This window comes from Nocardia sp. NPDC051981 (genome assembly GCF_040680715.1).
Classification (GTDB): Bacteria; Actinomycetota; Actinomycetes; order Mycobacteriales; family Mycobacteriaceae; genus Nocardia.
The window spans coordinates 631808-689478 of record NZ_JBFAXK010000001.1 but is presented as its reverse complement, the minus strand read 5'-3'; the positions used below and the strand labels follow the sequence as shown (position 1 = coordinate 689478).

At 69.0% G+C, this 57671-nt stretch carries 47 protein-coding genes and 1 tRNA gene (2 of these 48 running past the window's edge); 36 read left to right on the top strand and 12 right to left on the bottom strand.

Features of this window, described 5'->3' with window-relative positions; genetic code table 11:
• The 6 genes in view from AB0L60_RS02920 to AB0L60_RS02895 are tightly spaced (at most 49 nt apart) and all read left to right on the top strand, a layout consistent with a single transcriptional unit that may run on beyond the window.
• A protein-coding gene (locus AB0L60_RS02920) for a type I polyketide synthase (RefSeq protein WP_364606196.1) crosses the window boundary here: on the top strand, positions 1 to 4065 show its 3' portion. The gene continues 930 nt to the left of window position 1, outside the view; only the last 4065 of its 4995 coding nucleotides appear in the window; the start codon falls outside the window, past its left edge; the stop codon is at positions 4063 to 4065.
• A complete protein-coding gene (locus AB0L60_RS02915; protein ID WP_364606193.1) occupies positions 4062 to 10322 on the top strand; it encodes a type I polyketide synthase in 6261 nt (2086 codons plus the stop codon). Before AB0L60_RS02920 ends, AB0L60_RS02915 begins: the two co-directional genes overlap by 4 nt.
• 19 nt (positions 10323 to 10341) lie before the next feature.
• On the top strand, positions 10342 to 11802 hold the full coding sequence (locus AB0L60_RS02910) for a polyketide synthase (RefSeq protein WP_364606190.1): 1461 nt from the start codon (positions 10342 to 10344) through the stop codon (positions 11800 to 11802).
• Between the two features lie 49 nt (positions 11803 to 11851).
• Positions 11852 to 12664, top strand: coding sequence for an acyl-CoA thioesterase domain-containing protein (locus tag AB0L60_RS02905; RefSeq protein WP_364606187.1), 813 nt, complete (start codon positions 11852 to 11854; stop codon positions 12662 to 12664).
• A 19-nt stretch (positions 12665 to 12683) separates the two neighbouring features.
• Positions 12684 to 13877 (top strand): acyl-CoA dehydrogenase family protein, encoded by a 1194-nt coding sequence (locus AB0L60_RS02900; RefSeq protein WP_364606184.1) that lies wholly within the window; start codon positions 12684 to 12686, stop codon positions 13875 to 13877.
• 26 nt (positions 13878 to 13903) lie between these two features.
• The gene (locus AB0L60_RS02895; protein ID WP_364606181.1) at positions 13904 to 14029 is read left to right on the top strand and encodes a hypothetical protein; all 126 of its coding nucleotides are present in this window, start codon (positions 13904 to 13906) and stop codon (positions 14027 to 14029) included.
• A gap of 61 nt (positions 14030 to 14090) precedes the next feature.
• On the opposite strand, the gene AB0L60_RS02890 is transcribed toward AB0L60_RS02895, so the two are convergent.
• On the bottom strand, positions 14091 to 15989 hold the full coding sequence (locus tag AB0L60_RS02890; protein ID WP_364606178.1) for an AMP-binding protein: 1899 nt from the start codon (positions 15987 to 15989) through the stop codon (positions 14091 to 14093).
• Between the two features lie 342 nt (positions 15990 to 16331).
• Between AB0L60_RS02890 and AB0L60_RS02885 the strand changes: the two genes are divergently transcribed.
• From AB0L60_RS02885 to AB0L60_RS02860, 6 genes are all read left to right on the top strand, one after another.
• Positions 16332 to 17459, top strand: coding sequence for a cytochrome P450 (locus AB0L60_RS02885; RefSeq protein ID WP_364606175.1), 1128 nt, complete (start codon positions 16332 to 16334; stop codon positions 17457 to 17459).
• The gene (locus AB0L60_RS02880; protein WP_364606172.1) at positions 17459 to 18400 is read left to right on the top strand and encodes a ketoacyl-ACP synthase III; all 942 of its coding nucleotides are present in this window, start codon (positions 17459 to 17461) and stop codon (positions 18398 to 18400) included. The genes AB0L60_RS02885 and AB0L60_RS02880 overlap by 1 nt, the downstream gene beginning before the upstream one ends.
• A 25-nt stretch (positions 18401 to 18425) precedes the next feature.
• Positions 18426 to 19163 (top strand): SDR family NAD(P)-dependent oxidoreductase, encoded by a 738-nt coding sequence (locus AB0L60_RS02875; RefSeq protein ID WP_354831106.1) that lies wholly within the window; start codon positions 18426 to 18428, stop codon positions 19161 to 19163.
• Positions 19154 to 19624: a nitroreductase/quinone reductase family protein gene (locus tag AB0L60_RS02870; protein WP_364606168.1), complete on the top strand. Its 471-nt coding sequence runs from the start codon at positions 19154 to 19156 to the stop codon at positions 19622 to 19624. Before AB0L60_RS02875 ends, AB0L60_RS02870 begins: the two co-directional genes overlap by 10 nt.
• The gene (locus AB0L60_RS02865; protein ID WP_364606165.1) at positions 19621 to 20433 is read left to right on the top strand and encodes a class I SAM-dependent methyltransferase; all 813 of its coding nucleotides are present in this window, start codon (positions 19621 to 19623) and stop codon (positions 20431 to 20433) included. The genes AB0L60_RS02870 and AB0L60_RS02865 overlap by 4 nt, the downstream gene beginning before the upstream one ends.
• Positions 20434 to 20512: 79 nt before the next feature.
• A complete protein-coding gene (locus AB0L60_RS02860; protein ID WP_364606744.1) occupies positions 20513 to 21484 on the top strand; it encodes an oxidoreductase in 972 nt (323 codons plus the stop codon).
• Between the two features lie 57 nt (positions 21485 to 21541).
• On the opposite strand, the gene AB0L60_RS02855 is transcribed toward AB0L60_RS02860, so the two are convergent.
• Both AB0L60_RS02855 and AB0L60_RS02850 read right to left on the bottom strand, forming a co-directional pair.
• Positions 21542 to 23023: a trehalose-6-phosphate synthase gene (locus tag AB0L60_RS02855; RefSeq protein ID WP_364606162.1), complete on the bottom strand. Its 1482-nt coding sequence runs from the start codon at positions 23021 to 23023 to the stop codon at positions 21542 to 21544.
• A 3-nt stretch (positions 23024 to 23026) separates the two neighbouring features.
• A complete protein-coding gene (locus tag AB0L60_RS02850; protein ID WP_162958162.1) occupies positions 23027 to 23194 on the bottom strand; it encodes a hypothetical protein in 168 nt (55 codons plus the stop codon).
• 229 nt (positions 23195 to 23423) lie between these two features.
• Between AB0L60_RS02850 and AB0L60_RS02845 the strand changes: the two genes are divergently transcribed.
• The 5 genes from AB0L60_RS02845 (at position 23424) to AB0L60_RS02825 (ending at position 27252) form a co-directional block, all read left to right on the top strand.
• On the top strand, positions 23424 to 24257 hold the full coding sequence (locus tag AB0L60_RS02845) for an alpha/beta hydrolase (protein WP_364606158.1): 834 nt from the start codon (positions 23424 to 23426) through the stop codon (positions 24255 to 24257).
• A 138-nt stretch (positions 24258 to 24395) separates the two neighbouring features.
• Positions 24396 to 24638 carry an MbtH family protein gene (locus AB0L60_RS02840; protein ID WP_019931522.1) on the top strand — a complete coding sequence of 81 codons (243 nt, stop codon included), beginning with the start codon at positions 24396 to 24398 and terminating at the stop codon, positions 24636 to 24638.
• Between the two features lie 165 nt (positions 24639 to 24803).
• A tRNA-Thr gene (locus AB0L60_RS02835) sits at positions 24804 to 24875 on the top strand.
• Between the two features lie 161 nt (positions 24876 to 25036).
• Positions 25037 to 25774: a response regulator transcription factor gene (locus AB0L60_RS02830; RefSeq protein ID WP_354831085.1), complete on the top strand. Its 738-nt coding sequence runs from the start codon at positions 25037 to 25039 to the stop codon at positions 25772 to 25774.
• A complete protein-coding gene (locus tag AB0L60_RS02825; protein WP_364606153.1) occupies positions 25771 to 27252 on the top strand; it encodes an ATP-binding protein in 1482 nt (493 codons plus the stop codon). The genes AB0L60_RS02830 and AB0L60_RS02825 overlap by 4 nt, the downstream gene beginning before the upstream one ends.
• 37 nt (positions 27253 to 27289) lie before the next feature.
• Here AB0L60_RS02825 and AB0L60_RS02820 read toward each other — a convergent pair whose 3' ends face one another.
• Complete coding sequence (locus AB0L60_RS02820; protein WP_364606150.1) at positions 27290 to 27715, bottom strand: HIT family protein; 426 nt, start codon at positions 27713 to 27715, stop codon at positions 27290 to 27292.
• Between the two features lie 92 nt (positions 27716 to 27807).
• On the opposite strand from AB0L60_RS02820, the gene purD reads away from it, so the two are divergent.
• Positions 27808 to 29091 (top strand): phosphoribosylamine--glycine ligase, encoded by a 1284-nt coding sequence (purD, locus tag AB0L60_RS02815; protein ID WP_364606147.1) that lies wholly within the window; start codon positions 27808 to 27810, stop codon positions 29089 to 29091.
• Between the two features lie 201 nt (positions 29092 to 29292).
• Here the strand turns inward: purD and AB0L60_RS02810 are convergent, their stop codons facing one another.
• Positions 29293 to 30390: a M23 family metallopeptidase gene (locus AB0L60_RS02810; protein ID WP_364606144.1), complete on the bottom strand. Its 1098-nt coding sequence runs from the start codon at positions 30388 to 30390 to the stop codon at positions 29293 to 29295.
• A 71-nt stretch (positions 30391 to 30461) separates the two neighbouring features.
• Here AB0L60_RS02810 and AB0L60_RS02805 point away from each other — a divergent pair, with 71 nt between their 5' ends.
• The 5 genes from AB0L60_RS02805 (at position 30462) to AB0L60_RS02785 (ending at position 35496) form a co-directional block, all read left to right on the top strand.
• Positions 30462 to 31619: a pyridoxal phosphate-dependent aminotransferase gene (locus tag AB0L60_RS02805; protein ID WP_364606141.1), complete on the top strand. Its 1158-nt coding sequence runs from the start codon at positions 30462 to 30464 to the stop codon at positions 31617 to 31619.
• A 69-nt stretch (positions 31620 to 31688) separates the two neighbouring features.
• On the top strand, positions 31689 to 32294 hold the full coding sequence (locus AB0L60_RS02800; RefSeq protein WP_364606138.1) for a TetR family transcriptional regulator: 606 nt from the start codon (positions 31689 to 31691) through the stop codon (positions 32292 to 32294).
• Between the two features lie 107 nt (positions 32295 to 32401).
• Positions 32402 to 33823 (top strand): adenylosuccinate lyase, encoded by a 1422-nt coding sequence (purB, locus tag AB0L60_RS02795; protein ID WP_364606135.1) that lies wholly within the window; start codon positions 32402 to 32404, stop codon positions 33821 to 33823.
• A gap of 146 nt (positions 33824 to 33969) precedes the next feature.
• Complete coding sequence (locus AB0L60_RS02790) at positions 33970 to 34404, top strand: HIT domain-containing protein (protein WP_364606132.1); 435 nt, start codon at positions 33970 to 33972, stop codon at positions 34402 to 34404.
• 132 nt (positions 34405 to 34536) lie between these two features.
• The gene (locus tag AB0L60_RS02785; protein ID WP_364606129.1) at positions 34537 to 35496 is read left to right on the top strand and encodes an alpha/beta hydrolase family protein; all 960 of its coding nucleotides are present in this window, start codon (positions 34537 to 34539) and stop codon (positions 35494 to 35496) included.
• Positions 35497 to 35538: 42 nt separating this feature from the next.
• Here the strand turns inward: AB0L60_RS02785 and AB0L60_RS02780 are convergent, their stop codons facing one another.
• On the bottom strand, positions 35539 to 35811 hold the full coding sequence (locus AB0L60_RS02780) for a DUF397 domain-containing protein (protein ID WP_083868551.1): 273 nt from the start codon (positions 35809 to 35811) through the stop codon (positions 35539 to 35541).
• 385 nt (positions 35812 to 36196) lie between these two features.
• On the opposite strand from AB0L60_RS02780, the gene AB0L60_RS02775 reads away from it, so the two are divergent.
• Positions 36197 to 38374 (top strand): S9 family peptidase, encoded by a 2178-nt coding sequence (locus AB0L60_RS02775; protein ID WP_364606126.1) that lies wholly within the window; start codon positions 36197 to 36199, stop codon positions 38372 to 38374.
• 104 nt (positions 38375 to 38478) lie between these two features.
• Here the strand turns inward: AB0L60_RS02775 and AB0L60_RS02770 are convergent, their stop codons facing one another.
• On the bottom strand, positions 38479 to 39972 hold the full coding sequence (locus AB0L60_RS02770) for a glutamate decarboxylase (RefSeq protein ID WP_364606123.1): 1494 nt from the start codon (positions 39970 to 39972) through the stop codon (positions 38479 to 38481).
• A 131-nt stretch (positions 39973 to 40103) separates the two neighbouring features.
• Between AB0L60_RS02770 and AB0L60_RS02765 the strand changes: the two genes are divergently transcribed.
• Both AB0L60_RS02765 and AB0L60_RS02760 read left to right on the top strand, forming a co-directional pair.
• Positions 40104 to 40313, top strand: coding sequence for a hypothetical protein (locus AB0L60_RS02765; protein WP_364606120.1), 210 nt, complete (start codon positions 40104 to 40106; stop codon positions 40311 to 40313).
• 13 nt (positions 40314 to 40326) lie between these two features.
• Entirely contained in the window at positions 40327 to 41709 is a 1383-nt protein-coding gene (locus AB0L60_RS02760; protein ID WP_364606117.1) for a dipeptidase, read from the top strand.
• A 99-nt stretch (positions 41710 to 41808) separates the two neighbouring features.
• Here the strand turns inward: AB0L60_RS02760 and AB0L60_RS02755 are convergent, their stop codons facing one another.
• The gene (locus AB0L60_RS02755) at positions 41809 to 42453 is read right to left on the bottom strand and encodes an MBL fold metallo-hydrolase (RefSeq protein ID WP_364606114.1); all 645 of its coding nucleotides are present in this window, start codon (positions 42451 to 42453) and stop codon (positions 41809 to 41811) included.
• A 153-nt stretch (positions 42454 to 42606) separates the two neighbouring features.
• Here AB0L60_RS02755 and purS point away from each other — a divergent pair, with 153 nt between their 5' ends.
• Positions 42607 to 42840, top strand: a complete 234-nt coding sequence (gene purS / locus AB0L60_RS02750; protein ID WP_040803258.1) for a phosphoribosylformylglycinamidine synthase subunit PurS — start codon at positions 42607 to 42609, stop codon at positions 42838 to 42840.
• Complete coding sequence (purQ, locus tag AB0L60_RS02745) at positions 42837 to 43514, top strand: phosphoribosylformylglycinamidine synthase subunit PurQ (protein WP_364606110.1); 678 nt, start codon at positions 42837 to 42839, stop codon at positions 43512 to 43514. The genes purS and purQ overlap by 4 nt, the downstream gene beginning before the upstream one ends.
• 17 nt (positions 43515 to 43531) lie before the next feature.
• Here purQ and AB0L60_RS02740 read toward each other — a convergent pair whose 3' ends face one another.
• A complete protein-coding gene (locus AB0L60_RS02740) occupies positions 43532 to 44599 on the bottom strand; it encodes a substrate-binding domain-containing protein (RefSeq protein ID WP_364606107.1) in 1068 nt (355 codons plus the stop codon).
• Positions 44600 to 44732: 133 nt separating this feature from the next.
• On the opposite strand from AB0L60_RS02740, the gene AB0L60_RS02735 reads away from it, so the two are divergent.
• Positions 44733 to 45083 (top strand): MarR family transcriptional regulator, encoded by a 351-nt coding sequence (locus tag AB0L60_RS02735; protein WP_364606104.1) that lies wholly within the window; start codon positions 44733 to 44735, stop codon positions 45081 to 45083.
• A gap of 162 nt (positions 45084 to 45245) precedes the next feature.
• Complete coding sequence (locus AB0L60_RS02730; protein WP_364606101.1) at positions 45246 to 46553, top strand: M18 family aminopeptidase; 1308 nt, start codon at positions 45246 to 45248, stop codon at positions 46551 to 46553.
• Here AB0L60_RS02730 and AB0L60_RS02725 read toward each other — a convergent pair.
• Positions 46543 to 47799 (bottom strand): glycosyltransferase 87 family protein, encoded by a 1257-nt coding sequence (locus tag AB0L60_RS02725; RefSeq protein ID WP_364606098.1) that lies wholly within the window; start codon positions 47797 to 47799, stop codon positions 46543 to 46545. The genes AB0L60_RS02730 and AB0L60_RS02725 overlap by 11 nt on opposite strands.
• Positions 47800 to 48105: 306 nt before the next feature.
• Between AB0L60_RS02725 and purL the strand changes: the two genes are divergently transcribed.
• A complete protein-coding gene (purL, locus tag AB0L60_RS02720) occupies positions 48106 to 50400 on the top strand; it encodes a phosphoribosylformylglycinamidine synthase subunit PurL (protein ID WP_364606095.1) in 2295 nt (764 codons plus the stop codon).
• A gap of 93 nt (positions 50401 to 50493) precedes the next feature.
• On the opposite strand, the gene AB0L60_RS02715 is transcribed toward purL, so the two are convergent.
• Positions 50494 to 50781: a YiaA/YiaB family inner membrane protein gene (locus tag AB0L60_RS02715; protein ID WP_364606092.1), complete on the bottom strand. Its 288-nt coding sequence runs from the start codon at positions 50779 to 50781 to the stop codon at positions 50494 to 50496.
• Positions 50782 to 50932: 151 nt separating this feature from the next.
• Here AB0L60_RS02715 and AB0L60_RS02710 point away from each other — a divergent pair, with 151 nt between their 5' ends.
• From AB0L60_RS02710 to AB0L60_RS02700, 3 genes are read left to right on the top strand one after another with little or no spacing between them, the layout of a single operon-like run.
• The gene (locus AB0L60_RS02710; protein WP_364606089.1) at positions 50933 to 52687 is read left to right on the top strand and encodes an alpha/beta hydrolase; all 1755 of its coding nucleotides are present in this window, start codon (positions 50933 to 50935) and stop codon (positions 52685 to 52687) included.
• Between the two features lie 2 nt (positions 52688 to 52689).
• A complete protein-coding gene (locus AB0L60_RS02705) occupies positions 52690 to 53433 on the top strand; it encodes a CPBP family intramembrane glutamic endopeptidase (protein ID WP_364606086.1) in 744 nt (247 codons plus the stop codon).
• Positions 53385 to 53771, top strand: a complete 387-nt coding sequence (locus tag AB0L60_RS02700; protein WP_364606083.1) for a sterol carrier family protein — start codon at positions 53385 to 53387, stop codon at positions 53769 to 53771. Before AB0L60_RS02705 ends, AB0L60_RS02700 begins: the two co-directional genes overlap by 49 nt.
• A 10-nt stretch (positions 53772 to 53781) precedes the next feature.
• Here the strand turns inward: AB0L60_RS02700 and AB0L60_RS02695 are convergent, their stop codons facing one another.
• A complete protein-coding gene (locus tag AB0L60_RS02695; protein ID WP_364606080.1) occupies positions 53782 to 55140 on the bottom strand; it encodes an ABC transporter permease in 1359 nt (452 codons plus the stop codon).
• A 113-nt stretch (positions 55141 to 55253) separates the two neighbouring features.
• Here AB0L60_RS02695 and purF point away from each other — a divergent pair, with 113 nt between their 5' ends.
• Both purF and AB0L60_RS02685 read left to right on the top strand, forming a co-directional pair.
• Positions 55254 to 56819: an amidophosphoribosyltransferase gene (gene purF / locus AB0L60_RS02690; RefSeq protein WP_364606077.1), complete on the top strand. Its 1566-nt coding sequence runs from the start codon at positions 55254 to 55256 to the stop codon at positions 56817 to 56819.
• Positions 56820 to 57073: 254 nt separating this feature from the next.
• Positions 57074 to 57671, top strand: the beginning of a protein-coding gene (locus AB0L60_RS02685; protein WP_364606074.1) for an ABC transporter substrate-binding protein. The gene runs 989 nt beyond the window's last position; the window shows 598 of its 1587 coding nt (coding positions 1-598); its start codon is at positions 57074 to 57076; the stop codon falls past the right edge of the window.

The following is a 57671-nucleotide window of genomic DNA, read 5'->3' as shown; positions in this document are numbered from 1 at the left end:
GCCCGGACTCCGGAGGCGCTGGCCGAGCAGGCCGCGCGCTTGGCCGACCACGTCCGGGCGCATCCGGAATTCACTGCCCGCGAGGTCGGTCATGCCCTGACCACGACCCGCACTGTGTTCGACCACCGCGCGGTGGTACTGGGCCGCAACCGTATCGACCTGCTGGCCGGGCTGGCGGCCGTCGCGAACGGTAAGCCGGTCGGGCCGATTCGCGGGCGGGCCGCCGATCGCCGGGTGGTCTTCGTCTTCCCCGGGCAGGGCCAGCAGTACCAGGGCATGGCGGCCCAGTTGCTGGCCGAGTCCCCGGTTTTCGCCGCCGAGATCGCCGCGTGCCAGACGGCGCTGTCGAAGTTCGTCGACTGGTCGCTGACCGATGTGCTCACCGATGCCGAGGGCGCGCCGTCGCTCGAGCACGTCGACGTTGTGCAGCCCGCACTGTTCGCGACGATGGTTTCGCTTGCGGCGCTGTGGCGCTCGTTCGGCATCGAGCCCGCCGCGGTGCTCGGGCACTCGCAGGGCGAGGTGGCGGCCGCGTATGTGGCGGGCGCGCTGTCGCTGTCCGACGCCGCCCGCATCGTGGCGCTGCGCAGCAGACTGCTGCGCGAATTGGACGGCACCGGCGGCATGGCGTCGGTCAATGCCCCGGTGGCGCGGGTGCGCGAACTCATGGCGGGCATCGACGATCTGCACATCGCCGCCGTCAACTCCCCGACCGCCACCGTCGTGGCGGGTGGGGTGGACGGCGTGGCCCGCATGCTCGAGGTCTGTGAGCGAGCGGCCGTGCGGGCGCGGCGGATTCCAGCCGACTGCGCCGGGCACACCGCTCATGTCGATGTCCTGCGGGGGCGGCTCGACGCCGCCGTGGCCCCGATCACCGCGCGGGCCACCGGCATCACCTTCTTCTCGACCGTCACCGGCGGGGTGCTGGGTGGCGAACAGCTGGGCCCGGACTACTGGTTCCGCAACCTGCGGGCGGCGGTGAGCTTCGAGGCAGCCTTCCAGGCTGCGGCCGAGTCCGGATACAACGCCTTCCTCGAGATGAGCGCGAACCCGGTTCTGACCGCCGCCATGCACGAATCGCTCGGCGCCACAGCCGACTCCTGTCTCGTCACCGGCTCGCTCCGGCGCGACGACGCCGGTATCCGGCGCCTGCTGGCCTCCGTGTCCGAGGCCCATGTCGGAGGCGTGTCGCCGCAGTGGTCAGCCATCTACCCGGTGGGCTCCGCACGACCGATTCAGTTGCCCACCTATGCCTTCCAACACCGGACGTACTCGACGGCCGGCGTGGCGGAGACGGCCGGCGGGGAGCCCGGCGACCTCGGTCTGGCCGCGGCCGGGCACCCGCTGCTCGGCGCGGTGGCCGAGGTTCCCGGCGCGGACCGCTTCCAATTCGTCACCCGCATCTCCCGGGCGACCCGGGGCTGGATCGCCGATCACGCCCTGTGCGGCACCGTGGCGCTGCCCGCCGCGGCGCTGGTGGAGCTGGCTTTTCACGTGGGCGGCCGGCTTGGTGTTCCGCGGGTCCGGAAGCTGACCATGCACGAACCGGTCACACTGCCTACCGCGGGCGCAGTGGATCTGCAGGTCGTGGTCGGCGAACTGGGGGAATTTGGTCAGCGCACGCTGGCCGTCTTCTCGAGCCGAGAGGGTGCGGATGCCCCACTCGGACAGCGTCATTGGACCCGGCACGCGGAAGGCGTGCTCACTTCGGCCTCCAGGACCGCGGATACCGCCACCCACGGGCTGACCGTCTGGCCCCCGGTCGGCGCGACGCCGGGGTTGGAGCCCGGCCTGGTATACGAGACCCTTGCCGCGCTCGGCTACCGGTACGGCCCGGCTTTCCAAGGCGTGCGGCGTATTTGGCACCGGGGCGACGATATCTTCGCTGAGGTTGCCCTTCCCGCTTCCGTGGCCGATGCGGACAACTACGGACTGCATCCGGCACTACTGGACGCGGCCCTGCAACCCGTCTTCGCGGCCGCTACGCCCTTGCAGGTGGACGGGATCAGGCTCCCCCTGGTGTGGGAAGACGTGGAACTGCATGCGGTGGGCGCGAAGACGCTCCGGGTGCGGCTGACCTCAGCGGGGACGAACCGTTTTCGCTGGGCGCTCGGCGACGGCACCGGCCGGATCATTGCCGAGGGCACTGTGGGAATGGGTGTCGTCGCACCGACCGAGCGTGCCGGCGGATCTGCGCGGCACAATGCGCTCTACAGCGTCGACTGGCTGACTGTGCAGGCGTGGCGGGGGCGTTACGCCAGCCGCCAGAGCGAGTGGGCCATCGTGGGAGGGGAGCCGCTCGGGGTGCGCGGCGAGGCGGGTCCGGCCCGCTATCCCGATCTCGAATCACTTCACGCGGCAGTGGATTCCGGAACAGACGTACCGTCGGTGGTGGTGCTGTCCCGGGTGGCCTCCGCCGCCGCGGTCGAGCCGGGCGCGCATCCGGCTCAGGCCCTGCGCGACGAATTGGCGCTGATGCTGCGTCAGCTCCAAACCTGGCTGGCCGCACCGCGATTTGCCGACACGAAGCTGGTCATCCTCACCCGGGGCGTGCAGGCGGCCGAGGCCGACGAGGACGTCTCGGATCTGGTGGGCGCGAGCGTGTGGGCGCTGGTGCGCACCGCGCAGTGGGAGCATCCGCACCGCATCGTGCAGGTCGATCTCGACGAGGCCGGCATCAGCCTGGATCAGATCGCGACAGTGCTGCGCCTCGACGAACCCGAACTGGCGCTGCGGCGCGGCGAATTCCTCGCCCGGCGACTGCGTTCCGGCGTCGACCCGGTGGCCACCCCTGATCCTGGGCTCGCCGGATCCGGGCCGTCCGCCTTCGATCCCGACCGCACCGTGCTGATCACCGGTGGCACCGGCAAGATCGGCGGCATCATCGCCCGGCACCTGGTCTCCGCCTACGGTGCCCGGCACCTGCTGCTCACCAGTCGCAGCGGCGGCAATGCCGACGGAATCGCCGAACTGACAGCGGAATTGGGTGTGCAGGGCGCCGAGGTGACGGTCGCGGTCTGCGACGCCGGCGACCGCGACGCGCTGGCCGAGGCGATCGACGGCGTCCCGGCCGCGCATCCGGTCGGAGCGGTCGTCCATCTGGCGGCCACGCTGGCCGACGCGACCTTCGCCGCCCTCACCGAGGCACAGCTCGACGCCGTGCTGCCGGCCAAGGCCAATGGCGCCTGGCACCTGCACGAACTCACCCAGCATCTCGATCTATCGATGTTCGTGCTGTTCTCGTCGTCCGCGGGCGCTTTCGGCTGGGCCGGCCAGGCCAACTACACGGCGGCCAATGTCTTCCTCGACAGCCTCGCCCGGTACCGGCATCGCCGCGGGCTGCCCGCCACCGCCATGGCGTGGGGTTGGTGGGCCGAGGACACCTCCAATACCGGCGGGCTCGACGACAAGGGCCGGGCGCGGCTCGGCCGCATGGGTCTCACTCCGATGCCGACCGCCGCGGCCGTGGAGCTTTTCGATGCCGCGCTGCGCACCGGACAGCCGTACGTGCTGCCGATCGGGCTCGACCTGACGCGGCTGACCGCGGCCGAGCCGACCGGCGAACCCGCCCCGCTCTTCCGGGCGCTGGCGCCCGCCCGGCCGCAGGCCGCCCAGCTGGTGGGTGACTCGACGGAACTGGCCGCGCGCATGGCGGGGCTCGGCCCCGCCGAGCAGCACCAGGCGATGACCGACCTGCTCAAGACGCCGGTGTCCATCGTGCTCGGCTACGCCACACCCGATGCGGTGCAACCGGATCGGCCGTTCGCCGAGATGGGACTGGACTCGCTCAGCTCGATCGAACTCGGGGCCCGGCTGCGGGCGATGACCGGGGTGAAGCTGGGCAATGCGGTGATCTATCAGCACCCGACGGTCAGGCTGCTGGCCAAGCATGTGCTGGATCAGGTCACCCCGCGGGCCGCCGAACTCGCGGCCCCGATCGTCGCCGAGGTCGAGATGCTGCTCGAGCGCTTGTCCGAGATCTACGACGGCGGTCCGGTACCCGACGCGCTCATGGCCCGCCTGACCGGCGTGATCGGCGCCCAGTCGATGAGGACACCCGCATGACCATCCCTTCCGGCGAGCCCGTCGCCATCATCGGCATGGCGGCCCGCTTTCCCGGCGCCGCCGACATCGACGCACTGTGGGAGTTGCTCGACGCGGGTGGTGACGCCATTCGCCCGGTACCCGCGCAGCGCTGGGACGCGAGCGCACCGCTGGACCGCGAGAAGCGGATCCAGGCGGTCGGCGGATTCGTCGACGGCGTCGACGGTTTCGACGCTGCGTTCTTCGGCGTCTCCCCGCGCGAGGCCGCCGATATCGACCCGCAGCAGCGCCTCATGCTCGAAATGACCTGGCGCGCTCTGGAAGACGGCCGCGTACCACCGGAGGCGCTGCGCGGCACGCGCACCGGGGTCTATGTCGGGGCGTCCTGGCACGATTACGAGATCCTGCGCAAGCAGCGGGGTGTCGGTGCGAGCCAGCACAGTTCGGTCGGCAATGCCCTGGATGTGATCGCCTCGCGGGTCTCCTACACCCTGGGACTTACCGGGCCCAGCATGACCGTCGAGACCGGGTGTTCCTCCGCGCTGGTCGGACTCGACCTGGCGGTTCGGGCCATCCGCTCGGGAGACATCGACGCGGCGCTGGTCGGCGGCGTGAATCTGATGCTCGCACCGGACGTCTCGATCGGGCTCACCCACTTCGGCGGGCTGTCCGAGGACGGGCGGTGCGCGGCTTTCGGCGCCGGCGCGGACGGATTCGTCCGCGGTGAGGGCGTGGCCGCGCTCTACCTCAAACCGCTGCGGGACGCGGTGCGCGACGGTGACCGGGTGCGGGCCGTCATCGTGGCGTCCGTTGTGAACAACGACGGTGGCGGCGAGAGTCTGGTGACGCCCAGTGGCGCGGGCCAGCGCGACCTGCTGCGGCGGGCCTACCTGGATCACGACCTGGACATCGACCGGCTCGCCTATGTGGAGGCACACGGAACCGGGACGCGCCGAGGTGATCCCATCGAGGCGGAGGCGCTCGGGGAGATCCTGGGAACCGCGCGCAGCGCCGACAGCGGACCGCTGCTGATCGGGTCGGTCAAGACCAATATCGGTCACCTGGAGGCGGCCGCGGGCATCGCGGGACTGGTCAAGGCCGTGCTGTGTCTCGAACACGGCACGGTGCCACCGAGTCTGCACTCCGAGGTGCCGAATCCGGATATCGCCTTCGACGAGCTGAACCTGCGAATAGTGCGGGAGCGCACGGTGCTTCCGGCGCACACCGATGTCCACATCGGGGTGAACTCGTTCGGGTGGGGCGGCACCAATGCGCATGTGGTGCTGCGTGGCGCGGCATTGCCCGCGCGGGTGATCAGCGAGGTTGCGCGCGAAACATATTCCGAGCCAATTAGTTTCGTGCCGCTGTCCGCGCACACCATCGCCGCTCTGCAGCAGCGCTGCAGCGATATCGCGGATCTGGTGGACGCCGAACCCGACCGGCTGGACGCGATCTCCGCGGCGCTGGCCGGCCGGGCACCGGCCCTGCCGTTGCGGAGCGCGGTGCTGGGCGCATCGCCTCGGGAAGTGGCGGCGGCCCTGCGCCGTCACGCCGATGACCCGGCCGCTGAGCTCCCGTTCGTGCTGACCGGCCGGGCTCACGAGGTCGGCCGCACCGCCTTCGTCTTCCCCGGCCAGGGCAGCCAATGGCACGGGCTGAGTGCCGCACTGTACGGACAGGATCCGGCCTTCACCGAGACGATCGACGCATGCGCCGCGGCACTGCGGCCGTATGTCGACTGGGATCCGGTCGCGGTGCTGTCCGGCGCCGCCGGACCGGGCTGGCTCGACCATGTCGATCAGGTGCAGCCGGTGCTGTGGGCGCTGTCGCTGGGTATCGCGGCCGGGTGGCGGCGAGCGGGCATCGTGCCCGACGTCGTCATCGGCCACAGCCAGGGTGAAATCGCGGCGGCCACCGTTGCGGGGCTGCTCAGCCTCGACGACGCGGCGCTCATCGTGTCCCGGCGCAGCGCGCTGCTGCGCTCGGTCGCGGGCACCGGCCGCATGCTGGCCGTCGAGCTGTCCGTGGCCGAGATTCCAGCTGCCATCACCGGATTCGAGGATCTGGTGGCACTGGCCGTGCACAACGGTCCGACCTCGTGCGTGCTCTCCGGCGATACCGACGCCATCGAGGCGCTCGATGAGATCCTCGCGGCTGACGGCGTGTTCTGCCGGATGGTGAATGTCGACTACGCCTCGCACAGCCCGCGGATGGCCGAGGTGCGGGTACCGCTGCAGGCCGCGCTCGCCGGGGTCGCACCGCTACCGGGCGGCAGGGAGTCACCGCCCGACGGTACGGCGGCGCTGCCGGATGCCGTGGAGATGATGTCGACGGTCCGGCTGAAGGCCGTGACCGCCACCGATCTCATCGGCGACTACTGGGTGGAAAACCTCTGCAGCCCCGTACTTTTCGCCGAGGCGATGACCGCGGTGTTCGACGACGGTGTCACGCACGTGATCGAGATCAGCCCGCACCCGGTGCTGCTGCCCGCCGTGGAGCAACTGGCCGCCGAGCGCACCGACCCGCCGATGGTGCTGCCGTCGTACTACCGGGACTGCGACCCCCGCGGCGAGCTGCACCGCAGCCGTGCCCGCGCCTTCGTCGCCGGACTGCGGCCCTTCGCGGCGGATGCGGTGCCGGCGATCGCGCTGCCACCGTATCCGCTACGGCCGCAATCGCATTGGCTGCCAGACGCCGGGCCCGGTGCTCCGAGTGACACGGCCGCCGGGACGCTGCGAGTTCCGGTGTACCCCAGCCGGCTCGAGCCGGGGGCCTGGCAGGCCACCATCCCGATCGATCTGGAAACGCTGCCTTGGCTGGCCGATCACGTGGTCGGCGACGCAGTGGTGGTGCCGGGGGCCATGCTGGCGGTGCTGGCCATGGCGGTCACTCGCACCCACCTGGGGATTGGCCCGGCGGGCCTGTCGGGATTGCGGTTCGTCGAAATGCTCACCGTCGGTGACGCTCCGGTCCGGGTCGAGGTCACCCTGCGCGAGGACGTCCCGGCCGGGATCAGCTTCGAGATCGCGGCGCTGAACGCCGGCACGCACAGCTGGACGGTGCACGCGCGGGGCTGCGCACTCCGCGCGCTCGAGCCCGCAACCGCGCCGCTGCCGTTCCCCTTCGGCCCCGGCGAGCCGACAATCGGCGAGCCGATCCCGGTCGCCGACTTCTACGCGGCCTGCGCCCGCCGCGGGGTGGAGCTCGGCCCGGACTTCCAAGGTGTGCGGGAACTCCGGCGCTGGCGGGACGACACGACCTCGTTCGCACTGGCCAGGATCGCCCTGAGCGAACACGCCCGGGCGATGTCGCACCCCGGTGAGCTGCACGCCACGCTCGTGGACTGTGCCATGCAGACCGGACTGGCCCTGTTCGACGGCGAGAACACCATCCTGCCCGGCGGTATCGAAGATCTGATCCTGGACGCCGAACCGGCCGGATATGTCGACGCCGCCTGGGCGTATGCCATCCGGCGCTCGGACACCACCGCCGACATCCACCTCTACGACGAGCAGCGCGCGCCACTGGCCCGCATCCTGGGCCTCGAGCTCCTCTCGATCGACGACGACCGTGCCGACGCCAGGCCCTACGACCGGGAGCTTGCCTTCACCTGGCACGCGGTCGCGCGCGGCGAAACGACCAGCGCCCCGGAATCATTCGCTGTCAGCGGGTCCGTCGGCACAGTCGGCGAGCTGACTGAGGCTCTGCGGCGGAGGGGCGCCGAGGTCGGTGTCGCCGCCGATCGGGCCACGACGGTGGTCTTCGCAGCGCCCGCGGCCCGGGAGGGCCTGGACCCACAGCGCCGGGGCCTGCTCGAGCTCGCCGAACTCGTCGGTTCGTGTGTCCGATCGACTTCGGCGACACCGCGTCTCGTCGTGGTGACCACGGCCGCCCAGGCGGTCGGGAACGATGAGCATCCTGATCCGGGAGGCGCGCTGTACTGGGGATTCGTCCGGGTCCTGCGTCGTGAACACCCCGAATTGTCCGCCGAGATCATCGATCTCGCTGCATTGCCCGACACCGCGCGCGGGGAGCTGTTCGACGACTGCGCCGCCGAACTCCTGGCCCGCACCGGTGAGGACCAGCTCGCCCTGCGCCCCGGGCGGCGCTACGCCGGACGCATCGAACAGGGCGAGCAAGCGGAAAGCGCTGCGGCAGTGCGGCCCTGGCGAACCACGGCGCAGCCCTTCCGGCTCACGGTGACTCCTGGCCGCTCCTGGCAGGGGCTGCGCTACCGGCCCCTGGAAACCCGCCTACCCGGGCCAGGCGAGGTGCAGATCGAAATCGAGGCGGCCGCACTGAATTACATCGATGCCCTGAAGGCGGCGAGCGCCTATCCCGACGACTCGGCGGGCCACGACCTGCTCGGCCTCGAATGCGCGGGCGTGGTTCGCGCGGTCGGTCCCGACGTGACCGGACGGGCCGTGGGCGATCGCGTGGTGGGCTGTGGATTCGGTACGCTCGCCTCGCAGCTGACGGTGCGCGCCGATCACACGCAACCGATACCGGATGCCCTGCCCGCCACCACCGCGGCGGCCCTGCCCATGGTGACCACCACGGCCTGGTACGCGCTCGTCACACTCGCCCGGCTCGCGCCGGGGGAGACCGTGCTGATCCATTCCGCCACAGGCGGACTGGGACTGGCCGCCATCGGCGTCGCCCGTGGTCTCGGGGCGCGGATCATCGCCACCGCGGGCAGCGCGGGGCGGCGGGAATACCTGCGCCGCGCGCACGGGCTCGAGCACGTCTTCGATTCCCGGACGCTGGACTGGGCGGACGAGGTGCGGGCGGTGACCGGCGGGCACGGCGTCGACGTGGTGCTCAACTCGCTCTCCGGCCGCGCGATCGATCTCGGCATCGACGTGCTCGCCGAGGACGGCCGGTTCATCGAGGTCGGCAAGCGGGACATCCATGCCGATCGCCGGGTCGGCCTGCGACCGTTCGCGAAGGGAATCAGCTTCGCGGCCGTCGATCTCACCGGATTGATGGCACGGCGTCCCGAGCGCTTCGCCGCCGCGTTGGCCGAGACGTGGGAGCAGATCGGCACGGGCCGGGTCGTTCCGGGACCCGTCACCGTGCACGACTTCGCCGATGCCGCCACCGTGCTGCGGGACCTGACCCGGGGCGAGCACATCGGCAAGGTGGTGCTCGCGAGCCCGAACACGGCGACCGACATCGTGCCGGAGCCATTGCCGGAGGGGCATTTCCGCGCGAACGGCACCTATCTCGTCACCGGTGGCCACGGCGCCCTGGGGCGCAGCCTGGCCGATCATTTGCTCGCGAACGGTGCCGGCGCGGTTGCCCTGGTCGGCCGCAGTGCGCCGGACACGGTGGACACGGCATCGGTGCGCAGCTATCGGGCCGATGTCGCGGACGCGGAAGCCCTTGCCGCCGTGCTGGATTCGATCCGCGCGGAGCTGCCACCGCTGCGCGGGATCTTCCACGCCGCAGGCGTCCTCGACGACGCCACCATCCTCGGTGTCGACACGGACCGGATGGAACGGGTGCTGCGGCCGAAGATCGACGGCGCCCGGCATCTGGACGCGCTCACCGCCGATGACCCCCTGGATCTGTTCGTGCTGTTCTCCTCGGCCGCCGCGCTGATCGGCAACCCCGGGCAGTGCGCGTACGCGGCGGCCAATGCCTATCTCGACGCGCTGGCCGCGGCCCGCCGGTATGCGGGACGGCCCGGACTGAGCATCGAGTGGGGATACTTCGCGGAGGTCGGTCTCGCCGCGGCAGAACACAATCGCCACGCCCGGCTCACCGAACACGGCATCAGCGGCTACCCCACCGATGAGGCGTGGACCGCCATGGCCACCTTCCTCGCCGAGGAACGCACTGTCGTGGGCTACATGACCTTCGATCAACGGCAGTGGTTCGACGCGTACCCCGATGCCGCCGCCCAGCCCAGCTGGCAACTGCTGCGGCAGCGCGCCGCCGTCGAGTCGGCGGGGCGAGCCACCGGTGAATTCCACACCGCGCTGGCGGATTCGGCTCCCGCGGACCGGCACGTGCTGGTGCGGGACAAGATCACCGAGGTGGCCGCGCGCGTGCTCCGCATGCAACCGGCCGACCTCGACGCCCGGACGCCCTTCAAAGCGCTCGGACTCGACTCGCTCATGAGCCTGGAGATGCGGAACCGGCTGGAATCCGCATTCGCGCTGCGGCTTTCACCCACGCTGCTGTGGACCTACGGCACCGCCGAGACCCTGGCGGGCGCGATCGGCGAACGGCTCGCCGCCGCGCTGTCCGCGGCCGGCGTGACCACCGGCTGACCCCTCAGGAGGCACTCCCATGGACAATCCGAATTCGAGCGAGGCCCTGACCGCGGCCCTGCGCCGTGCCACCCGGACCATCAAGCAGCTGCGCGAGCAATCGGCGGGGCAGAGCCCCGGCGGGCCCATCGCGGTCGTCGGCGTGGGCCTGCGGCTGGCCGGCGGCATCGCCGATCTCGACGGCTACTGGGCGGCACTGCGGGAAGGGCGCAGCCTGATCACCGAGATGCCCGCGCATCGGCGCTGGCCCTTCGAGGACGAATGGGACTTCCTGCCCACGCGAGGCAGTTTCATCGACGACGCCCTCGACTTCGATCCCGCATTCTTCGGGCTCAGCCCGCGCGCGGCACAGGCCATGGACCCGCAGCACCGCATGCTGCTGGAGGTGACCTGGGAAGCCCTGGCGCACGCCGGACTGCGGCCCGACCGGGAGCTGCCGGAGTCGGTGGGCACCTTCGTGGGCATCGCCGGCCGCCAGGACTACGCCGCCTGGGAGCCGCCGCAGGTCGATCCGCACTGGGCGCTGGGCATCGGCCACGGCTTCGCGGCGGGACGCATCGCCTACCACTTCGGATTCACCGGCGCCGCACTCGGTTTCGACAGCGCGTGCTCCTCCTCGCTGGTCGCCATTCATCACGCGGTCGCCGCCCTGCGGCGCGGCGAATCCGAGATCGCGCTGGCGGGCGGGGTGAGCCTGATGCTGGCACCTGGGTCCACCGCGGTCATCCAGCAGACCGGAGCCCTCGCCCCCGACGGGCTGTGCAAGACCTTCGACGCCCGCGCCAACGGCTATGTGCGAGGCGAAGGCTCTGCCATGCTCGTGCTGAAGCGCCTCGCCGACGCGGAACGTGACAATGACCGGGTGCTCGGGGTCATTTACGGCACCGCCGTCAACCAGGACGGCCGCTCCTCCGGTTTCACCGCACCAAACGCGGTCGCCCAGCGCCGCGTGATCGAGGCGGCCCTGGCCGACGCCGGGTGCAAACCCGAGGAGATCGGGTTGGTCGAAGCACACGGCACCGGCACCTCACTCGGCGATCCCATCGAGGTCAGCGCCATTGTCGCCGCGCTGGGTTCCCGCAATGGCGGCAGACCGCTGCACGTGGGCTCGGCGAAGACCAATGTCGGTCACCTGGAGGCCGCCGCCGGTGTGGTCGGGCTCGTCAAGGCGCTGCTGTGCATTCGTGAGCGCACGGTGCCGCCACTGGCCCACTTCCGCACCTTGAATCCGCGAATCGATCTGGAGGGCACCGACGTTCGGATCTCGGGCCACAGCGCCGCCTGGGTGCTCGCGGAGTCCGGCCCGCTCGCCGGGGTGAGTTCGTTCGGCGCCATCGGCACCAATGCGCACGTGATCGTCGGACCCGCGCCCGAGACCACTGCCGCGTTCCCGCCCGGCGGCGACATCCCCCGGCCCGCGTGGAACCGCGGACCCTGTGTCCCGGCGTTCCTCGGTTCGGCACCACCTGGCCGGAGCTGAAACAGGGTTCTACTCACCATAATTCGACACTCTTTGGGGGTAATGCACCGTGGTGGCATTCTTCGATATGGTCGGCGGTCGCTACGCCCCGACCGAGATCGCGGTCAGCCCGTGGGCGCCGAACCAGGTAAGCGGGACCGCGGTGTCCGGCCTCCTGGCGCGCGAGGCCGAAACACACAGTCCCGGCGGCGCATTCCTGCCGGGGCGGTTCACCGTGGATCTGTTCCGGCCCGTTCTCGCCGAACCGATCGAACTGTGCAGCGAGGTGGTCCGCGACGGCCGTCGTGTGCGGGTGGTCGACGTCTCGGCTGTGCAGCAGGACCAGGTGAGGGTGCGCGCGACGCTCATGTTCCTGGCCGCCGGAGAACCGGCGCCGGGGGCGGTCTGGCAGCCGGTACGGCAGTTGCCGGTACCCGAGCCGAGCACCGAGTGGCACCCGCTGCGATTCAAGTCGGGTGCGCTCGACTGGACCGGCGACTTCCTCACCGGCCAGAACAGCGAGCGCAAATGCATGTGGCACGACATGGCGCCGCTGGTCGAGGGCGAACCCAATTCGCCGTTCCAGCTGGCCGCCTATGTCGCCGACACCACCAATATGGTGTGCAACTGGGGCACCGCGGGCATCGGCTACATCAATTGCGATGTGACCCTGACACTCTCGCGCCTCCCCGTGGGACCAGAGGTGGGATTGCAGGCACAGGACCAGGTCACCGGCGACGGCGTCGCGATCGCCGCGGCCACCCTCTACGACCGGACCGGCCCGCTGGGGGTCTCCGTCACCACCACCATCTCGAATGTGCGCCAGGCGGTGGATCCGGCCGCCTTCGCGGCCGAGGCGTTCTCGGCGCCGCGCCCACAGTGAACCCCGGGGAGGAACCGTCATGCGGATTGCGTACACGCCGCAACAAGAGGAACTACGTGCCGAGCTGCGGGACTACTTCGCCCGCCTGATGACCGAGGAGCGGCGCACCGCGCTGGCCGCGCCGACCGGCGAATACGGCGAGGGCGACGTCTACCGTGAGGTCATCGCGGAGATGGGCCGCGACGGGTGGCTCGCGCTGGGCTGGCCGGAGGAGTACGGCGGCCGGGGCGGCTCGGTCATGGATCAGCTGATCTTCACCGACGAGGCCGCCGTGGCCACCGTTCCGGTGCCGTTCCTGACCATCAATACCGTCGCGCCGACCATCATGTACTACGGCACCGACGAGCAGAAGCAGTTCTTCCTGCCCAGGATCGCCGCCGGTGAATTGCATTTCTCCATCGGCTATTCCGAGCCCGGCGCGGGCACCGACTTGGCCTCGCTGCGCACCTCCGCGGTCCGCGACGGCGACGACTGGGTGATCAACGGGCAGAAGATGTGGACCTCCCTGATCAGCTACGCCGACTACGTCTGGCTGGCGGCGCGCACCGACCCGGACGCCGAGAAGCACAGCGGCATGTCGATGTTCATCGTGCCGACCACGGCAGAGGGCTTCTCGTGGACACCGGTGCACACCATGGCCGGGCCCGACACCAGCGCCACCTACTACCAGGACGTCCGAGTCGGGCAGTCGGCGATGGTGGGCCCGGAGAACGGTGGCTGGGGGCTCATCACCAACCAGCTCAACCACGAGCGCGTCGCGCTGAGCGGGGCCGGGCACCTGATGATGGCCCTCCGCGAAACCATCGAATGGGCGAAGAACACCAAGGCGGCCAATGGTATTCGTGTCATCGACCACGAATGGGTGCAGCTGAACCTGGCGCGGGTGCACGCCAAGGTCGAGTACATGAAGCTGCTGAACCTCGAAATCGCCTCGCGCGCCGACGCCGGCGGTGACGCCGCGCCGCGCCCGTGGGACGCCTCCGGCCTGAAGGTGTACGGCACCGAGTTCGCCACCGAGGCCTACCGGCTGCTCATGGAGGTGCTCGGCCCCAACGCGCACCTCTGCCAGGACTCGCCGGGCGTGGAGCTGTTCGGTGTGCTCGAACGACTGCATCGCGCCAGCCTCATCATGACCTTCGGCGGCGGCACCAATGAGATCCAGCGCGACATCATCGCCATGTTCGCCCTGCGCCTGCCGCCCGCCACCCGCTGACCACACCCGAAAGGCCGGTAATCATCATGGATTTCACTCCGACCGAGGCCCAGCGGGATCTCGCCCGCCTGACCGGTGAGGTGTGCGTCGCGCTCGGCGGCGCGACCGACCACCCGCGCGCACTAGGTGCGGCGATGGCGGCCGCCCTCTAGCGGGAGAGACCGGCGTGATCGCGGTAACTCAGCGATCACGCCGGTCCGCTCGCCGCCGATGTCACTGTCGCACAGCCGGAGTGCCGGTTCGCGCGATGATGCTCGCACCGTAGCGCCGGGTCTCGTTCTCTATCTGGCGGGGAGTCGCCGAGCGGGCCAGAGCGATTCGGGCCCCGCTCACCAGCGCTGCGCCCGTCGCGGCGAACACCTGCGGATCCGACAGCGCACTAACGCAATACAGCGTGTCCCGGTAGTCGATGCCGATGGCGGGCACCAGGCCGTACGCGCTGAGGGCCCACTGACGATTGGTGATCCGCTTGATCGTCGGCGTGGGCGTCGCGACATCGACCGCGAGGAAGGCGAGGTCGTCGGCGGTCCCGGGATCCGGGGTGTACCAGTCGGGTAGGCGCACGGTCCGGAGGTCGATGGCATCCAGATCGGTTGCCTTGTCCTCCAGGGCTTTCCGGCTGCCGCGCAGGCCGTCATCGCCGAGCGCCAGTAGTCGACCGTCGTGCTCGCCGACGCGGTCGATGTCCGACTGGCCGGCGATGATGGTGCCGACACCGGTGGCCGCTACGGCCGCGGCCAGATTCTCGTCCGGGGGCAACAGCACCGCCACCGCGCCGAGCCGCGACAGGGCCGCCGTCGCGATCAGGGCACCTGGTCGCATCCCCATCACCACGCCCACCTGATCGGCGGGCTCCACACCCACCGCGATGAGGGCCCGCACCACCGCGTCGATGCGGGCGTTCACCGCGGCCTCGGTGCGCATCCGGCCCGCATAGAGCAGGCAATCGCGCGAGGAGGTGCGCGTACCCCAGGCCGATCCCAGCGAAATCCTGGTGCCCGGCAGCAGCTTTCCGGGTCGCGCGGGCCGGGGTGGGGCCAACAGCGCCCGCTGGGCCCGGCTCCGCGGCCGGGGTGGCCGCGGTGTCGCCTCGGGCATATCGACGATCTGCTCGGGGCGCGGCCCGTCGCTACCGTGCCAGTGCAGCCAGTCCGCGATGGCGGGCCAGGTCGTCCGTACCGCGACGCCGCCCGCGACCATCTTGTAATGCCCGGCGTCGACACCGACCTCGTACACGGGCGCACTGCGCGCCGCGTGCCGGATGCCGCGCACCGAGGCGGCGGGCGCGAGCTGATCCTTCGACCCGACGATCCCGAGAATCGGGCAGGTCAGCTCGCCCAGGCTGTGCACCCGGTCGCCGACCACGAAACCGCCGGAGTGCAGACGGTTCCCGATCGCGAACTGCCGCAGCAGATCCGAGGCCGCCGGACCCGGGTAGCCGATGCGGCCCTCACCCGCCATGAACCGGCGGCGGCGTTCCTCGGCGGGGGACAGGCGCGGTGCGGAGCGGTGGCGCAGGGTGTGCACGCGATTGCGCACCGCGTTCACCGGATCGACCAGATCCCACCAGGTCTTCAGGATGGAGTCGGTGATATTGCTGCCCTCGCGCACCGTTTCGGCGAGGAAGTTCGCGATGCGCGGGCCGAACGGGAGCCCGGCGGCCGTCCAGTCCACCATGCTGCCGATCCCCGCCATGCTCGCGATCCCCTCGCCTTGCCGGTGTGCCGCGGCCAGGTAGCCGAACATGCCGCCCTGGCAGTAGCCGACCAGGTGCACCGCGTCGCCGGTGTGGTCACGCATGGTGCCGACGGCGGCGGCCACTGCCAGGACGTGATCGTCCAGGGTCCGCTCCCAGCCGTTCTCCTCCGTCGCTGGAGAGCCGAAGTCGAGGACCCACGGATCGATTCCGGCCCGATGCAGCAGCGCCACCGCTCCGGTCTCGGTATCCAGGTCGAAGACCTCGGCGGTCATCATGAGCGGTGGCACCAGCAGGGCGGCCGGGCCCGCCGCCGGATGCTCCGGAAAGTAGCGCCGCAACCGGTACATGGGCCGGCCTTCGACCACGGCGAACGGGCTGGTGACGGGAACAGGGGCACTACCGACGTATTCCATTGCACTCCCCAGAAATGAAACGTGCCCTAGTCAAAGAATGTCCGTGAGTCCATATGTGTTTGGTCACAGCGGATTTGCCGACTGAAGCACTGCATCGAGTTCTAGAACAAGTTACAGTGCGAAGGAGTCGATGGGGTGGGTTCATGGACGTTGAAAGTCACTGAGACGCAATAGATCTGCGCATGGTCGCGCGGCAATCGAAAACAAGTCGGCCGTGAAAAAGATTGGCGGAGAGGCACAGTCGTACGCTTCGCCGATGGGAGGGGTTCTATGGATATGCTGCGGTGTCCCGTACACAGGTACCCGTCGGAGACAACGAGATCACTGGGGCTGGATCCGGTCATGGACGAGGTCCGCGGATCCGGCGGCATCGCGCGGGTGCAGTACCCGTACGGCGATGCGGCCTGGCTGGTCACCGGCTACGAGGATGTGCGAACCGTCTATTCGCAGAAAGCGTTCAGCCGCACCGGTATGTCCCAGGACACCGCGCCGCGGCTCACCGCCGGACTGCTGCTGCAGGGCGGCATCGGCAGTCTCGACGACAGCATCCACACCAAACTGCGCCGCGTCATCGGGCGGGAACTGACCGCTGGGCGGATGACCGCGCTGCGCGCCACCGCCGAGGCCCTCATGACGCGGCGGCTCGCCGAGCTCGAGCGGTCGGCGGCCACCGACTACGTATCCGCTGTCGCCAAACCGTTTTCGCTGAATGTGCTCGGTGAGCTGGTCGGGATTCCCGAAGCCGAGCAACCCGAGGTGGCCGACTGGGTGAGCGCGCTGCTCACCGACGCCTCCGTGGCCGACGCCGGCGCGCGCGGCGCCGACGCCGCGCTGCAGGATCTCGGCACGTACGTGCTGCGGCTCATCGCCGACCGGAAGGCGACGCCCACCGGGGATTTCGTCTCCGATCTGGTCCGCCACGGCGACGATCTGGCGAAATGGGAGCTGGTGACCGTCGTCTTCGCCCTCATCGTGGGCGGCTACGAATCTTCGGCCCACATGCTGAGCAAGCTCGTGCTGCGCCTGCTGCTCAGTCCGGACCTGTGTTCCGAGCTGCGGGCGCATCCGGGCCGGATCCCGGGCGCTGTCGACGAGCTGCTGCGCACCATCGCCCTGGCCGGTGGTGAAGGACTGCCCTGGCGGGTCCGCGAGCCCATCCGGCTCGGCGGGGTGGACCTGGTGCCCGGCGACTACGTCGTCCCGGCCATCGGCGCCGCCAATCTGGACCCGGCCATCTACACCGATCCCGAACGCATCGACCCGGCGCGATCGGCCAAGCCTCACATGGCCTTCGGTTACGGCACCCGCTACTGCCTTGGCTCCCAGATCGCCCGCATGGAACTCGAGGTCGGCATCGGCACGCTGCTGCGGGACTACCCCGGCGCCCGGCTCGCGGTCGCACCCGAGCAGGTGCGCTGGCACAGCGGGTCGGCGGTCTGGCAGCTGGCCGAACTACCGGTGTGCCTGTGATGGCGGTCGGAATCCTGCGCACCGGCGCCTACGTGCCGCCCTCCGAGATCGGCAATGCCACCATCGCGGCCTGGGCGGACACCACACCGGAGTGGGTGGGTGAACGCACCGGCATCGACACTCGCCGCTACTCCGGCCCGGAGACGGCCACCTCCGATCTGGCCCATCGAGCCGCCCTAGATCTGCTCGGGCCCCGGGAGACCTGGCCGCGGATCGGCAGCGTCATCGTCGCGACCTCGACCGCGGATCAGCCACAGCCCGCGACAGCCGCTGCGCTGCAACACAAATTGGGGCTCAGCGGGATACCCGCCTTCGATCTGAACTCGGTGTGCGTCGGCTACCTCTTCGCCCTGACCGTCGCCGCCGGACTGTTGGAACGCGAGGGTGAGGGGGCGGACCCGGCGCTGGTCGTGGGGGCCGACATCTACTCGCGGATCATGAACCGCGCCGATCGCAAGACCGTGAGCCTGTTCGGTGACGGCGCGGGTGCGACCTTGGTCGGACCGGTGCCGCCGGGCTACGGGCTGCACGCGAGCCGCCTGGTCACCAATGGCGAACTGCGTTCTCTCGTGGAGGTTCCCGCGGGCGAGCGGCTGTTCCGGATGGACGGCCGCGCGGTCCGCGACTACGTGCTGACCATGCTGCCCAAACTCATCGCGGAGGCGCTGGCGGAATCCGGCTTCACGCTCGCCGAGATGGACCGGATCATCCTGCACCAGGCCAACACCCGGCTGCTGGAGACCTGTATCCGCGAACTCGGCGTGGATCCCGCCCGGGTGCCGCTGACCGCTCCCCGCTACGGGAACACCGGCGCGGCCTCCATTCCCATCACCCTGCACAGCAGCCATCTCGAACGCCCGCTGCAACGCGGTGAGCGCATTCTGCTGGCCGGCGTCGGCGGCGGCATGAGCGCCGGGGCGGCGGTCCTGACGTGGTATTGACCCGAACGAAATCGGAGGACTCCTGATGCGGCTCGAAGGAAAGGCCGCCGTCGTCACCGGCGGCACCCGGGGGCTCGGCTTCGCGATCGCGAAAGCGTTTCTCGCGGAAGGCGCGTCGGTCATGTGCTCGGCGCGCACGGCCGGGGACTACCAGCTCCTCAAGGAGGAATACCCGGACCGCTGCCTGTTCCATCCGGCCGATGTCGCCGATCCGGCGGCGGTCGAGCAGCTGATGGCCGCGGCCGCCGAATCGCTGTCCGGACTGGATGTGGTCGTGGCCAATGCCGGGGTGAGCCGGGACGGGCGGATCGAACAGCTCGCCCCGCACGACTGGGACGCCATGGTCGCCACCAACCTGACCGGCACCTTCCTGTGCACCCGCGCGGCCGTGCCGCACCTGCGCGAGCGCGGCGGCGTGATCATCAATATGTCCTCGTCGATGGCGAGCCGGATAGCGGTCGGCGCGGCCGGCTACAGTGCCACCAAGGCCGCCATCGAAATGTTCACCCGGACCAGCGCAATCGAACTGGGGCAGTACGGAATCCGGGTCAACGCCCTATCGCCCGGCATTCTTGACGCCGGTATGGGCGGCCGGCTGGCCGACAACGACCGGGTCTGGGCCGCCTACCGCAAGCGGTTCGCCCTGGGCCGCGCCGGACGGGTCGAGGAGGCCGCGCAGGCGGCCGTGTTCCTCGCCTCCGACGACGCCTCCTACGTCAACGGGGCGATTCTCGATGTCAACGGAGGTTTGATGTGGGCCTGACCGACCAGCGCAACAATCCGTTCAGCGAACCCGAGCAGGCCAAACTGGTGGAGCTCGGGCGCAAGCACGTGATGGGCATGGAATACACCGACGCCGAAGAGGTCTGGATCAGCTCGGGCATGGAGCATCTGCTGCTGCAGACCGTCGGACGGCGGAGCGGGAAGACTCACAAGGTGGCGCTGCCGTTCTGGGTCGACGCGGCGGGGCACCGCATCGTCGTCGCCTCCTTCATCGGGGCGCCGCAGCATCCGGCCTGGTACTGGAACCTCACCGACACCGCGGCCAATGCCGAGGTGCGGGTGAAGCTGCGCGCGGCCGAGCTCCGGGCGCGTCCCCAGATCCTCGAAGATCCTGAGTACCAGGAGGTTTGGGAAGCCTTGACGACCGACCGCGAGTTCTACCGCGACTATCAGTCGCGGACCGAACGCCGGATACCGCTGGTCCGATTGCGCGAACTGTGAGCGAGGTGAATGCGGCGGCGCTGGAGGGCGTTCCAGTGACCGCGCTGTGGACGCTGTGGAGCCGGGCGTCCGAATCCGCCCGGACCGATTCGGACTTCTGCGATTTCCGTGCCGAGGAACTATGCCGGTCGATCCACTTCGATTACCGGCGTTTCGGCAGGCCCGCCCAGACGCAGGTGCTGCGCGCCCGCACCATCGACGCGGAAATCGAACGCTTCCACCGGAACTCGCCCGGCGGCACCGTGGTCGCCCTCGGCGAGGGGCTGCAGACGACCTACTGGCGGCTCGGCACGCCGGACCTGAACTGGATCTCGGTGGACCTGCCAGAGATGATCGCCCTGCGTGAGCAGTTGCTACCGGAGGAGACGCGGGTCCGCACGGTCGCCGCATCGGCGCTGGACCGGTCCTGGTTCGACCTGGTCGGCTCCGGGGACGTGCTCATCACGGCCGAGGGCCTGTTCATGTACCTGCAGCCGGATGAGGTCTATGCGCTGATCAGCGATATGGCACAGCGGTTTCCGGGAGCGAGCGTCATCTTCGATCTCCTGCCGCCCGGCCTGACCGAGCGCACGCTGAAGGGGACCAAGCTGGCCCGCGGATCGGACTATGTATTGCCGCCCATGCCCTTCGGCCTGACCGTCGCCCAGACCCGGGCGCTGCCGCAGCAGATCCCGGGAGTATCCGGCTACCAGGAGCTTCCGATGCTCCCTGGACGCGGCTGGTGTTCGCCGGTGATGCTCGGTCTGCAGCGCAGGCTGCCGCTGGTCCGGAACCACCGCCATCTGATCGCACGCCTCACCTTCGCGTAGGGGTCGCGGCTCGGCGCGGCTGCGGCCCACCGGTGACCGCGTTAAGGTCACAGAGTTGAGTGAAACCCGACCGGTCAGGATGCAGCACGTGGAGAACAAGAAGGCACCGTGGACCGCCGCCGACATCCCGAATCTGCAGGGGCGCACCGCCATTGTGACGGGGGCCAGTGCCGGGCTGGGGTTGGAGACCGCGCTGCGGCTCGCCGAACACGGCGCCCGGGTGGTCCTCGCCTGCCGTAATGCCGACAAGGCCGCGGCCGCGGCGGAAACCATCCGCCGGACCGCGCCGGACGCCGAATTGCCGTTTGTGGAACTGGATCTGGCGTCGCTGAAATCGGTCCACCAGGCCGCGGCGCAGCTGCACGACGACTTCGGGCAGATCGACCTGCTGGTGAACAATGCGGGCACGCTGAGCCGGGAGCGGACCGTCACCGAGGACGGATTCGAAACCACCTTCGGCACAAACCATCTGGGCCCGTTCGCATTCACCGGACTCCTGCTCGATCTACTGGACGCGGCGCCGCAGGCCCGCGTCGTCACGGTGACCAGCGGGGTCCCCGCGCAGAAGGGCACCTGGCTCGACCTCGACGACCTCACCTACGAGCGGCGCACCTACAAGGCCTACCCCGCCTACGCGCAGTCCAAGCAGGCCAATGCCAGCTTCGCATTCGAACTCCAACGGCAGCTCAATGGCACCGGCAGCCGGCTGATCTCGGTGCTGGCCCACCCGGGCGCCGCCGAATCCGACTTCGCCCAGAACTTCGGTCCCGCAGTGGCCTTCCTGTCCCGGCCCTCGCTGCGCTGGGTGTTCCGGATCGTGATGCAGACCGTCGAGATGGGTGCGCTGCCGAGCCTGCGCGCCGCCACCGACCCCGGCGTGCGCGGCGGTGACTTCTACGGCCCCACCGGCTCGACCAAGGGCTACCCGGTGCCGAACGCGGCCGGGGAACGCACTCGCGATCCCGAGCTGGCGGCCCGGCTGTGGGCCGAATCCGAACGGCTCACCGGAGTCACCTACCGGTTCGACCAACTCGACGGCGAGACGGACTAGGCCCGATACGCTGAACGCCCCCTGAAATCCTCAGGGGGCGTTCACCTTACGACCGGGTCAGCGGCTCAGGTCCGGATCCACGTCGTCGTCGGTCAGCAGGGCGCTGCCGGCGACACGATCGGTGGCCAGGGCGTCGAGGAAGGCGCGCGCCCACCGGTCGACGTCATGGGTGAGGACCTGGCGCCGCATCGAACGCATCCGGCGGCGACGGGTGTCGCGGTCGTCGTCGATCGCGCCGATCAGGGCGTCCTTGACGCTGTCGAGATCGTGCGGATTGCACAGGTAGGCCTGCCGCAATTCCGCTGCCGCACCGGTGAATTCGCTCAGTACCAGCGCACCGTTGAGGCTGCCCTGACACGCCACGTACTCCTTGGCGACCAGATTCATGCCGTCGCGCAGCGGCGTCACCACCATGACATCGGCGGCCACGAAGAACGCGATCAGCTCGTCGCGCGGGATCGGGCGGTGCAGGTAGTGCACCACCGGATAACCCACCCGGGAGAACTCGCCGTTGATCCGGCCCACCTGGCGTTCGATATCGCCACGCATCTGCTTGTAGGACTCGACCCGCTCCCGGCTGGGCGTGGCCAGCTGCACCATCACCGTGTCCGCCGGATCGATCCGGCCGTCGTGCAGCAACTCCTCCAGCGCGGCCAGCCGGATGTCGATGCCCTTGGTGTAGTCCAGGCGGTCCACACCCAGCAGGATCGTCTTCGGATTGCCCAGCTCCGCACGGATTTTCGCGGCCCGCTCCCGCACTCCGCGGCGGCGCGAATACTCGTCCAGCTCGGTGGAGGTGATGGAGATCGGGAACGCGCCCACCCGCACGGTGCGGAAACCCACCTGCACCACACCGAGTTTCGAGCGCACGCCCACATTGCCGCGCGACGTGGGCTGGCCGGCCAGCCTTCTGGCCAGATACAGGAAGTTCTGCGCGCCGCCAGGCAGATGGAAACCGATCAGGTCGGCGCCCAGCAGGCCCTCGACGATCTCGGTGCGCCACGGCATCTGCATGAACAGTTCCACCGGTGGGAACGGAATGTGCAGGAAGAAGCCGATGGTCAGATCGGGCCGCAGCATGCGCAGCATCTTCGGCACCAGCTGCAACTGGTAGTCCTGCACCCACACCGTCGCGCCCTCGGCGGCCACCTTGGCGGTGTACTCGGCGAAACGGCGGTTCACCTGGACGTACGCCTGCCACCACTGGCGGTCGTAGACCGGCCGCACGATCACGTCGTGATACAGCGGCCACAGCGTCGCGTTGGAGAAGCCCTCGTAGTAATCGGCGACCTCGTCGCCCGACAGTGGTACCGGATGCAGTTCCAGACCGTCCTCGACGATCGGATCCAGATCCACATCCGGGACGCCGGCCCAGCCGACCCAGGCGCCCTTGTTGTTGCGCAGTACGGGTTCCAGCGCGGTCACCAGGCCGCCGGGGCTGCGCTTCCAGCGAGTGGTTCCATCGGGTAGTCGCTCCAGGTCGACCGGAAGCCGGTTGGCGACGACGACGAAACCGGAGCCGGAGCTATCCGGGTGCACGGGTCATTCGCCTCGCGTCGGACCGATGCCCAGCATGGACAGCAGCATGCGGCACTCGTCGGCATCGGTGGCATAGGCGGCCACCACGCGCTGGGCCTGTCGAGCGGTTTCGTCGGCGAGCGGTTCCAGATCGTCATCCGCGATGTCGTTTGCGCCGGTCTTCGCGGCCATCTCATGTCCTCTCGGGAAAGTCTGCTCGGTGCGAGGAGTCCATCGTATCTGCCAGGAAAGTCGGGACCGTGCGCTGCGTACATTGCGAGCCCTAACCGCAATGGTCGTGCTCACGAGACCTGCCGACCAGACCGCACGGTCGGCGGCACCGGGCGAAACGTTCCGGGCCCCGATGCCTATACGGTCTACGGAACGTGGAAATCGGAAACGTGGCGAAGGGGTCTGAAGCATGCCGTTGGCGACGGTGAACGGAATCTCGCTGAACTACCAGGTCAAGGGAGACCGGTCCAAGGGCACCGACGTCAAGGGGTCCGCGCCGCTGGTCGTCATGATCATGGGCACCGGCAGCGGCGGCCGGGTGTGGGAACTGCACCAGGTGCCCGCGCTGGTCGCCGCCGGATTCCGGGTCTGCACCTTCGACAACCGCGGCATCGCACCGTCCTTCGAATCGCCCGCCGGGATCACCATCGAGGACCTGGTGCGCGACACCGCCGCCCTCATCGAATTCCTCGACGAGGGACCGGCCCTGGTGGTCGGTCAGTCCATGGGCGCGCGGGTCGCGCAGGAACTCGCGCTGGCCCGGCCCGATCTGGTCCGCAAGGCCATCTTCATGGCCGGACACGCCCGGCTCGACCAGTTCCAGAAGACGCTCTCGTTCGGCGAGCACGAACTCGACGCCTCCGGCATGCGGCTGCCCGCCAAATACGAGGCCGCCATGACCGCCATCATGAACCTCTCGCCGGCCACCATGGCCGACCCGCACGCCGCCCGCGACTGGCTCGACCTGTTCGAATTCACCGGCGGCCCGGCCTCGCCCGGCGTGCGCGCCCAGCGGCGCATGGACCACGACTTCGACCGCACCCAGGCCTACCGGGCCATCACCGTGCCCTGCCTGTCCATGGGCTTCGCGGACGATCGGATGATCCCGCCCTACCTTTCCCGCGAAGTCGCCGATATCATTCCGGGAGCCCGTTACCACGAGGTTCCCGACGCCGGACACTTCGGCTACCTGGAACAACCAGAGGCCGTCAACAAGATCCTGCTCGAATTCTTCGCGGCCTGAACGAAGTGCAGGTAACCGCCCAGCGGTAACGCCTGCCTTGCTAGGGTCGAATCAACGTCGGGGGCTCGTTCCATCACTGCGGTGACTGGACGATCCGTCTACGTTCCCGTACACAGCGCCAGTATCCAGTGAGGTGAAATGAGCACCAACCCCTTCGATGACGAAGACGGCCGGTTCTTCGTCCTGGTCAACGATGAGGAACAGCACTCCCTGTGGCCCGCCTTCGCCGAGGTTCCGGCGGGTTGGCGAGTCGTTTTCGGCGAGGACAGCCGCGCCGCGTGCGTCGAGTACGTCGAGAAGAACTGGACGGACATGCGTCCGAAGAGCCTGCGTGACGCCATGGCGGCGGACGACGCGGCTCGTCAGGCGGCTCAGTCCTGACACCCTGCGGTTAGTCCGATACTGCGCGAACGGCTTCCGAACGCGGCTGGTCGATGCCACGAGCGTCGCCCGGCCGCGCTCCGGTCCTCCACGCAGCATCGTTCCGACCGGGACGCCGGCTTTTCCGCGCAGCCGGCCACCCCGGTTATGATGGCACCGCTTTCCGCCTCCTTAGCTCAGTGGTAGAGCACTCGCCTTGTAAGCGAAAGGTCGTCAGTTCAATCCTGACAGGGGGCTCAGCAGACAAGCAGGGCGAGGACCTCCGGGTCCTCGCCCTGCTGTCGTTCTGGGGTCCGGGGGCGCGGCCCCGCAGCACCACCGGGGGTTGATGTGCTCCTCGCAGGAAACTCCCAGGGAAGGGTCAGGTTCTTCGCGGGGGAAGCGCAGAATATGGCCTCATGACAGGTGTGCCCGTTCAGCCGCGCGAACCCGAGGCGAGGGTGCTCGTCGTTGACGACGAGCCCATGATCGTCGAGCTACTGTCGGTGAGCCTGCGGTATCAAGGGTTCGAGGTCGCGAGTGCCGCGAGCGGCACCGAGGGGCTGGACAAGGCCAAGACCTTCCGGCCGGATGCACTGATCATCGATGTGATGATGCCTGGGATGGACGGGTTCGGGCTGCTGCGGCGGCTCCGGGCCGACGGGATCGACGCACCGGTGCTCTTCCTGACCGCCCGCGACGACGTGGACGACAAGATCACCGGACTGACGCTCGGGGCCGACGACTACGTCACCAAGCCGTTCAGCCTCGAAGAGGTGGTCGCGCGGCTGCGGGTGATTCTGCGGCGGTCCGGGCGCTCGGCGCCGGAGACCAAGACGTCGCGGCTGCGGTTCGCCGATATCGAACTCGACGACGACACCCACGAGGTGTGGAAGGCGGGCGAACCGGTTGCCCTGTCGCCCACCGAGTTCACGCTGCTGCGGTACTTCCTGGTCAATGCCGGCACGGTGCTGAGCAAGCCGCGGATCCTGGACCACGTCTGGCGCTACGACTTCGGCGGCGAGGTCGGCGTGGTCGAAACCTACGTGTCCTACCTGCGCAAGAAGGTCGACACCGGACCGGATCGGCTCATCCACACCCTGCGCGGGGTCGGCTACGTCATGCGGGAGCCGCGCGGTAAGACGGCCAACGCGTGAACGCTGCCCCGCCGGTCGATGGCAAAGGCACGGCTCGCAGTCTCCGGGGCAAGCTCGCCGACCGGCTCGCCGCGGTGCCGCTGCGCACCACCCTGGTGCTCGCGCTGGTGTCCCTGGTCGGATTCGGGCTGCTGGTCTCGGGTATCGCGGTCACCTCGCTGATGCGCAATGTGCTGGTCGAACGCATCGACCGGCAGCTCTACGACGCCGCTCACAGCTGGGCCGCGCCCGGCGCGCAACGCCCGGAACCGCTGCCCACCGTGCGCGGGCGGGAACGGCCGCCGCACCTGTACTGGGTGCAGGTGCAGGATGCGACGGGCCAGGTCACGCTGAGCCTGTCGGCGGGCGCGCAGCAGCCCGAGGTGCCCGCGGACCTGGGCAATCGGCCGGAGACCGTCGGCTCGGTGGGCGCGTCCACCGAGGAGTGGCGGGTGCTGCGGACCGTCAACGAGTACGGCACCAGCACCATCGCGCTGCGCATGGACGAGACGAACTCGCTGCTGGACAAGCTGATCGTGCTGCAACTGGTGATCGGCGCACTGGTGCTGGCGGCGCTGGCGGCGGTGGCACGCATCGTGATCCGGCGCAGTCTGCGGCCGCTGCGGGAGGTCGAGCGCACCGCGGCCGCCATCGCGGGTGGTGACCTGCATCAGCGAGTTCCGGTGCGCGGCACCGACACCGAGGTCGACCACCTCTCACAGTCGCTGAACACCATGCTGACCCAGATCCAGCAGGCCTTCGCCGCCACCGAGGCCTCCGAGGAGGCGGCGCGGCGCTCCGAGGCCAAGATGCGGCGCTTCGTCGCCGACGCCAGCCACGAACTGCGCACCCCGCTCACCACCATCAAGGGCTTCTCCGAGCTGTACCGGCAGGGCGCGATCACCGATCCGGACATGCTGATGGACCGCATCGAACGCGAGTCCAAGCGGATGGGACTGCTGATCGAGGACCTGCTCATGCTGGCCCGGCTGGACGCGCAGCGACCGATCGAGCGGCGGCCGCTGGACCTGCTCATGATGGCCAGCGATGCCGTGCACAGTGCGCGCGCCCTGGCGGCGGCCCAGCGCCCGGAGGGTCCGGAACGCAAGATCGACCTCGAAATCCGGCCCGGGCCCGGCACTCTGGAGATGCTCGGCGACGAGACGCGGCTGCGGCAGGTGCTGGCCAATCTGATCAACAACGCGCTGGTGCACACCCCGCCCGAGGCGGAGGTGACGGTGCGGCTCACCCCGGCCGCCGACGAGGTGCTCATCGAGGTCGCCGACACCGGGCCGGGACTGGAGGCCGAACAGGCCGAGCGGGTCTTCGAACGCTTCTATCGCACCGACGCGTCCCGCAGCCGGGACAGTGGCGGTACGGGACTGGGACTGTCGATCGTGCATGCGCTGGTCGCCGCGCACGGCGGCAAGGTGTCGGTGACCAGCGAGCCGGGGGAGGGCACCACGTTCACCGTCCGGCTGCCGCGCGAACCGCGCTGAGCGGGGTGCCCGCGCCGGACGCGGGCACCCGGGTGCACTACGCGGGGACGTTCGCGCCGTAGCCGAGGTCGCGCAGGGCCTGCTTGATCATGGCCTGTGCCTCGTCGAGGGATTCCTTGCTGGGTTCCGGGTCCGCCCCGCTGATGTCGAAGTCACCCAGGTGGAAGGCCGGGAAGACGTGCATGTGCAGGTGAGGCACCTCGAGGCCCGCGATGAGCAGGCCCGCCCGCGGGGCGTCCCAGGCGGCCCGCACGGCCTGGCCGATCTTCTGGGCGACCCCGGTCAGGCGCGCGAAGGTGCCCGGATCGACGTCCTGCCACTGGTCGATCTCCTTGCGCGGCACGACAAGCGTGTGCCCCTGCGTCACCGGGGCGATCGTGAGGAAGCCGACGAATTCGTCGTCCTCCCAGACGAACCGGCCCGGCAGCTGACCGTCGATGATTGCGGAGAAAACAGAAGCCATGCCCCGGACCTTACGCGGGGAAGGACACCCCCGCGCGAACGCACAACAGACCGCTACCGATTGCGTCTGCCCAGCCCTTTAAGCTGTCTGCCGTGCGCGTACTCGTCATCGGTTCCGGAGCCCGTGAACATGCCCTCGTCCTGGCACTGCGCAAGGACCCGGCGGTGTCCGCCGTGTATGCGGCGCCCGGCAATGCCGGCATCGCCCAGCACGCCGAGGTGCGTGCGGTGGACGCCACCTCCGGGGCGGAGGTGACCGCGCTCGCCCAGGAGCTGGGCGTCGATCTGGTCGTGGTCGGGCCCGAGGTGCCGCTGGTGCTCGGCGTGGCCGACGCGGTGCGGGCCGCCGGGATCCCGGCGTTCGGCCCGTCCGCCGCCGCCGCGCGGATCGAGGGCTCGAAGGCCTTCGCCAAGGACGTCATGAACGCGGCCGGGGTGCGCACCGCGCACAGCGAGATCGTCGACCATCCGGGCGAATTGGATGCGGCGCTGGATCGTTTTGGGCCGACCTGGGTGGTCAAGGACGACGGCCTGGCCGCTGGCAAGGGCGTCGTGGTGACCCCGGACCGGTCGGTGGCCCGTGAGCACGGCGCCGAACTGCTCGAGCAGGGCCACCCGGTGCTGCTGGAGTCGTTCCTCGACGGCCCCGAGGTGTCGCTGTTCTGCCTGGTCGACGGCGAGACCGTGGTGCCGCTGCTGCCCGCCCAGGACCACAAGCGGGTCGGCGACGGCGACACTGGGCCGAACACCGGCGGCATGGGCGCGTACACGCCGCTGCCGTGGCTGCCGGACCAGACCCTGCAGGCCATTGTCGACGATGTGGTGAAACCCGTTGCGGCCGAGATGGTTCGCCGCGGCGTGCCGTTCAGCGGCCTGCTGTACGCCGGTCTCGCCGTCGGGCAGGCCGGGCCGGCCGTGGTCGAATTCAACTGCCGCTTCGGCGATCCCGAGACCCAGGCCGTGCTGGCCATGCTGGACAGCCCGCTGGGCGAACTGCTGTACGCCACCGCGACCGGCACCCTGGACCAGGTGCCCGCGCCGCGCTGGAAGGACGGCGCCGCCGTCACCGTGGTGCTGGCCGCCGAGAACTACCCGGCCCGCCCGCGCAGCGGCGATGTCATCACCGGAGCCGAATCCACCGGCACCGGAACCGAATCCGAGGTGCTGCACGCCGGCACCGCGCAGCGTGAGGACGGTGCGCTGGTGTCCGCGGGCGGCCGCGTGCTCGCCATCGTCGGCCAGGGCGCGGACCTCGCCGAGGCCCGCAAGAACGCCTACGACCGCCTGGCCGGAATCAAGCTGCCGGGCGGCCACTTCCGCACCGACATCGCCCTGGCCGCCACCGAGGGGCGCATCACCGTCCCGGCCTCCGCCTGAAAGGCGAATGCCGACCCGAAATCCGAATATCGCGCCTGGAGTTCGAATGCCAGCGCGACAACTGATTTCGCGCCGATCCGGGTAACTCCCCGGGTACCCCCGAAGTTGTTTCGGCCCTGAACCGTCGGCACGCGTCGCCAACGGTCAACGGCTCCCGAGCCGTGCGCTGAAGTTTCGGGGAGGCGGGGGAGCGGAGGCGGGTCAGCCGACGATGATGCCGTGTTGGGCCAGCCAGGGCTGTGGGTCGACGTGCTGGCCGTTGATGATGATCTCGAAGTGCAGGTGCGGTCCCGTCGAGTCGCCGCGGTTGCCGATGCGCGCGATCTGCAGGCCTGCCGGGACGCGCTCGCCGACCGACACCGAGAAGTCGTACATGTGCCCGTAGACGGAGATGGTGCCGTCGTCGTGGCGGATGCGCACCCACAGCCCGAAGCCCTGGGCCGGGCCCGCGTCGATGACGGTGCCCGCCGCCACCGCGTAGATCGGTGAGCCGAGCGGCGCGGCGATGTCGATGCCCGCGTGGAAGGTGCCCCAGCGCGCCCCGAATCCGGAGGTGAACACGCCCTTCGCGGGCAGCGCGAACCCGCCGGCGCCGGGAATCACGAAGCCGGGTGGCAGCGAACTGTCCGGTGACGGCGTCATCCACGGCTGCGGCCGCCCGGCGACGGCCGCCGCGGCCTCCGCCTTGGCCCGCTCCAGCGTGGCCGCCGCGGCCGCCGAGACCACCGCCTGCTCGCGCAGATGCTCACCGTTGTTGATGGCGTCCAGATACCGCTTCGACGTCTCCGGGGAGGCCTGCACCTGCAGCGGATACTGCACCGGAATCCGCAGCGCCACACCGGGACCCACGTCGGCGTCGGTGGGCAGCAGGCCCAGCGCGCCGTCCGCGCTCGCGAACACCAGCACCGCGACCACACCGCCGATCAGCACCCGGTGCCGAATGCTCCACGCGCGCACCACCGGCCACCGCCGCCGCGCTTCGGCCCGGCCCCGCCGCACCAGCTCGCCGGTCTCGGCCCACGAGCGCGGCCGCCGGGCCCACAGCTCGAGCGTGCGTTCCCGCGCGATCGGCGCGTAGATCCGCAGCCAGGCGATCGCCTGCTCCGCGAGCCGGACCACCGACCGCCGGGCCCATTCCAGCGCTTCCTGACCCCGCGACGGCTCGTCCTGGAATGCCAGTTGCGACCGCACACCCGGCGTATAGCTGTCCGTCGCGCCGGCTGTCCGCGGTGGCGCGGATTCGGGTGGGTGCGGGTCGGCCTCCGGGGCGGTCCCGGTGGTTGCTGGTCCCCCCTGCACAGCCGCCTCCTCAGGCATTCGGATGGCAGTTCCCGGACAGGCGGGGGAGTCGGTGCTCTACCGTCTGTCGAGTGCGTATCGAATCTCGCCGGTCGACCATTCCACCTTTTTACGTGATGGACGTCTGGAAAGCAGCAGCTGAACGGGCCCGGACACGCGGAGATGTGCTGGTGCTGGCGGCGGGCCAGCCGTCCACGCCCGCTCCGGCGGCGGTTTTGCGCGCCACCAAGGCGGCCATGGATTCCGAATTGCTGGGCTATACGGAGACATTCGGGACCCTGGCGCTGCGGGAGGCCATCGCGGAGCATCATCGCAGCACCTACGGGGTGCGCGTGGACGCGGACGATGTCGTGGTGACCACCGGTTCCTCCGGCGCGTTCACCCTCATCTTCCTGGCGGCCTTCGATCCCGGCGACACCGTGGTGGTGGCCCGGCCGGGTTATCCGGCTTACCGGAACACACTGACCGCGCTGGGCTGCGATGTGGTCGAACTGGACTGCGGGCCGGAGACCCGGTTCCAGCCGACGGTGGCCATGCTGGAGGCGCTGCCGGAGCCGCCCGCGGGCCTGATCGTGGCGAGCCCGGCCAATCCGACCGGGACCATGATCGCGCCGGAGGAGCTGGCGGCGCTGGCCCGCTGGTGCGACGAGCACGGGACGCTGCTCATCTCCGACGAGATCTACCACGGCATCGTCTATGCAGGCACCGAGCCGACCTCCTCGGCCTGGGAGACCTCTCGGGAGTCGGTGGTCATCGGCTCGGTGTCCAAATACTTCTCCATGACCGGCTGGCGGCTGGGTTGGATGCTGGTGCCGGAATCGCTGCGTCCGGCGCTGCAGCGACTGGCCTCCAACATGACGGTGTGCCCCCCGGCTATTTCTCAGTTCGCGGCGGTGCACGCGTTCGGCGCGGAAGCCAAAGCCGAACTGGACGGTCATGTGCGGCGCTATGCGGCGAATCGCGAGCTGCTGCTGTCGGGGCTGCCCAAGCTCGGCATCACCAACCTCGCCCCCGCCGACGGTGCGTTCTATGCCTACGCGGATATCGCTCACCTGACCGATGATTCGATGCGCTGGTGCACCGAGGTGCTCGACGCCACCGGTGTGGCGCTGGCCCCGGGCATCGACTTCGACACCCGCAACGGCCATCACACGGTTCGCTTCTCGTTCGCCGGAGCCGGCGCCGACATCGAAGCGGCACTGGACCGGTTGGAACGGTATTTGGCCTGATCTGCCAAGGAGATTGAGCGCAGTGGGCAAAATGAACACAGCGCCGGTGATGACTGGCACGATTGCACCGTGACCACTGCGACGACTCCGAAAGGCGAACGGCGTCGCCAAGCGCTGGTTTGTGCCGCCGCCGAGCTCCTGCTCGAAGGTGGCTTCGAAGCGGTCCGGCACCGCTCGGTGGCAACCCGGGCGGATCTGCCGCTCGCGTCGACCACCTACTACTTCGAATCGCTCGAGGATCTGATCGCGCGCGCGGTCGAGTTCTCCGGCAATGCCGAACTGGAGGCCATGCGCCGCCGCGTCGGCGAGGTGACGCACCGCCGGCGCGGGGCGGAGGCCACCGTGGAATTGGTGCTGGACCTGTTGGTGGGTCCGGAGATTCAGGACCTGGACGCGCGGGGCCAGCTGATCGCCCGCTACGAGCGCTCGGTCGCGTCCGCCCGCCACCCGGAACTACGAGAGGTCCAGCTGCGACTACGCAGCCAGCTGGACGAGCTGCTGACCGACGTGCTGCGCCGCTCCGACCGCGTGGTGCGCACCGAACAGACCCGCCGCCTGGTGGCGGTCGTCGATGGGGCGGTGGTGACCGCGCTCGGTGAACTCGACCCGCAGCCCCGGCGCATGGCGCGGGGCGCGCTGCTCGAGATCATCGACATCGTCGCCCCACCGGCATAACTCGGCCCGACTCCCGGGAACTCTCGGGAAGCTCCGGCCGGAGCGAATTTCCGCCGCGATGATGGCGGGGCAAACCGGTGGGAAACCCACCGGTAAACTGGGACAACGTGAGTCTTGTGCCGAACGTCCTTGCCACCCGCTACGCCAGCCCCGAGCTGGTTCATCTGTGGTCGCCCGAGAACAAGATCGTGCTCGAGCGGCGATTGTGGCTGGAGGTGTTGCGGGCCCAGGCCGAGTTGGGGGTGGATGTTCCGGCGGGGGTCGTCGAGGACTACGAGCGGGTCATCGATCGGGTGGATCTGCAGTCGATCGCGGAACGCGAGCGGGTCACCCGGCACGATGTGAAGGCCCGGATCGAGGAGTTCAACGCGCTCGCGGGGCACGAGCACGTGCACAAGGGCATGACCTCGCGGGATCTCACCGAGAACGTGGAGCAGCTGCAGATCCGGTTGTCGCTCGAGCATGTGTACGGCCACGGCGTGGCCATCGCGGCCCGGCTGGCGGAGCGGGCCGCCCAGTATCAGACGCTGGTGATGGCGGGCCGCTCGCACAATGTGGCGGCGCAGGCCACCACCCTGGGCAAGCGATTCGCTTCCGCCGCAGACGAATTGCTCATCGCGCTGACCCGGCTGCGGGAGCTGATCGACCGATACCCGTTGCGCGGCATCAAGGGTCCGATGGGCACCGCGCAGGACATGCTGGATCTGCTCGGCGGCGACGCGGCCAAGCTGGCGCAGCTGGAACAGAAGGTGGCCGGCCACCTGGGTTTCGCGAACGTGTTCACCAGCGTGGGCCAGATCTACCCGCGCTCGCTGGACCACGATGTGCTCTCCGCGCTGGTGCAGGTGGGCGCGGGCCCGTCCTCGTTCGCGCACACCATTCGCCTGATGGCGGGCCACGAGCTGGTCACCGAGGGTTTCCAGCCCGGCCAGGTGGGCTCCTCGGCCATGCCGCACAAGATGAACACCCGCTCGTGTGAGCGCGTCAACGGCCTGCAGGTGGTGCTGCGCGGCTACGGCTCGATGGCGGCCGAGCTGGCGGGCGCGCAGTGGAACGAGGGCGACGTCTTCTGCTCGGTGGTGCGCCGGGTCGCACTGCCGGACGCCTTCTTCGCCATCGACGGCATGATGGAGACCTTCCTGACCGTGCTGGCCGAATTCGGCGCGTACCCGGCCGTGGTCGACCGCGAGCTCAATCGCTACCTGCCGTTCCTGGCCACCACCCGCATCCTGATGGCGGCGGTGCGCGCGGGCGTGGGCCGTGAGACCGCCCACGAGGTCATCAAGGAGCACGCGGTGGCGGTGGCGCTGGCCATGCGTGAGCAGGGCCGCGAACCCGATCTGCTGGACCGCCTGGCCGCCGACGACCGCATGCCGCTGGACCGGGCCGCCCTGGATGCGGCCCTGGCGGACCGCTCCGCCTTCATCGGCGCGGCCGAGGCGCAGACCGCCGATGTGATCGCCCAGGTCCAGAAGCTGGTCGACGCGAATCCGGCGGCCGCCCGCTACACGCCGTCGCCGATCCTCTAGGGATACAACGACTCTCGCATCTCGCCCCCGGCTCCGGAACGGAGCCGGGGGCGAACGAGTTGCAGGCGAAGTCTTGCGGGGTCGCTCGCCCGGCCGCCGGGTCGAGTCGGGCGGGTGTGGGGCAGGGGGCTCTAGGCTCTGCGGGCATGAACCCTTACACGATCTTCTCCGACATCGTTGCCGGGCGGGCACCGTCGTCCAAGGTGTACGAGGATGAGGACTGCCTGGCGTTCATGGATATTCGGCCGGTGACGCCCGGGCATGTGCTGGTGATTCCGAAGATGCCGGCCCGGAGCCTGGCGGAGCTGGATCCGGCGTTGGGCGGCAAGCTGTTTCAGGTGGGGCAGCGCATCGCGGCGGGCCTGCGGGAGTCCGAGGTGCACTGTGACGGAGTGAATTTCTTCCTGGCCGACGGGGTCACGGCGGGGCAGGAGGTGTTCCACGTGCATCTGCACGTGATTCCCCGCACCCCGGGCGACGGGTTCGGGCTGCGGGCGCGGCCGACCAGTCCGGCGCGCGCGGACCTGGATTACCTGGCGGGATCCATCAGGGGCGCATTGTCCCGAATTGCCACCGACTGATAGCCGATGCGCATTACCATATCCGGACTGCGTGGTTAGCCAACGACACGCCATAGCCCCATTCCCGCGCGTCGCAATAGTCACTCGAGTTACGTTTGATGGTGATTGTGGTGGGCTGATGAAGGTGGGGACATGCGTCGAAGAGTCGTTGCCGCAGCTGTTTTGGCGATCGCTGCGGGTTTGCTTTATCCGGTGGCCGCCCCGCCGGCAATCGCACACGCGGGCCAGGTCGTCCGCGTCGACCAGCTGAGCGCCACCCGCTCGGCGATCTTCATCGACTCCGCGGCGATGGGCCGCACCATCCAGGTGCAGGTGCTGCATCCCGCCGGCAGCGGCGACCGCCCCACCTACTACCTCCTCGACGGCCTGGATCCCGGTGCGACGCAGAGCACCTGGACCAATGCCACCGACGCCGAACCCTTCTTCCAGGGCAAGGACGTGAACGTGGTGCTGCCCATGGGCGGCCAGGCCAGCTACTACACCGACTGGGTGTCCGACGACCCGCGCTTCGGCCGCTACAGGTGGGAAACCTTTCTGACACAAGAGCTTCCGCCCATCATCGACGAATACTTCGCCGGTAGCGGGGTGAACGCCATCGGTGGTCTGTCGATGGGCGGCATCGCGGCCTTCGTGCTGGCGGTGCGGCATCCGGAGCTGTACCGGGCGGTGGCGGGCTACAGCGCCTGCCCGGACACCACGATCGCGCAGGGCGCCATGATGTTCTCGGTGGCCAATCGCGGCGGCAACCCGCTCAATATGTGGGGCGCGCCGGGTGGTCCGGCGTGGACGGAGCACAATCCGGCGGTGCTGGCCGAGGCGCTGCGCGGCAAGACCATCTTCCTGTCCACCGGCACCGGCCTGCCCGGCCCGCACGAGCTGGAGATCAAGCCGCAGCTGCCGGAGAACATCTTCTTCGGCGGCCCCATCGAATTCGGGGTGGACGCCTGTGTCACCGCGTTCGAGCAGCGGTTGCGTGCCATGAACATTCCGGCGCGGGTGGAGCACTCGCCGGTGGGCACGCACTCGTGGTCGTACTGGCAGGACACCCTGCACGAGTCGTGGCCGACCATCGGCGCGGCGATAGGGGCCTGAACAGTGTTGTGCCCGGCTCGTTTCGAGCCGGGCACACCCGAATCAGGCTCCAGGCCGGTTGAATTCGCCGTCCTTGGCCCCGGCAACGAAGGCTTCCCATTCGCCGGGGGTGAAGATCAGTACTGGCCCGTCTGGATTGCGTGAGTCCCGCAATCCGATGTTTCCACTGGCCAGAAAGGCGATCTCGACGCCGTCGGCGGTGTCGTCTCCGCGCCGCCACACCGCATCGGCCTCGATGACGCGGTTCTTCGCTTCCACTGTCGGCCTCCCCTGTGCGCACCAGCAGTACTGGTCGGTGATGTAGATCGCACTCATAATGCCAGGGTTTGTGAGGGCTTCGGATCGGATATTCCATCTTCTGTCAGTGGAAGGAGGTATGTGGTGCGCACGCCATGGTCCCCGCAACGAGCCGCCCCGGTCTCCGACAGCTGTGCGGTGGTTCCCGAGCGCTTCACAGCGGAATTGGCCCACAGCATTCTCCGGATCCACCGGAGTTGCCCGACCGACCAATGTGCTCGTCGCAAGGCCGCCGTTTTCTACCTCTACGAGCAGCATCAGCACGCCAACGCGACGCGGCAGCGACGGTTACGGTGACGGCTACCGTGCGGATCCCGCGCTCGACCGGCGCGGGAGCCGCACCCACGCCCGGTACCGCCGGGTCGGGGGCCCGCGGTGGAGGATCGCTACTAACGTGGTGCCCATGGCTTTGGACAGTGGTAGCGCGATCTCAGTAGACGACGCGGTGGTGGCGCCGATCGCCAAGCGGGCTCCGATGGAGCGCGTGCACCACGGGGATGTCTTCATCGACGAGTACGAGTGGCTGCGGGAGAAGACGGATCCCGAGGTCATCGCGTATCTGGAGGCGGAGAACGCCTATACCGACGCGCAGACCGCGAAGCTGGGCCCGCTGCGGGAAAAGATCTTCGAGGAGATCAAGTCGCGGATCCAGGAGACCGATCTGTCGCTCCCGACCCGGATGGGCAAGTTCTGGTACTACTCGCGCACCTTCGAGGGCAAACAGCACGGCGTGCACTGCCGCTGCCCGATCGCCGGTCCGGACGACTGGACCCCGCCCAAGCTGGAGGCGTCGGCCACCATGCCCGGCGAGGTGGTCCTGCTGGACTCCAATGAGCTGGCCGAGGGCCACGACTATTTCGCGCTCGGCGCGTTCTCCATCAGCCACGCCGGTGACATGCTGGCCTACTCGGAGGACACCTCCGGTGACGAGCGCTATGTCCTGCGCTTCAAGAACCTGACCACCGGTGAGCTGCTGCCCGACGAGATCACCGGCGTCACCCAGGGCGCGACCTGGTCGCTCGACGGCGCGTACGTCTTCTACTCGACCTACGACGACGCGTGGCGGTCCGACACCGTGTGGCGGCACAAGCTGGGCACGCCGATGTCGGCCGATGTCCAGGTTCTCCATGAGCCGGATGCCCACTACTCGGTGGGCGTGACGGCGACCAATTCGGAGAAGTATCTGCTGCTCTACGTCGAATCCAAGATCACCACCGAGAACTGGATCCTGGAGGCCGACAACCCCGAGGGCGAATTCCGGCTCATCATGCCCCGGCGCGAGGGCGTCGAGTACTCGGTCGATCATGCGGTGGTGGGCGGCGAGGACAAACTGCTCATCCTGCACAACGACGTGGTCGACGGGGTCAAGGCCGAGAACTTCGTGCTCGCCGAGGCGCCGCTGCACGATCCGACCAACCAGACCATCCTGATTCCGCACCGCGACGATGTCCGCCTCAACGGCCTGGAGTCCTTCTCCGACAAGCTGGCGGTCAGCTATCGGCGCGACGCGATGCAGCGGGCCGCGGTCTGGCCGCTGACCGAGACCGGGTACGGCGAACTGCACGAGATCGATTTCGGTCTCGAGCTGTTCGACTCCGGGTTCGGCGCCAACCCGGAGTGGGAGCAGCCGATGCTGCGGGTCGGGGTCACCTCCTACATCACCCCGATGAAGATCTTCGACTACGTGCCCGACACCGACGAGCTGCTGCTGCGCAAGGAGCAGGTGGTGCTCGGCGACTACAACCCCGACGACTATGTGCAGCACCGGGATTGGGCGGTGGCCGCGGACGGCACCCGGGTGCCGATCTCGGTGGTCATGCGCAAGGATGCCGAGGGTGGGTCCGGGGGCGAGGGCGCTGCGCCGAAACCGTTGCTGCTCTACGGCTATGGCTCCTACGAGGCGCCGATGGATCCGTACTTCTCGGTGGGGCGGTTGTCGCTGCTGGATCGCGGCATGGTCTACGCGGTCGCGCATGTCCGCGGTGGCGGCGAGATGGGCCGGCGCTGGTACGAGGAGGGCAAGAAGCTCGAGAAGAAGAACACCTTCACCGACTTCGTAGCCTGCGCACGGCATCTGGTGGATTCCGGTGTCACCGCGCCGGACCGCATGCTCGCCGAGGGCGGCAGCGCGGGCGGGCTGTTGATGGGCGCGGTGGCGAACCTCGCGCCCGAGCTGTTCGCGGGCATCCTGACCAATGTGCCCTTCGTGGACCCGCTGACATCCATCCTGGACGAGTCGCTGCCGCTGACCGTCACCGAGTGGGACGAGTGGGGTAATCCCCTGGCGGACAAGGAAGTCTACGAGTACATGAAGTCCTACGCGCCCTACGAGAACGTCGAGGCGAAGGACTATCCGGCGATCCTGGCCATCACCGGGCTCAACGACACCCGCGTGCTCTACGTGGAGCCGGCCAAGTGGGTGGCCAAACTCCGCGCCACCAAGACCGGCGATGCGCAGCTGCTGCTCAAGACCGAGATGAGCGCGGGTCACGGCGGTGTCAGCGGCCGCTACGAGAAGTGGAAGGAGGCGGCCTTCGAGCTCGCCTGGCTCCTCGACACCGTGGGCCTGGCCGGCGCCTAGGCTCCGAGTCCGGAACATGAGGCGGCGGCGGGATTCCCGGCGCCGCTTCGCGGTATTCGGTTGCCGCGGTTGTTATCCGGTGGTGGCCGGACTCTCGGCCGCGCTCACTTCTTGCCGGCCTTGGTTTTGGCGGGCTTGGTTTCGGCCGGGGTCTCGGCGGTCTTCTTACCGTTGATCGTGGCCTCGGCATCGGCCTTGGACCGCACCGGTTTCGCCTTGGGGGTGGGGACGACCGCCCGTGCGTTGTGCGGGAAGCCGCCCGCCTCCTCGCGGGTGAGCGAGGTCGTCATCGGGTGCTTGCCGAGCACCTGCAGGCTGCGGTGCAGGTCGGCGAGCAGCAGGTCGGCCATGTCGACGGTGAAGCCGTGGCGCAGCACCGCGCGCATGATGATCTCGTTCTCGCGGTCGGCGGGCAGCGGGTAGGCGGCGATGAGCCAGCCGCGGGTGCGCAGCCGATCGGACAGGTCGTAGAGGTTGTAGTCGGCGCCGTCGGCCAGTTTCCACGAGACGGCGGTGATGCCGCGGCGCGGATCGGCATCGTGGATGAGCTCGAACGGCCCGGCCTCGGCAATGCCCTTGGCCAGGTGCTGGCTCGCGGTGTAGATGGCGGTCTGCACATTGCGGTAGCCGGTGCGGCCCAGCCGGATGAACTCGTAGTACTGGGTGACGGCCTGCCCGCCGGGCCGGGAGAAGTTCAGGTTGAAGGTGGGCATATTGCCGCCGAGGTAGTCGACGTTGAAGATGAGCTCTTCGGGCAGATCCTCCTTGGTCCGCCAGATGGCCCAGCCCGCGCCCAGCGGTGCGAGACCGGTCTTGTGGCCGGAGGCGTTGATGGACTTGACCCGCGGAAGCCGGAAATCCCAACAGATTTCGGGTGCGCAGAACGGGGCGAGGAAGCCGCCGCTGGCCGCGTCGACGTGGATGGGAATGTCGAGTCCGGTCGCGGCCTGCAGCGCGTCGAGCGCCTTGCTGATGCCCTCGACGTCCTCGAACAGACCGGTGAAGGTCTGGCCGAAGGTGGGCACCACCATGATGGTGTTCTCGTCGCAGTAGGCGTCGATTTCATCCGGGTCAATGGTGTAGCGCCCGCCGCGCAGCGGGATCTGGCGGATCTCCACGTCGAAGTAGCGCGCGAACTTCTCCCAGCACACCTGGACCGGGCCGCACACGAAGTTGGGGGTGCCGGTGCCGCCGCGCTTGCGCCAGCGGAATTTGGCGGCCAGGCCGCCCAGCATGGCGGCCTCGCTGGACCCGGTGGTGGAGGTGCCCAGCGTGCCCCCCGGATCGGGGGAGTTCCACAGGTCGGCGAGCATGTGCACGCCGCGCTGCTCGAGTTCGGCGGTCTGCGGGTACTCGTCCTTGTCGACGATGTTCTTGTCGAGGCATTCGTTCATCAGCCGCCGTGCCTGGTCGTCGACCCAGGTGGTGCAGAAGGTGGCCAGGTTCATCCGGGAGACGCCGTCGAGCATCAGTTCGTCGTGGACGATCTGGTAGGCGACCTGCGGGAAGATCTCGTGCTCCGGGAAGCCGCGGTGCGGAGCCGCGCGTCTGATGCCGGGCATCGCGTAGACGTCGTCGGGTTCCGTGGTGCCGGTCATATGGCCTCCGATCGAGATTCGGCATGGGTTTGCCGAGATGATGGTAGCCACTCGGTCATGATCGAAACTGGTTCGGCCAGCTACCGTTTCGTAATCAAGAGAAAGTTGCTGAACGGTTACTATTCAGCACTATGGACTATCAGCATGTCATAGCGCAGGCGATGTCCGCCACGCAGCCGCACCTCGGGGCGGGTGCGGTAGCCGATCAGCTGCTGACCGACACCGTCGACCGCGATCGCGCCATCTCCTATCCGATGTCGAGCTTCGGAAACCTGCGCACTCTGGAAACAATCGGTCACCTGAAGAAGGGTGAGACCGTGAAACCCGATACCGCCAAGTGATCAGGAGGATGTGATGACCACGACCGCAGGGGTGCAGGGGGATTCGAAGGTGGCCGCGTTGCGCGCGGCCGTCAAGGAACTCATGCCGCGTGCGAAAAGCGATCTGGCGCAGCTCGTCTCGTTCAAATCGGTGTACGATGCCCGGCAGTTCCCGATCGAGGAGTGCGAGAAGGCCGCGCGGTGGGTGGCCGATGCGTTCGAGGCGGAGGGGCTCACCGAGGTGGGTCTGTACGAGACCCTGGACGGCAGCAATGCCGTCGTGGCCCGCAGCCGGGGGCCGCAGGGCGCGCCGACCGTCATGCTCTACTGCCACTACGACGTGCAGCCGCCGCTCGACGATGCCGCGTGGCAGACGCCGGTCTGGCAGCTCACCGAGAAGGATGGCCGCTGGTACGGGCGCGGCGCGGCCGACTGCAAGGGCAATATCGTCATGCATCTGACCGCGCTGCGGGCGCTGCGCAAGGTGTACGGCGACGAGTATCCGGTCGGGCTGGTGCTGGTCTCGGAGGGCTCCGAGGAGCAGGGCACCGGCGGCCTGGAGGAGTTCGTGCCCGGCAATGCCGACCTGCTGCGCGCCGACACCCTGATCATCGGCGACTGCGGCAATTTCGCGGTCGGCGTGCCCACCTTCACCCAGACCCTGCGCGGCACGGTGAATGTGGTCGTCACCGTCGAAACCCTGTCCGGCCCCTTGCATTCCGGCATGTTCGGCGGTCCCGCGCCCGACGCGCTGGCCGCCATGATCCACCTGCTCGGCACCCTGCGCGACGTCGACGGCAACACCACCATCGACGGGCTGCGCAATGACCAGGTCTGGCAGGGTCACGAGTATCCGGTGGGCCGATTCCGTTCCGACGCGGGCGTTCTCGACGGCGTCCATCTGCTGGGCAATGGCGAGGTCGCCGACATGCTCTGGGTCCGTCCGGCGCTCACGGTGCTCGGTATGGACGTCCCGCCCGTGGTCGGCTCCTCGGCGGCCATCCAGCCCAGGACCCGGGCCCGCCTCAACCTGCGTATCCCGCCGGGCACCAATCCGGAGGACGCGCTGAAAGCCCTGACCGCACACCTGAAGTCGCACGCGCCGTGGCACGCGAAGGTGACGGTCGAGACCGAGGCCACCGGCTCGCCGTTCGTCGGCAGCACGGACGGCCCGGCGCGGCGGGCCATGTCCGCGGCCATGGAGGCGGCCTACGGGCGTCCCGCCACCACCGAGGGGCAGGGCAGGTCGATCCCGCTGTGCAATGTCTTCGCCGACACCTATCCGCAGGCGGAGATCATGCTCATGGGCGTGGAGGAACCGAAGTGCCTGATCCACGCGCCCAATGAGAGCGTCGATCCGACGGAGATCGAGCACATGGCCCTGGCCGAGGCGCTGTTCCTGGCCTCCTACCGCTGACCCGGGGCGAGGCGGATTCGCCACGAATCCGCCTCGGCCGCAGTGGGTTACACAGCTCGCGCCGCCGGGCGGTGGCCGCTCCCGCCCGGCGGTGCGACATCAGAATTCCGCGTGATTCTCGGGTTCGATGATCTTGAATTCGGTATTGGCCGGACTCATTTCATTCAGCCGACCGAAATAGATGCCCTGTGCTTCGGGGGCGATGATGCCGTAGTGGATGGGGAACGCGACCCGCGGATTTACCGCACGCAGGTAATCCACGGCCTCACTGATGCGCATCCACGGGGCGACCGCGGGAATGGCGAGAACGCCGACCGGAGTCGGCGGAACCCAGAGTGAATCACCGGGATGGACGAGTTGTGCGGGATCGTCCGGAGTGCCGAGTTGGAAGACGGTGTTGTCGATAACGGGGATCTCCGGATGGATGACCGCGTGCCGGCCACCGCCGCCGGTAATTTGGACATCGCCGACTTCGAGAATATTTCCGGCATGCACCGGCTCCCACGGCTCGCCCCGCAGCAGCGCGGTCTGCGGATCGGACAGCAGCCTGGCCTGCGGGTTCGCCTCGATCAGCGCCTGGATCCGATGCGGGCAGATGTGATCGGGATGCTGATGCGTCACCGCAATGGCATCCAATCCGGTGAGGCCTTCGAATCCGTGCGAGAAAATGCCCGGATCGAACAGGATCTTGCTGCCGTTGAGCTCCACGAGAATGCAGGAATGTCCGAAATGGGCTATGTGCATGATTCAACGGTAGCCCGCGGGGCTGTGGTGTGGACCACGGACGGCACGACCCGGCGGTATGTCCGCCGCCCCCGCCAACTACGCTGATCAGCGATACCCCCCGCCCGGCAGGCATGCATGCCGGGCACCGCCCCACCAGCTGAGGAGCAACGCGTGGCACGTGTCGTGGTCGAGGTGATGCCGAAGGCCGAGATCCTGGATCCGCAGGGACAAGCCATTGTCGGCGCGCTGGGGCGTCTCGGGCACCCCGGCATCTCGGATGTGCGGCAGGGCAAGCGATTCGAACTCGATGTCGATGACAATGTCACCGACGCCGACCTGGAGCAGATCGCCGAATCGCTGCTGGCCAATGTCGTGATCGAGGACTGGAAGGTCGTCCGGCTGTGAGCGCCCGCATCGGTGTCATCACCTTCCCGGGCACGCTCGACGACGTCGACGCCGCCCGGGCGGTGAAACTGGCCGGTTCCGAGCCCGTTTCGCTCTGGCACGCCGATGCCGACCTCAAGCAGGTCGACGCGGTCGTCGTCCCCGGCGGCTTCTCCTACGGCGACTACCTGCGCGCCGGCGCCATCGCCTCCATGGCCCCGGTCATGGGCGAGGTCATCAAGGCCGCCGAGCAGGGCATGCCGATCCTGGGCATCTGCAACGGCTTCCAGATCCTCTGCGAGGCGGGCCTGCTGCCGGGTGCGCTGACCCGCAACGAGGGCCTGCACTTCGTCTGCCGCGACCAGTGGCTGACCGTCGAGCAGACCGACACCGCCTGGACCACCCGCTACGAGCCGGGCGCCCAGATTCTCATCCCGGTCAAGAACGCCGAGGGCCGCTACCAGGCGTCCACCGCCGTGCTCGACCAGCTCGAGGGCGAGGGCCGCGTGGTGTTCCGCTACGCGGGCGGCAACCCCAACGGCTCGCAGCGCGACATCGCCGGCATCACCTCGGCCAATCGCCGGGTCGTCGGCCTGATGCCGCACCCCGAGCACGCCACCGAGCCGCTCACCGGCCCCAGCGACGACGGCCTGGGCCTGTTCCTCTCGGTGCTGGACAGCCTCGTCAAGGCGTAGCCCCACATGCGGCGGAGCTAGATTCCGTCCAGAATCTCGAAGTCGACTCCGCCCGCTCTGGCCAGCCAGGTCGGGCGGACCGCTTGTACCCCCTCGAAACCGACCTCGCCCCACGGGGTTTCGACGACCCGCCGGTCCGCCACCGCGGCCTGAATGCGCCGCACCTCGAGCGATCCGGCCAGCTCGGCCATGCCGTGCAGGGTGTGGATGGCCTCGTAGCTGGTATTGCTGAAATTGGTGAGCGTGGGCGCGAACCAGCCGTGCAGCCGGTGATAGCGGTCCAGCCGCTCCCGATCGTGCGGTCCGTTCACGAAGAAGCCCGACGGCACGAACAGATTGTGGTTCGCGCCGCCGCCCGCGGCCAGCAGCACGTTCTCGTCCACGGCCGGGCTCATCCGCACCTGCTGATCGGATCGCCCGGTCCGGGAGAACTGCAGGTTGAAGCGGGCGACATCGGCGCCCACCAGCAGCACGATGATCCCGTCGGCCAGGTCGAGCCGGGGATCGTCGAGGAACCGGCCGAAATCCCGGGTGCGCATGGGCACGAACAGCTCCAGCGGAATCAACTCCGGATCCTGCAGTGCCGCGCGCACGGCCTGCGCGGTGCGCCGCGGCCACACGTAGTCGTTGCCGATGATCGCCCAGCGCCGGGCCTCGAAGGAGCGCCGCAGCCAGCCCAGCGCGGGCACGATCTGGTGTTCGGGATCCGCCCCGATCATGAACAGTCCGTCGGGGACCGACTCCACGCCCTCGTGATCGGTGGCGAACAGGTACGGCACCCGCCCGGCCGTCACCCGCTCCACCGCGCGGCGCACCGCCGAGGTGTGCCAGCCGGTGACCGCGTGCACCATGCCGGTGGCCAGCAGTGCCGCCACCTCGCCGGCCACCAGGTGGGGTTCGCGCCCGCCGTCAATGTGGGTGACGCGCAATTCCCGTCCCAGAATTCCGGAACCGGAGTTGATTTCTTCCAACGCGAGAGAAATAGCCGCCTCACAGGATGGCGCGAAGATACCGCCGGGTCCCTGCTGCGGAACTATGTTGATGATCTCGATGACGTTCTCGGGATTCCCGCCGAACGGGGACATGGGCTACCCTTCCCCTCGTTCAAGCGGTTTCTGACGGGCGGGAAATATGGCGACAATTCTAGGTGGTTTTTCCACCTTGCATGGAGCCCTCCGAGCGGCCGAGCGGAGTTGGCTTCGTCACCTGGACGCCGCATTGTGTGCCAGGCGGCTCACCGCCGACCAGTGGTGCATGCTCACCAATCTGTCCGCTGACATCGGCATCACCATGAGTGAGCTGGCGTCGCGGGCGCAGCTACCCCCGTCCTCGGCCACCCGGCACGCCGACCAGCTCGCCGAACGCGGGCTCATCTTCCGGGTCGCGGCGGCCGACGACCGCCGGCGCATCCTGATCGGACTGAGCCGCCGCGGTGAGGAATTGGTCGAGGAGGTGCGTGCCGAGGAGGCGCGCGCCGAGGCCGAAATGCGCCGCAGTCTCGGAAGTGACGACTATCTGGAGCTGGTGCGGTTGCTGGGCCGCGTCGCCGAAGCCCCGCTGCCCGGGTAGCCTGGCGCAGTCCGAACGGGACAACTGATCTCGCAAGGATCGGGGTAACTCCCCGAATATCCCCAAGATCGGTTTGGCACTCAACGCAGGCACGGAATGCCATCCCGTCAACGGCTCTCAGCTGCCCGCTGAAGTCTCGGGGAGGCGGATAAGCTCGAGCCCATGCCAGTTGCCGAAACCACCGCGACCGCCGCAGGCCTGTGCGCATTCATCGATGCCTCCCCGTCGCCGTTCCACGTCTGCCGAACTGTCGCAGCCGAACTCGACGAGCACGGCTTCACCCGGCTGTCCGAATCGGCGCCCTGGCCCGCGGGTGGCGCGGGCCGCTACTACGTGGTGCGTGCCGGTTCCCTGGTGGCCTGGGCCGACGGCGGCCCGGACGCGGCCGCCGGCTCCGGGCAGGCCGGCCCCTTCCGGGTGGTCGGCGCCCACACGGACAGCCCCAATCTGCGGGTCAAGCAGCATCCGGACACCGCCGTGGCGGGCTGGCAGATGGTCGGGTTGGAGCCCTACGGCGGCGCCTGGCTGAACTCGTGGCTGGACCGTGATCTCGGCATCTCCGGGCGACTGTCGGTGCGTGACGGAAATACGGTGCGGGAGCAGCTGATTCGCATCGACGAACCGATTCTGCGGGTGCCGCAGCTGGCCATCCACCTCTCCGACGACCGGCGGGGCGTACAGCTCGATCCGCAACGGCACGTGAACGCGGTGTGGGGGATCGGCGGCGAGCCGCGCTCGTTCCTGGCGTTCGTCGCCGAACGCTCCGGCATCGACCCGGGCGCGGTGCTGGGCTGGGAGCTGATGACCCATGATCTGGTGCCCTCCAGGCTGATAGGGCGCGACCTGGATCTGATCAGCGCGCCCCGGCTGGACAATCAGGGCACCTGCTACGCCGGGCTGCGTGCCTTCCTGGCCGCCATCGCCGAACCCGGCGCGGCGACGCCGGTGCTGGCCATGTTCGACCACGAGGAGGTCGGCAGCCAGTCCGACCGCGGCGCCCAATCCGGGCTGCTGCCCACGGTGCTGGAGCGCATCGTGCTCGCCCGCGGCGGCGGACGCGCGGAATACCTGGCGGCCCTGGCCGATTCGGTGTGCGCTTCCGGCGACATGGCGCATGCGACACACCCCAACTACCCGGACCGGCACGAGCCCTCGCACCGCATCGAGGTGAACGGCGGACCGGTGCTCAAGGTCAATCAGAACCTGCGCTACGCCACCGACGCCACCGGCGCGGGCGCCTTCGCCCTGGCCTGCGCGCAGGCGAACGTCCCGTTGCAGCGCTACGTGCACCGGGCGGATCTGCCCTGCGGCTCCACGATCGGGCCGATGACCGCGGCCCGCACCGGCATGTCCACCGTGGATGTCGGCGCGGCCCAGCTGGCCATGCACTCGGCGCGCGAAATGATGGGCGCCGCAGACGTTCCCGCCTACGCGGCGGCCCTCGCGGCCTTCTTGACCCCTACGCCGTGAGCAGCGCGGCCCTTTCCGGGTCCGGGTTCGGGCGATAGCTCAGGGCCGCCACGACGAAGACGGCGAAGGTGAAGATGACGTAGCTGTTGCCGACGATCTGCTGCCACCAGTTCCAGGTGAGTTCGCGGTCGTGGTTGTGGGGGAGCAGCCACATCGGCCCGATGGCGAACATGACCACCGCCAGGCCGGCCGCACCGAGGAACCACCGGTTGCGGCGGCCGCGGGCGACGGCATCGGCGGCGACGATCAGCGCGGGCGCGATCCACACCCAGTGGTGCGACCAGGAGACCGGGGAAACCAGCAGCACCGCAGCGGCATTCACCATCAGGGCCGCGACCGTCGCGCCGGCGTCGAGCAGGCGCTTCATCCACAGGGCGGCCAGCGCCACCGCGGCCACCGACAGCACCAGCCAGATCAGCGTCGAAATCGAGGTCGAGTAGCCGAGCCGGAACACGAAGCCCTTGATCGACTGGTTGCCCGCGTACCAGGGCGGGCCGATGCGGCCGGTGTCGGACAGGGTGTGGAACCAGTACTGCGGCGAATCCTTCGGGAACAGCACGAATCCCACCGCGATCGCGCCGATGGCGGACAGCACCAGGGTGATCGCGCCCTTCCAGTCCTTACGCAGCAGGAAGTAGAGGAGATAGCCGCCCGGGGTCAGCTTCACCGACACCGCGATGCCGATCAGCATGCCGCGCGGCCAGAAGGGCTTGCGCACCAGGCAATCCAGCGTCACCGCGGCCATCAGTACCAGGTTGATCTGACCGAACCCGTAGGTCTCGCGGATCGGCTCCAGCAGCTGCAGCAACCCGACCGCGCCGATGACGACGGCCAGCTGGGTCCGCCACGCCAGGCTCGGCCGGATCCGGTCCAGCACCACCCACAGCGTCACGCCCAGCGAGGCGATGGAGACCGCGAGCACCGCCCACTCCGCGACGCCCAGCGGCATGATGGCCAGCGGCGCGAAGAACAGCGCGGCCAGCGGGGGATACGTGAACGGCAACCCGATCCCGTACACCGCCGGCATCGGCCCGTAGAGATCCTTGCCGTCGAGCCAGGCCCGCGCGCCGTTCCGATACACCTGCAGGTCGATGTACCCGTGCCAGAGGGTCTCGAAACTGATCACCGCGGATATCGCGAAGAGCGCGACCGCGATCGCGAGCAGTTGCCCCTGCCGCCGTGTCAGCCCTCCAGGCGCGGTCACGGGCTTCTCGGTCGGATCCGCGACCCCGGATCGATCGTTCACCCGGACAGAGTAGCGGGCAGCGGTCACTCCCCCGCCTCCCCGGGCCTTCGGCGCCCGGCTCGCGTGCCGCTACCTGACCTGCATGCGTGCCGGCGGTCGGGAGCCGAAACCATTTTGGGCGTTACCCCGGTCGGCGACAAATCAGTTGTCGCCTCCGCATTACGAAGACAGTGGCCGCTGCCACACTGGCGGGCGGGGTAAAGGGCTGGAATGCAGGCAATTAGACTCGCGATCGTATCTCGCCGACATCCAGCAACGCCGGCTTTCGCTTCCGACCTGCCCGGCCGAAAGGACTCTGGTATTCCCGTGACCAGCCACGTCGATACCGTCAGCAACGCCGCGGCCACCTCGGACCACCCGCAGCCCTACAAGGAACTCGGCCTCAAGGACGACGAGTACGCCCGGATCAAGGAGATCCTGGGCCGGCGTCCCACCGACGCCGAACTCGCCATGTACTCGGTGATGTGGTCGGAGCACTGCTCCTACAAGTCTTCCAAGGTGCACCTGCGCTACTTCGGTGAGACCACCACCGAGGAGATGAAGAAGTCGATGCTCGCGGGCATCGGCGAGAACGCGGGTGTGGTGGACATCGGCGGCGGATGGGCGGTGACCTTCAAGGTCGAGTCGCACAACCACCCCTCCTATGTGGAGCCCTACCAGGGCGCGGCCACCGGCGTCGGCGGCATCGTGCGCGACATCATGGCCATGGGCGCCCGCCCGATCGCGGTGATGGACCAGCTGCGCTTCGGTGCGGCCGATCACCCGGACACCCGGCGCGTGGTCGACGGCGTGGTGCGCGGCGTCGGCGGCTACGGCAATTCGCTGGGCCTGCCGAATGTGGGCGGCGAGACCGTGTTCGACTCGTCCTACCAGGGCAATCCGCTGGTGAACGCGCTGTGCGCGGGCGTCATGCGGGTCGAGGACCTGCACCTGGCCTTCGCCTCCGGCCAGGGCAACAAGATCATCCTGTTCGGCGCGCGGACCGGTCTCGACGGCATCGGCGGCGTGTCCGTGCTGGCCTCGGACACCTTCTCCGGCGACGAATCCGGTTCCGGCCGTAAGAAGCTCCCGAGCGTCCAGGTCGGCGACCCGTTCGCCGAGAAGGTCCTCATCGAGTGCTGTCTCGAGCTGTACCACGCCGGACTGGTGGTCGGCATCCAGGACCTCGGCGGCGCCGGACTGTCCTGTGCCACCTCGGAACTCGCGGCGGCCGGCGACGGCGGCATGCACATCGAACTGGACCAGGTGCCGCTGCGCGCCGCCAATATGACTCCCGCCGAGATCCTTTCGAGCGAGTCGCAGGAGCGCATGTGCGCGGTCGTCACCCCCGAGAACGTGGACGCCTTCATGGCCGTCTGCAAGAAGTGGGACGTCACCGCCACCGTCATCGGTGAGGTCACCGACGGCGAGCGCCTGATCATCACCTGGCACGGCGAGACCGTGGTGGACGTGCCGCCGCGCACCGTCGCCCACCAGGGCCCGGTCTACGAGCGCCCGGTCGAGCGTCCCGCGGATCAGGATGTGCTGAACGCGGATTCGGCCGCGCGCCTGAACCGGCCCGAGACCGGCGACGAGCTGCGCGACACCCTGCTGAAGATGCTGGCCAGCCCGCAGCTGTGCTCGCGCAAGTGGATCACCGAGCAGTACGACCGCTACGTGCGCGGCAACACCGTGCTCGCCGAGCACGCCGACGCCGGTGTCATCCGCATCGACGAGGAGACCGGCCGCGGCATCGCGCTGGCCACCGACGCCTCGGGCCGCTACACCAAGCTGGACCCGTACACCGGCGCGCAGCTGGCGCTGGCCGAGGCCTTCCGTAATGTCGCCGTCACCGGCGCCACCCCGAAGGCCGTCACCAACTGCCTCAACTTCGGCTCCCCGGAGGACCCGGGCGTCATGTGGCAGTTCCAGCAGGCCGTGCGCGGCCTCGCGGACGGCTGTGCGGCCCTGGGCATTCCGGTCACCGGCGGCAATGTGTCCTTCTACAACCAGACCGGCCAGACCGCCATCCTGCCGACCCCGGTGGTGGGCGTGCTCGGCGTCATCGACGACGTGCACCGCCGCATCCCGACCGGCCTGGGCACCGAGCCGGGCGAGACCCTCATCCTGCTCGGCGAGACCCGCGACGAGCTGGACGGTTCCATCTGGGCGCAGGTCGAGCACGACCACCTGGGCGGTCTGCCGCCTCAGGTCGACCTGGCCCGCGAGCAGCTGATCTCCGAGATCCTGGTCTCGGGTTCCCGCGACGGCATGGTCTCCGCCGCCCACGATGTCTCCGAGGGCGGCCTGATCCAGACCGTGGTGGAGGCCGCGCTGGCCGGCGAAACCGCCTGCCGCATCATCATTCCCGAGGGCGCCGACCCGTTCGTCACCCTCTTCTCCGAGTCCGCGGGCCGCGTCCTGGTGGCCGTGCCGCGCTCGGAGGAGACCCGCTTCACCAAGATGTGCGACGCCCGCGGCCTGCCGTGGGCCCGCATCGGCGTGGTCGACGACGGCTCGGACTCGGTGGAGGTCCAGGGCCAGTTCAGTGTGAAGCTCGACGATCTGCGCGCCGCCCACGAGGGCACCCTCCCCGCGCTGTTCGGTATCTCCGACCACTGAACCGACCCGGCCCGAGGGCCGTGGACATTCCGAGAGCCCGCCGGTTCCCCTCGATCCGGCGGGCTCTCGCCATTCCTGCGGTGCGGGACAAGCTCAATTGATCTTGAACGGGTCGTGCTCGGCCATCAGCTTCTCCATCCGGGCCTCGTCGATGCGGTGATGCACCTTCGAGGATTCGTGTTGATCGCGAATCACTTTCGCGAGGGTGAAACTGCTGCTCACCAGGAACAGCATTGCCATCAGCAGGAATCCGCGCTGCCAGATGTCCAGCGGGAGGTAGACGATGCCGATGATCAAGGCGCAGAAGCTGATTCCGAAGGCGATCGTGGCCTGAGCCAGAAACGCCGTGGTGCTCCTGGTGTGTGCGCTCGGAGTGCTCATGGTTGGTGAGTCTGGCGGCCCGGCGGCCGAATCGACCGAGTACATCTACTCGAGTGCACCGAGTAGAGGCCGCGGGCGACACGCCGGTGGGATGGTCCCTCTCACATGCCGCGCTCCACGGATTCCGGCCGGTTGCGTCCATACTTGACGGGTGCTGGACTCCGCCGACGCCCTGAACCGGCTGCGCACACGTGGCGCGATGGTGTATCGGCGTGGCACGGTGGTCGCGCGGAAGGTCGAGGACGTCATCGACCTCAACCACACCGGACTGGTGGTGGCGACCATCTTCTTCGCGTGGTCGGTGACGCCGTCGCTGGTGCCGCGCGACTGGCTGTTCCAGGGTTTGATCTCCGGCCTCAATGCCGCCATCGGTTACGGCGTGGGCTGTGTGCTGCAGTGGTTGTTCCGCAAGTGGATTCGGCCACGGATCAAGATCGCGACTCCGCCCGAGTGGGCGCGCTATGTGATCAAGGTCGCCGTGGTGGTCGTCTGCATTCTGGTGGCGGGTTACATGCTGGTGCTGTCCGCCGACTGGCAGCGCGAGATCACCACCCTCATGGGCATGGAGGGCACCACCCGGGCCGCGTATCTGCGTACGGGCGGGCTGAGTTTCGCGGTCGGCGCGCTGGTGGTGGCGGTCTACCGCACGCTGCGCGAGATCGTGCGGTTGCTGGCGCGGCTGCTCAGCCGCTGGGTGCGGGTGCCGCCCGCGCTCGCGCCCGCCACCGGCGCGCTGCTGCTCACCGTGCTCATCGTGACGCTGTTCAACGGCGTCGCCACCCGTGCCTTCTTCGCGGTCGCCAACTCGGCGTTCAGTGTCCGCAACGACAAGGTGACCGAATACGCGGTGCAGCCGGACAAACCCGAGCGTTCGGGCAGTCCGGCCTCGCTGGCCAAGTGGGAGACGCTGGGGTCGGAGGGCCGCTGGTTCGTCTCGCACGGACCCGATCCCATGCTGATCAGCGCCGTCACGGGAAAGCCCGCGCGCGAACCGATCCGGGTGTACGTCGGGTTGCAGTCGGCGGGCAAGGACACCACCGAGGAGGACCTGGCGGTCGCCGAACTCGAACGCACCGGGGCCTTCGACCGCAAGGTGCTGGTGCTGGCCACCACCACCGGCACCGGCTGGGTGAACGGGGCGGCCGCGGCCGCCATCGAGTACATGTGGGGCGGCGACACCGCCATCGTGGCCTCGCAGTACTCGTATCTGCCGAGCGTGCTGTCGTTCCTGGCGGACCGGCAGAAGGTCGCGATCAACGGGCGGAAGATGTTCGACGCGGTGTACCAGCGCTGGTCGCAGCGGCCGCCCGAGCATCGGCCCAAACTGCTGGTGTACGGGGAGAGCCTCGGCTCGCAGGGCTCCGAATCCGCCTTCGACGGCCTGGCCGACCTGCGCTCCAAGGTGGACGGCGCGCTGTGGGTGGGCCCGCCCAACTCGAATCGCCTGTGGCAGCAGTTCGTTCAGCGCCGCGATCCCGGCACCCGCGAGGTGGAACCCATCTACGCCGACGGCCTGGTGGTCCGATTCGCCGCCACCGCCGCCGATCTGGGCAAACCCTCGGTGGACTGGCGCAAGCCGCGCATCGCCTATCTCCAGCACCCCTCCGACCCCATCGTGTGGTGGTCCTCGGATCTCATCTTCTCCCAACCGGATTGGCTCTCGGAGCCGCGCGGCGCTGATGTCTCGCCGCAGATGCGCTGGTGGCCCCTCGTCACCTTCTGGCAGGTCGTCGCCGACCTCACCAATGCCCAGGGGGTGAGCGACGGTCACGGCCACAACTACGGCTCCCTGGTGCTGGACGGCTGGGCCGCCATCGCCGCTCCGCCCGACTGGGACCAGGACCTCGGCGAACGCATCCGCACCCAGATCGAACTCGCGGAGGCGTACGAGCGGGCGGTGAAATAGCCGTGCTCGCCACGGCCCGCGCCCTGCTGCGCCCGAAACCCCTTGCCGCGGCGGTGCTCCCGCTGCTGTGGAGCAACCGCGTACTGCCCGCGCTGGACCTGGACGTGCGCGGCCGCACCGCCGTCAGCACGGCCTTCGCCGCCGCGTACACGCTGCTCTTCCGAGGCGCACCGAACTGGTTGTCACCGCATGGGCTGCGCACCGGCGCGGCGGCGGCCGGGATGGTGCTCTCCGGTTACGCTGTCGCCCTGGCCCTGCCGCCCACCCGCCGTCACCTCGCCGGACTCGCCGATCGTGGCCCGGGCGTCTCCACCGTCGAATGGACCGTCCTGCACATCCCCGGCGGCACCGTCCTCACCGAAGAGCTCGTCTACCGCTCGACGCTGACGCCCCTGCTGGATCGGGCCGCCGGGCGTCCGGGAAGCGGGTTGGGCGCGTTCGTCTTCGGTCTGTCCCACATCCAACCTGCCCGCGCCGCAGCAGATCCGGTCCGCGCGACGGTGGCCCTCACCACGGCCGCGGGTCTGCTCTTCGACGGGTTGCGCCGCCACACCGGCAGCGCCACCGCCCCGGCACTGCTGCACCTGGCCCTCAATGCCGGCGGAGCCCTGGCCCCACGGGTCGCCCGTCGCCTCGCCCGAGGTGAGTGTCAGCCCGCGAGAGCGGGATGCCGGCGCGCCGCAGTAGCCTCGGCGGCATGGCGCGACGAGGTGCGGTGGATCCGGCGGAGGTGCGGGCGGCGGTAGCGGCGGTGGGGGAGTGGCTGCGCGACGAGACCACGGTGCCGCCCTCGCGCACCGAGCTCGCGGCCGCGGTGCGCGGGACCGCGCGGGCATTGGCGGCGGATGCGCCCGGGCATTCGGTGGAGGTGCGAGTACCGCCGTTCGTGGCGGTGCAGTGCATCGAGGGCCCCAGGCACACCCGGGGGACGCCGCCGAATGTGGTCGAAACCGACCCCCGCACCTGGCTGCTGCTGGCCACCGGGCTGCTCGGCTTCGACGTGGCGCGCGAATCCGGTGCACTGTCCGCCTCCGGCAGCCGGGCGGGCGAGGTCGCGCGGTGGCTGCCGGTGGTGCCGGTCTGACGCTGCGGCGCTAGGCGTCGGCGGGCTTGGCGTGCTTGCCGCCCCCGGTGTCCGGGGTCTCGACGGGCTTGCGCTCCAAGCCCTTTCGATCGTAGAAGCGGGTGATGAACAGACCGCCGACGACACCGATGATCAGGCCGAGCACCGCCATCCACACGCCGCGGGTGAGCCCGGCCCGGCCGTTGCCGTAGAAGTACAGGATCGAGCGGGTACCCAGGAAGACCTGGTGCATGGGCTCGAACTTGGCCAGCCAGCCGAAGTATCTGGGTGTCGCCTCGATCGGAATGGTGCCGCCGGAGGAGGGCAGGCCCAGGATGATGAAGATGATCAGGTTGATGATCAGGCCCGCGGTGCCGACCGCTGCCAGCATCGAGGTGCAGGTGAAGCCGACCGCGACGATCACCAGGGTGCCGTAGATGAACAGCAGCAGCGGTCTGTCGATCGGCATGCCGAGCGCGGCCGCGATGCCCATCAGCGCACCCGAGACCGCCAGCGCCATCACCACCACCGCCGACCATTTGATGAGCAGCGTCTTCACCCGCGAGATCGATGCGCGTGGATAGTGCACGTACCACGGCCCCCACTCGGTCGGCAGGAACCCGAGGGCCGAATCGATGAGCTGATGGATGATCATCGCCCCGACCATGCCGACCAGCAGGAGCAGCAGGCTGTAGAAGAACGCGGTCAGTCCTTCGCCGGAACCGCCGGGCAGCGGCCGGAATTGGTCGACGACGATATTCAGGGGCTGTGCCAGCACCAGCCGGGCGGCCGCGGTGAGTTCCGTCGGGGGTGCGCCCGGGGCCGGCGTCAGCTGCGCCTTCACCTGGTCGGTCAGCTGCTGCCCGACCTGAGCGTTCACCTGGGTGAGAGCTCGCTCACCGAATTTCTGCACCACGGCGGTGGCGAACGCGCCGGCCCGCGGATTGGTCTGCAGCGTGATGATCGGCTTGACGATGTCGCCGGGCACCAGACTGCCGACACCCAGAATGCCGAGCCGCTTGGAGAAGTCGGACGGAATGATGATCGTGCCGTACACCCGGGCGGACTGCATCTGCAGCTGCGCCTCGTTGATGCCGAGCACCCGCAGATCGATCTGGTCCGACGGCACCGCCTGCTGCAAACCGCCGGAGATCTGATCGCCGAAGTTGACGTGCTTGCCGCCGATATCGTCGCCGACATCCTGATTCACCAGGGCGATCGGAAAGTCGTGCAGATTCTTCTCCGGATCGACCACGTAATCGAGGTACATGACGCCCAGCAGCGCGGCGAGCAGCGTGACCACCACAATGGGAAACGCCCACCTGAACGGGCTCAGATGCCTGGGTCGTGGAGCGGTTTCCGTACTGCCGGTGCTTTCGGTGCTCGCCACGGTCGAACGCTAACAGCAAACCGCTTGCCATCCCCGTTATCCCAACGGTGGGTTGCCTTGGGGTTACCCGTAGAATGGCGAACGCCCCCAGCCCGCCGAACAGGGAGCAAACGGTGACTCTCCCCTCCGCCGCCACCACCTCCGACCAGGACGAGAACGAACCGCGCGAAGAGTGCGGTGTGTTCGGTGTCTGGGCACCGGGCGAAGATGTGGCAAAGCTCACGTATTACGGACTTTACGCATTGCAGCACCGCGGTCAGGAGGCGGCGGGCATCGCCGTCGCCGACGGCTCGCAGGTGCTGGTTTTCAAGGATCTCGGCCTGGTCAGCCAGGTCTTCGACGAACAGACCCTGGCCGCCATGCCCGGCCACGTGGCCGTCGGCCACTGTCGCTACTCCACCACGGGTTCCACCACCTGGGAGAACGCGCAGCCCATCTTCCGCACCACCGCGGTCGGTACCGGAATCGCGTTGGGCCACAATGGAAATCTGGTCAACACCGCCGAATTGAGTACGCGGGCACGGGAACTCGGACTGGTCACCGGCCGGCTGGCGGGCACCATGGCCGCCACCTCCGACTCCGATGTGATGACCGCGCTGCTGGCGCACGCGGCCGCCGACAAGAGCATCGAGCAGGCCGCCATGGAGTTGCTGCCGACGCTGCAGGGCGCCTTCTGCCTGACCTTCATGGACGAGCACACCCTCTACGCCGCCCGCGACCCGCACGGGGTGCGCCCGCTGTGCCTGGGCCGGCTGGACCGCGGCTGGGTCGTTGCCAGTGAGACCGCCGCCCTCGACATCGTCGGCGCGTCGTTCGTGCGCGAGATCGAGCCGGGCGAGCTGCTCGCCATCGACGCCGACGGCGTCCGCTCGCTGCGCTTCGCCAATCCGACGCCCAAGGGCTGCGTCTTCGAATTCGTGTATCTGGCCCGGCCCGACTCCACCATCTCCGGCCGTTCGGTGCACGCCACCCGGGTGGAGATCGGCCGCCGCCTGGCCGCCGAGCACCCGATCGAGGCCGACCTGGTCATCCCGGTGCCGGAGTCCGGCACCCCGGCCGCCGTCGGCTACGCACAGGGTTCCGGTGTGCCCTACGGCCAGGGCCTGATGAAGAACGCCTACGTGGGCCGCACCTTCATCCAGCCCAGCCAGACCATCCGCCAGCTCGGCATCCGGTTGAAGCTCAATCCGCTGCGCGAGGTGATCCGCGGTAAGCGGCTCATCGTGGTGGACGACTCCATCGTGCGCGGCAACACGCAGCGGGCCCTGATCCGCATGCTCCGCGAGGCGGGCGCGTTGGAGATCCACGTGCGCATCGCCTCCCCGCCGGTCAAGTGGCCCTGCTTCTACGGCATCGACTTCGCCTCGCGCGCGGAGCTGATCGCCAATGGCGCGGGCCCCAATGGCATCGAGGGCGAGAGCCTCGACGACATGGTGGAGGGCGTGCGCCGCTCCATCGGCGCGGACAGCCTCGGCTACATCTCGCTCGAGGGCATGGTCGCCGCCACCGAGCAGCCGCGCTCGCGGCTGTGCTGCGCCTGCTTCGACGGCGACTACCCGATCTCGCTGCCGGCGGAGAACGCCATCGGCAAGAACGTGCTCGAGGGCATGCTGTCCGGCGCGACCGAGACCGAGTTGCTGGCGGACAATGTCAATGCCTCGGCGCTGAGCCGCCCGTAAGCACAAGCATTCACGGTGCCCGTTCGCGTAATCGCGAACGGGCACCGTGCTTTTCCCGCTCCGAACAGGGAAATTCGGTGGCGCAGTTGCGACATGGGCGTTTCGGGGCGGATGGCTCGATTTGTGTACCGATTGTTCCGAAACGCAACACGCCGGTTATAACCGGTCGATACTGTGCCCAGCCAAAGGATGTCCACCGCGGCGCGGCGGGACCGTGACCCGGCCGCTGCGCTGCGCTTCGAGAGCAGGGCAGTATGCGCGCGAGAAGAGTTGCGGCAGTAGGTTTCGCGGGACTAGCGGTGCTGGCGGTCGCCGGCTGCGGTTCGGGAAAGACATCGGACAGTGGTGGGGGAGCGGGAATCCTGGTCGGCACCACCGACAAGGTCACCTCACTGGATCCGGCCCGGGCCTACGACAACGGCTCACTGCTGGCGGAAACCCAGGTCTACCAGTTCCTGATGAATTTCCCGGCGGGCGAGGCGGTGCCGAAACCCGACGCCGCCGACAAGTGCGAGTTCACCTCGCCGACCGTCTACACCTGCACGCTCAAACCCGGATTGAAATTCGCCAACGGTGATCCCCTCACCGCCCAGAGCGTGAAGTTCTCCTTCGATCGCATGGTGAAGATCGACGACCCGCAGGGCCCGAAGGCGCTGCTGGACAACCTCGATCACACCGATGCCCCCGACGACAAGACCGTCGCCTTCACCCTCAAGAAGGGCAACGACCAGACCTTCCCGGCCATCCTGCCCACCCAGGCGGCGGCCATCGTGGACGAGAAGGTCTTCCCGGCCGACAAGGTGCTCGCCGACGAGGACATCGTGAAGGCCAAGCCGTTCTCCGGGCCGTACA

Coding starts and splice junctions, on each gene's coding strand:
- AB0L60_RS02915 (WP_364606193.1), top strand. CDS start 4,062: ATGACCATCCCTTCCGGCGAGCCCGTCGCCATCATCGGCATGGCGGCC.
- AB0L60_RS02910 (WP_364606190.1), top strand. CDS start 10,342: ATGGACAATCCGAATTCGAGCGAGGCCCTGACCGCGGCCCTGCGCCGT.
- AB0L60_RS02900 (WP_364606184.1), top strand. CDS start 12,684: ATGCGGATTGCGTACACGCCGCAACAAGAGGAACTACGTGCCGAGCTG.
- AB0L60_RS02895 (WP_364606181.1), top strand. CDS start 13,904: ATGGATTTCACTCCGACCGAGGCCCAGCGGGATCTCGCCCGCCTGACC.
- AB0L60_RS02890 (WP_364606178.1), bottom strand. CDS start 15,989: ATGGAATACGTCGGTAGTGCCCCTGTTCCCGTCACCAGCCCGTTCGCC.
- AB0L60_RS02885 (WP_364606175.1), top strand. CDS start 16,332: ATGGACGAGGTCCGCGGATCCGGCGGCATCGCGCGGGTGCAGTACCCG.
- AB0L60_RS02880 (WP_364606172.1), top strand. CDS start 17,459: ATGGCGGTCGGAATCCTGCGCACCGGCGCCTACGTGCCGCCCTCCGAG.
- AB0L60_RS02875 (WP_354831106.1), top strand. CDS start 18,426: ATGCGGCTCGAAGGAAAGGCCGCCGTCGTCACCGGCGGCACCCGGGGG.
- AB0L60_RS02860 (WP_364606744.1), top strand. CDS start 20,513: ATGCAGCACGTGGAGAACAAGAAGGCACCGTGGACCGCCGCCGACATC.
- AB0L60_RS02850 (WP_162958162.1), bottom strand. CDS start 23,194: ATGGCCGCGAAGACCGGCGCAAACGACATCGCGGATGACGATCTGGAA.
- AB0L60_RS02845 (WP_364606158.1), top strand. CDS start 23,424: ATGCCGTTGGCGACGGTGAACGGAATCTCGCTGAACTACCAGGTCAAG.
- AB0L60_RS02840 (WP_019931522.1), top strand. CDS start 24,396: ATGAGCACCAACCCCTTCGATGACGAAGACGGCCGGTTCTTCGTCCTG.
- AB0L60_RS02830 (WP_354831085.1), top strand. CDS start 25,037: ATGACAGGTGTGCCCGTTCAGCCGCGCGAACCCGAGGCGAGGGTGCTC.
- AB0L60_RS02820 (WP_364606150.1), bottom strand. CDS start 27,715: ATGGCTTCTGTTTTCTCCGCAATCATCGACGGTCAGCTGCCGGGCCGG.
- AB0L60_RS02790 (WP_364606132.1), top strand. CDS start 33,970: ATGAACCCTTACACGATCTTCTCCGACATCGTTGCCGGGCGGGCACCG.
- AB0L60_RS02785 (WP_364606129.1), top strand. CDS start 34,537: ATGCGTCGAAGAGTCGTTGCCGCAGCTGTTTTGGCGATCGCTGCGGGT.
- AB0L60_RS02780 (WP_083868551.1), bottom strand. CDS start 35,811: ATGAGTGCGATCTACATCACCGACCAGTACTGCTGGTGCGCACAGGGG.
- AB0L60_RS02775 (WP_364606126.1), top strand. CDS start 36,197: ATGGCTTTGGACAGTGGTAGCGCGATCTCAGTAGACGACGCGGTGGTG.
- AB0L60_RS02770 (WP_364606123.1), bottom strand. CDS start 39,972: ATGACCGGCACCACGGAACCCGACGACGTCTACGCGATGCCCGGCATC.
- AB0L60_RS02765 (WP_364606120.1), top strand. CDS start 40,104: ATGGACTATCAGCATGTCATAGCGCAGGCGATGTCCGCCACGCAGCCG.
- AB0L60_RS02760 (WP_364606117.1), top strand. CDS start 40,327: ATGACCACGACCGCAGGGGTGCAGGGGGATTCGAAGGTGGCCGCGTTG.
- AB0L60_RS02755 (WP_364606114.1), bottom strand. CDS start 42,453: ATGCACATAGCCCATTTCGGACATTCCTGCATTCTCGTGGAGCTCAAC.
- AB0L60_RS02740 (WP_364606107.1), bottom strand. CDS start 44,599: ATGTCCCCGTTCGGCGGGAATCCCGAGAACGTCATCGAGATCATCAAC.
- AB0L60_RS02730 (WP_364606101.1), top strand. CDS start 45,246: ATGCCAGTTGCCGAAACCACCGCGACCGCCGCAGGCCTGTGCGCATTC.
- AB0L60_RS02715 (WP_364606092.1), bottom strand. CDS start 50,781: ATGAGCACTCCGAGCGCACACACCAGGAGCACCACGGCGTTTCTGGCT.
- AB0L60_RS02700 (WP_364606083.1), top strand. CDS start 53,385: ATGGCGCGACGAGGTGCGGTGGATCCGGCGGAGGTGCGGGCGGCGGTA.